Genomic DNA, 55,868 nt, shown 5'->3' with positions numbered 1-55,868 from the left:
ATCGAAGGTCGACATTGCGACGCCGATATTCAGTTCGGCCGCGGCAACAGAGCCCGCAAGCATGCAGGCACCGAGGGTTGCGAGGGTGAATTTTTTCATTTTATTGTTTTCCTTGTAGTCATTGGGGTGCTTTAGGCACAGAGGCAGCTGCCTTTTTTGTCTTGGTATGACCGGCGAGAGGTCTAAACCTGCCGGTCATCCTGCAACTGTGTTATCGGCTGATGGTCTGCTTCAGGGCATCGATTGACGACTGGATACCCGCCTCGGTCGACATGGTGAAGTCTTCCATTTCGAGGCTGACCCAGTCGTTATAGCCCACCATGCGTACGACGGAGAAAAACTCCTTCCACCACTGCAGGTCGTGACCGGCGCCGACGGCGACGTAATTCCAGGCGCGGTTGGCGACGTCATCAACACCCTTGAGCTCCAGCAGACCATTGACCTCGGCCAGGCCGCGCTCGATGCGGGTGTCCTTGCCATGCACATGGTGGATAGCCTCGCCCAGCGCCCGGGCCCCGGCGATGGGGCAGGCGCCCTTCCAGAACAGGTGAGACGGATCCAGGTTCATGCCGACCTTGGGCCCCACTTCATCGCGCAGGCGGAACAGGGTCTCGGGGTTCCACACCAGCATGGCCGAGAAGTTCTCCAGCGCGTATTTCTCGACACCGGCCTCGTTGGCGAGCTTCACCAGGCGCTGCCAGAGCGGGAAGGCGCAGTCTTCCCACTGATAGCGGTCACGTTCCGGCATCTCGTTGGGCCAGCTCTTGGTGTAGACGAGCCAGTTTGGCACGCTGTCACCCGGCGCTGCGGCCGGAAGTCCGGACATGGTCACGATCTTCTTGACGCCGATTTCGCCGGCCAGGCGGACGGTCTGCTCCATTTCCCTGAGGTGACGTTCGCCCATGGGGCCTGGATCGAGGGGATTGGCCGAACAGTTCAGCGCCGCGATCTCGAGGCCGCGGGCTTCGATTTCATTCAGTTTTTTCTTCAGCAGGCCCCGGTCGGCCAGCAGTTCATCGGCACGAAAATGCGGTCCTGCGGACCAGCCGCCCCCGGTCATCTCCAGGCCTTCAACGCCCAGCGCTACACATTTGTCGAGCATGTCTGTGAAAGACAGGTCGGCCATTACATCGGTACAGATGGAAAGTTTCATACTGGGTCGCTCTCTTGTTATCGATTGTTATGGGTGCGCGGCTGACTGAGTGCTTAGTTGTACTCGACCCATGCCGCCCCTGCGTCAGCCGAACGCACGCAGTTCTCGAGCCAGCGCACGCCTTCGGTGCCGGCTTCAATGCCTGGGTAATGGTGTGTTTGCAGGAAGGCTTCGTCGCCGCGCATCCTGGCGTCGATGGCCTGGGCAATCCACAGATAGATGTTGGCCCAGCTGTCACCGAGGCCTTCGGTGTGCAGCGCGCCCATGCGGTCGGCCGCGAGGCTTTCGTCCTCAAGGTAGGGCATGCCGTGGTGCAGGGTGCGGTTCGGTTCCCCCTGTACTTCGTAAATCAGCTGGTCGGGGTGGGCATCGGACCATTCGAGGGAAGCCTTGGAGCCGACGAAGCGGTAACGCTGGGAACCCATGTTGCCCGCGTTCACCGACGACGCCCAGAGGCGGCCGCGGGCGCCGTTATCGTAGTGGGTCAGCACGGTGGCATGGTCTTCGAGCGGGGCGCGGGTGGCAATGAAGGCCTTGCGGTCGCAGAGCAGTTTTTCGATCTTCATATGGGGCAGCACCACCTCGCTGAGGTAGTAGAGGTGCGTGCCGATATCGCCCAGCACAAAGGTCGGGCCGGCCGTTTCGGGGTTGGTGCGCCATTTCACCGCCTCGCCCGCCCCCACATCGTCGCCCGAATTGAAGCCGTGGGTATATTGCATATCGACGATACGGATGTCGCCCAGCATGCCCTTTTTGACCATGGCGGCCATCTGGTGCACCAGTGGGTGGCCGGTAAAACCGTAGGTTACGCCCAGGATCAGGCCCTTGTCCGCGGCCAGCTTCGCCACCGCGTCGCACTCGGCGACGCTGAAGAACAGCGGTTTTTCGCAGATTACATGCAGGCCCGCCTTCAGGCACGCCATGGTGATCTCGAAGTGGGTGAAGTTGGGCGTTGCGATCGACACCACTTCGACGCCGTCTTCCCGTGCAGTCTCGCCTGCAATGAAGTCCTGGTAGGTCGCGTAGCAGCGATCCTCGGCCACACCCAGGTTGGTACCGAAATCACGGCCGCGGTCTGCATCCAGATCGAAGGCGCCGGCGAGCAATTGGTAGGTGCCGTCTCGCAGGGCACCGGTGCGGTGCTTGTAGCCTACCTGGCCGGTACGGCCACCACCCACCATGCCCCAGCGCAGCGGCCGTGCAATTTTCTTTTCGCCGTTCAACATGTCTAAACCTCTTCTTGTTATGTCGCTGATGCTGGCTTCTGGATGCCTGCAGTCAGGCTATCCAGTCTTCTTGCACTCGGGTGCAAAGTTTTTCCTGAAAATACCGAGGGGTAATTTTGTCCCCCCCGGACCGGTAATGCACCCGGTTGCAAATCAGGAGATTAAAAATGCCCGATTGTTGTGATCGAGCATTGTTTGCAACCGGGTGCAACGCGCTGCCAATAAAAAGGTGCGATTGCACCCGGTTGCAAGTAAAATACGACAACTCTCGAAAGGATGTCAACGGTGTCGTCTGCAAATGCCAAAAAAATCCTCTGTGCCCGCCGACCGCAAGGTCACTGCAACTGATGTCGCCGAACGGGCCGGTGTCTCAAAATGGACCGTGTCCCGGGCCTTTACGGACGGTGCGTCCATATCGCCCCGGGCTCTGGAGCGGGTGCTCGGGGCTGCCGAGGCGCTGGGCTACAAACCCAACTTGCTGGCGCGCAGCCTTTCCAAAAAGCGCACCAACATGGTCGGGCTGGTGGTCGACGAGATGGAAAACCCCAACCTGTTGCAGGTGCTGAACGAGGTCAGCGGCCAGCTGCAGCGGCGGGGCTACATGCCCATGTTGCTGAACATCACCTCGGAGTACAGCTACAAGTCAGCGCTGACGCTGGCGGATCAGTTCCAGATTGACGGGCTGATTTTCCTCGGCACAGTGCTGACCGACGAGCTGGTGCGACTGGCGCAGGATATTCGCCATATTCCACTGATCGTGCTCTATCGCAACAGTGACAACCCCGGTATCCAGGTTGTGTCTACCGATGGCTATCGTGCGGGGCATGAAATTGCCATGCTGCTGGCCGATCAGGGCTATCAGCGTATTGGCTACATGGCAGGGCCGGTGAGCGAGTCCACTCAGCTACAGCGCGTGGATGGTTTCGAGGCAGGTCTGCGCGAGCGCGGGCTGGTGCTCAGCACAGTACTGGATGCCGGGCATTATGCGCGTGAAAATGGCTACAAGTCCCTGAATCGGTATCTGGACAGCGTGGCGCCGGATACACGGCTAGAGGCGCTGTTCTGCGAGAACGATATCCTGGCCATAGGTGCGCTGGATGCGCTGCGCAGCCGCGCTGAGGCCATACCGCTGGCCGTGGTGGGGTTTGACGACATTGAACTGGCCGCCTCACCGAGCTATGGCCTGACGACCTACCATCAGCCACTGCAGCAGCTGGTGGACGAAGCCATTCGCAGGCTAGGCGCCGGGGACTCCGCAGTACGGCAATTGCTGCTTCCGGGGCAGCTGGTGCTGCGCTCGTCGCACCTGAGCAAATCATAGTCAGATAGCGCCTGGTGCCCTCACACATTCTCGGCGATATGGATATCAAACGGCAGCAGATGCTGTGTGCTCTGCTCGCTGCCTGAGCCGCCAGAGGATCGACCCTCCAGCGCATCGATCATGGCCTGCACGGCGGTGGCGGCCAGGCGTTCGCGGGGGTGTGAGATCACCAGGTCGATAATACCGTCCACCAGGGCGGATTGCGTCTGTTCGGTCAGCTCGTTGCAGACCGTAATGATGCCGCGGGTGGCCGGGTTGTCCCGCAGTGCAGCAATCACCCCCTCGGCACCGCCACCGGCAACATAGATGCCGATCAGGTCGGGGTGGCGCTGCAGCAGATCGAAGGTGGCTTCCTGCGCCAGGGCCGGGTCTTCCAGGCTGATCAGGTCTTCTACGATCTGAAATTTTGGCGCATTTTCCCGGAAATAGGAGCGAAAACTCACCTCGCACAGCTCCTGACACTGGTAGCGGTGGCTGCCCACCAGAATCGCGACCTTGCCCGGTGCCTTGCTCAGGCGGCTGATGGTCCAGGCGGCGGTACGCCCGGCACGGCGGTTGTCGATGCCGATATAGCTGACACGGTGCGTCGCACTGAGGTCTGTGAGCAGGGTGATCACCGGAATACCCCTGGCATGCAGTTGCTCGATGGCGTCCCGCACCTTGGGATGATCGGCCGCAACCAGGGCCAGGGCATCGACCCGAGACCCCATTGATAGCAGCGCCTCGGATACCGCCTGGGGTGTCAGCTCGTTGAGAAACTCCACCACGGGTTGTCCCTGGATTGCGCTGCAGGCGTGCGTGGCATCGGTGAGTGCGTCTGCCAGCAGGGAATAGAAGGGGGCGCTGCGCCGCTGCAGGATAAAGCCCAGTTTGAATTGCCCGGCACGCTGATCAATGCGTGCGCGGATCAGGCCGGTGGCCCTGAAGCCAATGGCTTCGGCCGCTTCCAGCACACGCTGCGAGGTTTCGGGGCGCACCCGCGCCCGGCCATTAATGACCCTGTCGACGGTCGCGACGCCGACGCCGGCCTGGCGGGCTACATCGGAGAGTGTGGGGCGTGACATCGATAATCTCCCTGCAGCATAAATGATAGAGCTATCATTTATGCTGCAATCATGTTTGATACGTTTTGATGTAATGTATCTTGGTGATATTGTTTTATCAAGTGTCGGGTGCTTAAATCAATACAGCTTCTCAGGGAAAAGAGCTGCAACAAATCCTGTATTGATTCTGTCATTGTTATCGTTGAATCAGTCTCTGTTGCCAAGTAAGGATCTATAACGGCCTTGCGGTCCATAAAAAATAATAACAGGAATGAGCACATGATCATCTCACGGCATTTATATGTGTTTTCATCTACGGCTGTCATTCCTGAATGTATTCTGTCGATGGCGCAGTATTTTACGGCACAGCTTGCGTTATTGTGCAGCCCAAACGCTCCATATCAGTCATGTCATGCAGTAATCCTCACTTCAAGTACCCCGGCGTTTTCGGTGGGAACTGGGAAGCAGGGCAGCCGGCGCATCGCTCTTCTCTGACGCCCAAATGTATTTTTTAAAGATGCTGTATCAAATAGTATCTTTTAAAGATGTTCTAAGTTTTTACTGAAAGTAAATCAAATGTACTCGCTGTTATAGATGCGGAATTTAAATGCTTTCTCGAATTAAACTCTCAATCATAAAACTCTAACCAATAAAAATCCTACAGGTCTTATCATGACGTTGAAAATAGGCGTTATCGGCACCGGTGCCATCGGCAAGGATCATATCAGACGCATCAGGCGTAACCTCACCGGGGCGCGGATTGTTGCGGTGACTGATGTGAACGCCGAGCAGGCGCACGGGGTTGTGCAGGGCGAGGGCATCGAAGCCCGGGTATATGATACGGGTCTTGATCTTATCAATGCGCCTGAAGTCGATGCCATTATTGTAGCGTCCTGGGGGCCAACCCATGAGGAGTTTGTGCTGGCCGCCATTGCTGCGGGCAAGCCGGTACTCTGTGAAAAACCGCTGGCCGTGACCGCCGAGGGTTGCCGCAGGATCGTCGATGCCGAAATAGCCGCAGGTCGCTCGCTGGTGCAGGTCGGTTTTATGCGTCGTTACGACCGCTCGTACCGGCAGCTGAAAAAAGTGCTGACAGATGGCGCTATCGGTGCGCCACTGACGCTCAACTGTGCTCACCGTGCACCCGAAGCGCCGGGGTTCAGCGGTGATATGGCGCTGACCGACTCCTGTGTGCATGAGTACGATGTGCTGCGCTGGTTGCTGGATGATGATTATGTCAGCGCCCAGGTTATCATGCCGCGCAGCTGCCACCTGGGTGAACAGGAAGGCTACCAGGATCCCCACGTGATCCTGCTGCGCACCCGCCAGGGTGTGCATATCAGTATCGAAAGCTTCGTCAACTGCCAGTACGGCTACGACATCCAGTGCCATGTTACCGGCGAGAAGGGTATCGCCAGCCTGCCGGAGCCGGCGAGTGTACACCTGCGCCTTGAGGCCAAATCCAGCGATGGCATTCTTGTGGACTGGAAAGACCGCTTTGTCGATGCCTTTGATGTCGAGTTCCAGGAGTGGATCAATGCCACGGCCAGGGGCGAGATGGACGGCCCCAGTGCCTGGGATGGCTATGTGGTTGCCCTCACCGCGGATGCCTGCGTCAAGGCCAAATACAGCGGCCTGATTGAGCCGATCAGCCTGCCTGAGTGCCCGGCGTTTTACGGGCGCTGATAGTGGCACCCTTGATGTAATAGTCACAACGTCTCTAGTTGAGTGAAGCCGCATGAAACTTTCGATCTGTACCGATGTAATGGGAGACCTGTCTTTCACAGACATGCTCGACAAATGTGTAGCGCTGGGCGTTGAAGGCCTGGAGATGACCGGCGGCGGCTGGTCCGCAGGGCCGCATTTTCGTGCCGATGAACTGCTGGCCGACCGGGGCCTGCTGAAGAAAAAACTGAATGAAATCGAAGCCCGCGGCCTCGAGATCGCCGCGCTGAACTGTTCGGCCAATCCCCTCGATCCAGGCGCAATGGGCGAACGTCACCTCAGGGAAATGGAGCAGACCGTCCGCCTGGCCGGCGCAATCGGCGTCAAGAAAATCGTGACCATGTCCGGACTTCCGGCCGCAGCGCCGGGTGACAGCGTGCCAAACTGGCTCGTCTACACCAAGAGCTGGCCCAACGAGATGCCGGAACGTGACCGCTATCAGTGGGAAGACTGCGCCTTTCCGCTCTGGCAGCGCCTGGTGAAGCTCGCCAACGAGGCCGGTGTCGAGAAATACGCGCTGGAGAACTTCTCGGCCATGCTGGTATGGAACCCCGAGACCCTGTTCCGCCTGCGCGATGAAGTCGGCCCCAAGGTCGGCATGAACCTGGATCCGTCGCACCTGTTCTGGAAAGGGGCCTGCCCCATCGCCGGGGCCCGGGCGCTGGGCGAGGCGATCCACCATGTGCATGGCAAGGACACCCGCATCGAGCGCGGCCTGGCCGAGATCAATGGTCTGCTGGAGCTCAAGGGGGTCGATGATGTCGCCAACCGCGCCTGGAATTACGTCGCCGTCGGCGCCGGTCACGACCTGCAATGGTGGAAAGAGTTCTTCTCCGTCGTACGCATGCAGGGCTACAACGACTGGGTCAGTCTGGAGATGGAAGATTTCACCATGTCGACCGAGGCAGGCATCCAGTCATCGATCGATGCGCTCAAGCAAAGCATCAGCCGGTAATAGTGGATCAGGCGCAGGGGTTGAAACCCTGCGCGCTGTCCAGTTTGAAATCGGGGATAAACCCCGTACAAGGTTAATCACGAGTGTCACTGACGCTCATCCACTCGTTCGAGGATAACAACAATGAAAAAAATACTGTTAACCGCAATCGCCGCCACACTGCTGTCGGGCTCGGTGTTTGCTGCCGACATCAAGATCGGTGTGTCCCTGTTCAGCTTTGACGATAACTTTCTTTCGGTGCTGCGCAACAGCATTGAAGCCTCGGCCAATGAGGCCGGCGTGGATGTGCAGATGGAAGATGCCAAGAACGAAGTCGGAATGCAGCTGAATCAGGTGCAGAATTTTATCGCCTCGGGCGTGGATGCCATCATCGTTGATGCTGTGGATTCCGATGCTACCCAGGCCATTACCGATGATGCCGCCGCGGCGGGCATTCCACTGGTGTATGTGGGTCGACGTCCGATCAACGTCGACATGCTGCCTGATGGCCAGGCGTTCGTTGCCTCCAACGAAGACGAATCCGGCACCCTGCAGACCCAGGAAGTCTGCCGGCTGATGAATGGCAAGGGCAAGGTTGTGGTCATGATGGGCACCCTGGGCGACAACGCCGCGTTGCAGCGTACCAAGGACATCCATGATGTGATCGCCACCCCCGAGTGCAGTGGCCTGGTCATCGTTGAAGAGCAGACCGCAGATTTCATGCGCACCGAAGGCAACGACCTTATGACCAACTGGCTGACCGCGGGTCTGGAGTTTGACGCCGTTATCGCCAACAACGATGAAATGGCCATAGGCGCCATTCAGGCACTTAAGGCATCCGGCCGCAGCATGGACAGTGTGATCGTGTCCGGGATTGATGCTACCGCCGATGCTCTGGCGGCCATGCAGGCCGGTGATCTGGATGTCACCGTATTTCAGAACGCAGAGGCCCAGGGCCGCGGTGCGCTTGAAACCAGCCTCAAGCTGATCAAGGGTGAGCCGGTCGACAAGAAAGTCTGGGTGCCATTTGAGCTGGTAACACCGCAAAACATGGACCAGTACATCAAGCGCAACTGATCGGGTACAGCTTCACACTGCGGATTCTCCTGTGTCACTTTTACGGTCCTTCCCTTAGCGGGGCAGGGCCGTTTTTTTGTCTTGCTGGTTCCTTGCTCCCCGATTGTTCCCTGGTTCAGCGCTGAGCTTTGAGTGCAAGGTGCCGCCGCCGTGACGTTTCAGCTGCCGGCAGTTTTATGCCGTCTGGGGATTGACCACATACCAATCGGTATGGTTAAATTCACTTCAAGCATACCGACCGGTTTGTTTCGGCTTGGCCGACACAGACTCACAGATCCGGTGACGGGTTCCAAGTACCCAGCGTCACCTAATACGCACAGCGGAGGCAAGATCCATGAAACTCATCCCCGGCATTCAGAAACTGTTCCGTACTCTGCGCCAGGGCTGCGCTGCAGCGGTATCCATTGACCGTCATACGCTGCGTGATATAGGCGCCGACCCCATGCGCATTCATTATCCGGTCAGTCGCGCTGATAGCGACGCCAAGGCTCAGGAGCTCTGGCGCCAGGCCTGCTGAGCCAGATTAACCCGACCCGCCCTTAACCTGCGCCGGAAACTGCCGGCCTGTTCATTCCATGGAGATACTCTGTTATGCCGTCATTATTTGATCCGGTAAAAATTGGTGCGATCGAGCTGAACAGCCGTATTGTCATGGCGCCACTGACCCGGTGCCGGGCAGAGGACGGTCGGGTCCCCGGTGATCTGATGCTGGAGTATTACAGCCAGCGCGCCAGCGCAGGACTTATTATTTCTGAAGCCACCGCCGTGACGCCCATGGGTGTGGGATATCCCGATACGCCCGGGATCTGGAACCAGGCTCAGGTTGCTGGCTGGCGGCGCATTACCGATGCGGTGCACGCCAAGGGTGGCAAGATAGTGTTGCAGCTGTGGCACGTAGGGCGCGTGTCTGACCCCATGTATCTTGATGGCGCCTTGCCGGTAGCCCCAAGCGCCATAGCGCCGGCCGGACATGTCAGTCTGGTGCGGCCCGAGCGGCCCTTTACAACGCCACGGGCACTGGAAACCGAAGAAATATCGGACATAGTAGAAGCCTTCCGCCAGGGTGCGGAAAACGCCCAGGCCGCCGGTTTTGACGGTGTGGAAATTCATGCTGCCAACGGCTATCTGATAGATCAGTTCCTGCAGGACAGCAGCAACAAGCGCAGCGATGCTTATGGCGGCTCGGTGGAAAACCGCGCCCGGCTGTTGCTGGAAATTACCGATGCAGTGCTCAGCGTCTGGGACGCGGGCCGGGTGGGCGTACATCTGTCGCCCCGTGGCGATGCCCATGATATGGGCGATTCGGATCCTGCGGCGATATTTGGCCATGTTGCCAGCGCACTGTCGGCGCGGAATATCGCCTTTATCTGTGCCCGCGAAGCCGAGGGTGAAGACAGCCTGGTGCCGACAATAAAGGCGCTGTTCAGCGGCGCCTTTATTGCCAACGAGCGCTTTACCGGCGAGAGCGCCAATGCCTGGATCGAGGATGGCCGGGTGGATGCGGTGGCCTTTGGCGTGCCCTTTATTGCCAACCCGGACCTGCCGCAGCGCCTGCGTCAGCAGGCTGAGCTGAACACGCCGGACAGCAGCACCTTTTATGCATCAGGTGCCGAGGGCTATACCACCTATCCGGCTATCTGAGGTATCACCGGCAAGAGCCGCGCTGCGGCTGCCAGCACCTATACTCACCGACAGGCGTAATCAGGCAGGTTGGGAGGGTACATGAACGCAATGGTGCTGGGGTTGGCGTTGTTTTTCGGCGTGCATGCACTGCCGCTGTTGGCCGGTGTGCGGCAGCGGCTGATCGAGGTGCTCGGGCGATGGTTCTATCTGGGACTGTTTTCGCTCGGTTCGCTGACCGGGTTAAGCCTGGTGGTGCAGGGGTATCAGCAGATCGGGGCCCAAAGGCTCTGGCCGGCCGTGGAATTTGGCCGCCCCCTGGCCATTGCGCTGATGCCCTTGGCACTGATCCTGATCATCGCGGCTTATCTGCCGACCTTTATCAAACGCAAAGTGCGCCACCCGATGCTACTCGGTGTGGCGCTCTGGGCTGCAGTACATCTGCTGGCCAATGGCGACCTGGCATCGACCCTGTTGTTCGCTCCCTTCCTGGCCTACGCGCTACTCGACATGCTGCTGAGCAAAGTGCGCAAGACACTGATACCGGTCCGCAGTCCGCAGTTGGTCTACGACATTCTGGCGGTGATCTTCGGTCTGATGGCGTATAGCGCGCTATTGCTCAGTCACGGCCGCCTGTTCGGTGCGGCGCTGCTTTGACGCTCAGCGGGTGACCCCGGCGACTTAGCCAGCTGTCACCCATCCTGTTACAGGGTGCCCGGGAAGGCGCCACCGTCGAGCAGAATATTCTGGCCGACGATAAAGCCCGCCTGGGTGCTGCACAGAAACGCACAGGCGGCGCCGAATTCGTCCGGATCGCCAAAGCGCTTGCTGGGGTTAGTATCCTTGCGCGCCTGGCGTACCTGTTCCAGCGACTGGCCGCTGGCCTTGACGGCACCGGCCAGGGTGGCATTGAGGCGGTCGGTTTCAAACGGGCCTGGCAGCAGGTTGTTGATGGTGACATTGTGCTCGGCCACCTGGCGCGAGAGGCCGGCAACAAAACCGGTGAGGCCGGTACGGGCGCCGTTCGAGAGTCCCAGCGCGGGGATGGGCGCCTTGACCGCGCCCGAGGTGATATTGACGATACGGCCAAAACCCCGCTCGATCATGCCATCGAGAACCGCCTTGATCAGCTGAATCGGGCTGACCATGTTGTTTTGCAGCGCCTGGTGCCAGTCGCCATCATCCCAAGAGCGAAAATCACCCGGCGGCGGGCCGCCGGCGTTGTTCACCAGAATATCCGGTGCCGGGCAGGCGGCGAGCACCGCATCACGTCCTTCGGTGGTGGTAATGTCGCCGGCGATGGCCGTGACCTGCACGCCGTAACGGCTGCGAATGTTGGCGGCGGTCTGTTCCAGTACATCGCTGGTGCGGGCATTGATCACCAGATTAACGCCTTCGGCGGCAAGGGCTTCGGCGCAGGCGCGGCCAAGGCCTTTGGATGCGGCGCAGACAATGGCGGTGCGACCGGCAATATGCAGATCCATGGATGTGTCTCCCCTGAAAGTGTGTTCGCCATCATAAGCCGGTGCGGCCGTTGTGGCGAGCCGGTGAATTGTTATTTGTGATTGGTGATTGGTGATGCGTGGGGAAGCCTGGACATTCACGCGATCAGGCCTTGTTGGCGCAGTCGGTGACAGTCCTCGGCCGATAAACCGAGCTGCAGCAGCACCTGGTCGGTGTGCTGGCCGAGGGTGGGTGGGGCGCTATTGGCGTTCAGCGCCTGGCCATTAAAGCGGATAGGGTTGCCCACCATGGGTGCGGTGCCGCCAGACGGGTGGGGCAGGTCGAACTGCAGGCCACGGTGTTGCACCTGAGGGTCGTCGAACACCTGTTGCAGGTTGTTGATCGGGCCGCAGGGCACGCCGGCGGTTTCCAGTGCGCTCAGCCAGTCGGCGGTAGTGCGTGTTGCCAAGCAGGCCTGCAGCAGCGGCACAAGGCTGTCACGGTGCTCAACCCGGGCCTGGTTGCTGGCAAAGCGCGGGTCTGCGGCTACCTCCTGGCAACCTGCGGTAGCGCAGAAGCGGCCAAATTGCACATCATTGCCCACCGCCAGAATCAGGTGGCCATCCAGGGTGGCAAAGGCCTGGTAGGGCACTATATTCGGATGGGCATTGCCCAGGCGTGTCGGCGGCTGACCGGAACAGAGGTAATTCATCGACTGGTTGGCCAGTACCGCGACCTGCACATCCAGCAGGGCCAGGTCGATATGGGTGCCTGTGCCACTTTGCTGGCGCGCAAAGAGCGCCGCCATGATGGCATTGGCGGCGTACATGCCGGTAAAAATATCGGCGAAGGCGACACCCACCTTGACTGGCCCGCCACCGGGCTGGCTGTCCGGCTGGCCGGTGAGGCTCATAAGCCCGCCCATGCCCTGAATCATGAAATCGTAACCGGCCCTGTGGGCGTAGGGTCCGTCCTGGCCAAAGCCCGTGATTGAGCAGTAGATCAGATCCGGCCTGTCGGCCTTGAGGCTGTCGTAGTCCAGGCCATAGCGCTTCAGGCCACCAACCTTGAAGTTCTCCAGCAAGACGTCGCAGTCCTGCAGCAGCTGTTTGATCAGCTGCTGCCCTTCGGGCCTGGCGATATCGATGGCGACCGATGACTTGCCGCGATTGGCGCTGAGGTAATAGGCCGCTTCAGTGCTGCCTTCGAGCCAGGGCGGCCCCCAGGCGCGGGTATCATCGCCGCGCCCGGGCCGCTCGATCTTGATCACCTCGGCCCCCAGGTCTGCCAGCTGCTGGCTGCACCAGGGGCCGGCCAGCACGCGGGACAGATCCAGTACGCGGATACCTTTGAGGGGCTTCGGGCTCATGCATGTGGCTCCTTGTTCGCAGGGTGGAGGTTTAGCAGAACGCCTGAATACCGGTCTGGGCACGGCCCAGGATCAGGGCATGCACATCGTGGGTGCCCTCGTAGGTGTTCACCGACTCCAGGTTGACCATGTGGCGAATAACGCCAAACTCGTCGGAGACGCCATTGCCGCCGTGCATGTCCCGCGCGACGCGGGCGATATCCAGTGCCTTGCCACAGTTGTTGCGCTTGATCAGCGATACCATTTCAGGCGCACCCTGGCCTGCATCCAGCAGACGGCCGACCTGTAGTGCGGCCTGCAGCCCCAGGGTGATTTCGGTCTGCATGTTGGCGAGTTTCAGCTGAATCAGCTGGTTGGCCGCCAGGGGCCGGCCGAACTGAGTGCGATCCAGGCAGTACTGGCGCGCGGCATGCCAGCAGAATTCCGCCGCGCCCATGACGCCCCAGGCGATACCGTAGCGCGCCTTGTTGAGGCAGCCGAAGGGGCCGCTGAGACCGCTGGCGTCGGGCAGCAGGTTTTCGTCCGGTACAAAGGCATCATCCAGCACTATCTCGCCGGTGACTGAGGCCCGCAGGCTGACCTTGCCCTGGATCTTGGGCGTGCTGAAGCCCTCGGTTTCACGCTCGACGATAAAGCCACGGATCTTGTTGTCGTGGGCGTCGGACTTGGCCCAGACCACGGCCAGGTCGGCAATGGGGCTGTTGGTGATCCACATTTTCTGGCCACTGAGGCGGTAACCGCCCTCGACCTTCTTGGCCCGGGTAATCATCGAACCCGGGTCCGAGCCATGGTTGGGTTCGGTCAGGCCGAAACAGCCGACCCATTCACCGCTGGCGAGTTTGGGCAGATACCTCTGCTTTTGTGCCTCTGAGCCATAGGTTTCGATGGGGTACATCACCAGGGAGGACTGCACGCTCATGGCCGAGCGGTAGCCGGAATCGACGCGTTCGACTTCTCGGGCGATAAGACCGTAGCCCACCTGGCTCAGGCCGCTGCCGCCGTACTGTGGATCGACGCAGGCGCCGAGCAGCCCCAGAGAGCCCATTTCCCGCATGATCTCGCGCTCAAAGTGCTCGTGGCGAAAGGCTTGCAGCACCCGCGGCTGCAGCTGCTCCTGACAGTAGTCATGGGCCATATCGCGGATCTGGCGTTCTTCTTCATTAAGCTGCTGATCGATCAGCAGAGGGTCCTGCCAGTTGAAGCTGCTGTGCTGTGCCATGGTATCGCTCTCCCGGGTCAAATATCTGCGTTGCTTGGGTAGCATAAAACTATAAAAGTCTATTTATTGCAATAAATAGGTTAATTAAACTTTTATGCTCAAGCCGGGTCGACCGTGGCAGAATAGACGGCCACCCACAAAGACACCTTTATGAACAACGATAGTGCAACTTTCACCCCGAGCCGACGCATCAAGCGTGCCGATCAGATCGTCGATTCGATCAAGCGCTGGGTCGTGGTCAATGGCAAGCAGCCCGGCGAGCGGCTGCCCAACGAGCGCGAGCTGATGGCTCAGTTCGATTGTGCCAAGGGTACGGTGCGCGAAGCGCTGAAGTCACTGGAAGTGCAGGGGCTGATCAGTATCCGCACCGGGCCCAACGGTGGCGCTGTGCTGGTGTCGGTGCCCTACGATCTGGCCAGCCAGCTGCTGCGCAATTTCCTGCATTTCGAGCAGCCCAGCGGGCCGGACATCTATGCACTGCGCACCTTGGTGGAGCCGGAAATTGCCGCTCAGGCGACGTCTTTGCTGAGCGAGGATGATCTCGATCGGCTGGATGCACTGGTAGAGCGCTGTGCACAGCCTGCGGCGGACTTTGATGAGCGCATCGAGCAGCGTATCGCCGAACTTGAGTTTCATGTGGTACTGGCCGAGCGCTGCACCAACCCGCTGCTGGCCTTTATCGGCCGCTTTCTGAATGATCTGATCCGGGATCTGGTGATCTTCAAGAAGGCGCGCCTGCCGGAGCAGCGCGAGTTTTCCTGCGCCAATCTGGACTACCACCGCCAGCTGATGGGGGCCTTTCGTGCCCGGGATGCAGAACAGGCGAGGGCGCTGATGCTGCAGCACATGCGCTCGGCGGAGCACTTCAATATTGAACTGCAGGGGCAGCTGGAGCAGCGAATGCTGATGATGGAGTAGCCGGCGAAGGCGTTCGCCGCGGTGGTGCTGACGCCTCTGCAAAAGTGCCACGGGGGGCCCTCGCGCCTCACTGTCGCGGGCGCAAGCGACTAAGCTGTGTCGAACAGACAGGGAGAACACTGTGGCGCAGAAAATTCCCAACCCCGTGAGTTACGATGCGAAAAAGGACGCCTTTTGCTGTGGACAGCGTCGTTTCGGGCTGGGCTATCAGAAGCGTTTTTCCACCGCAGAGGATGCGCTGCTGTTCGTGCGCGAAAATGCGGCTTCCTGTCCTGTGTTGCAGCCGCATCTGCTGCAACTGAACGATTTCCATTACGGCCACTGGGCGCGACAGCTGGAGGCGGTGCAGCGTCATCCGCGGCGGCTAACACCCAGCCCGCTGGTCTGGCTGCTGCATGCCCTGGCGGTATTCCTGTGTGTGCCGCTGGCGCGCAGCATCACCGCGAATCAGCTGTGGCATCCACCTGGCTGGCTGCTGACACCGTTGCAGTCGCTGTCGAATCAGCTGTCTGAGTTACTGTCACTGAGCTGGCGCTGGCAAGTCGAGATTCGCGTGCCGCTGTTCTGGCTGCTGCTGGTGCCGCTCATGCTGCTGGCGCTTCTGCTGTCCCGCGCCCTGGTTGAGCGTATCCGTGGGGCGGATCTGCGCCTTGAACTGCGTGCTCTACTGCTCTGGCTGCTGCCGCTGCTATACGGGGTTATTTATCTGCTGGTGTATGTAATCGCGGCCCTGCTGCTGCGCAGCTAAGACGGTGTTTACAGTGAAATGCGCAGGCCGTCCCTTGCAATGGACACCGTTGCCGGCAGGTCGCCACGGTCGGATTCAAGCCAGTCATCGAATTCATGGCCAATATGGGTCAGCAGGGTGCGGCCTGGGGTGAGCAGATGATGGGTGTGTAGCGCTCGGGTCAGATCGTTGTGGTTGCGTGGGGGTGTTTGTCGCGGTGGCTCACTGCAGTCGAGTACCAGCCAGTCGAGCCTTGGCTGTTGCTGTAAAAAATCCTGGGTGACGCGCGGCAGGCCGAGGGTATCGGTGAGCCAGGCGAGCCGGGTACGGGGGGTTTCAATCAGCAGTCCCTGGGTTGGGCGTGAATGGAGCAGTGGCAGCGGGGTCAGGTTAAAGCCTGGGAACTGCTGGCGCTCAAAGGCCGGGCAGGGGGGCTGGAACTCGAATACGCCGGGGTGCCGGTACAGGTCGTCTGCTCCCTTGGGATCATCGGGGCGGTAGACCGGAATTTTACTGCGGCACTGGCCCCAGCGCAGGTGAAACAGCCCCTGTACATGGTCCATGTGGAAGTGGGTCAGCAGTACCCGGCGGATATCATCGAAAGCGAAACGCTCGGCGAGGTCAGTGCAGCCGGCGTCAATCAGGGTCGTACCCTCCTCAGTATGCAGCGCGGCGCTGCAGGGCCTGCGTTTGCGGGCCGGATCCAGGCGTGCCCGCTGGCAAGCACCGCAGTCACAGCCCCAGCGCGGGACCTGGCCAGCATCACCGGTACCGAGAAACTCCAGTTCAGGCATAGAACCGCCGCCTCCAAGGTGTTAGTGCCATCATGAGTCGCCGCCCCCGTTTATCGTGTCAGGCGTTGTCAGCAGGCGGCAAAGCGCATGGGCGGCCTGATCGATGGGGCCGTCGTTATTAATAACGCTGACCCCATTATTTATACCCTTAGCGTACTCCCGGGCCCGCAGCAGGCGCGCGGCGATAGCGGCCTCGGATTCCCGACCGCGCGCCTCCAGTCGCCTGCGCAGCACCGCTTCGTTTACCTGCAGCAGCACCGGCAGCAGGGCGGCCCCAAAGCGCTGCTGCGCCTGCTGCAGCTGAGCGCGGGATCCATTCACCAGAACATTGCAGCCGGCTTCCAGCCAGGCCTGGGCTTCAACGCCGATGCCATAGCTCAGGCCGTGGGCCTGCCAGTGCAGGCTGAAGAGCCCGAGATGCTGGCGTCGGTCGAACTCCTGCTGGCTGAGCTCGATATGATTTTCGCCCCCGGCGTGCCAGGGACGGGTGATATAGCGATGGGCCAGCAGCAGCCCGGCCGCATCGGGGGCCTGGGTGCGCAGCGTTTGCAGCAGCGTGTCCTTGCCGCTGCCAGAGGCGCCCATCAGGTAGACCAGACGACCGCGAATCATGGGTTCAGAAGACACGGCGGCCATCCTTCCAGACATGCTCGACATGCACCTCGCGCTGGGCATCCTGGCGTGCCCAGACCAGATCGGCGCGGGCCCCCTGTTCGATGCGGCCGCGGTTCGTCAGTCCCGCCGCATCCGCCGGGCGCCGGGTCACCAGGGCGATGGCGCGGGCCAGATCGTAGTCATTGCTCTCAAGATCAGCCAGTTTAAAGGCGCCCTCCAGCAGGCTGGCGGGGTAGTAATCGCTGGACAGCACATTGAGCAGGCCTTCGCTGGCAAGCACATGGGCTGCGATATTGCCGGAGTGCGATCCGCCGCGCACCACGTTGGGCGCGCCCATCAGCACCGCCATGCCGCTTTTGTGTGCGGCCTGTGCCGCCTCCAGCGTGGTGGGGAATTCAGCGATCGCCATGCCCAGTGCAACAGACTCCTCGACATGAGCGCGGGTGGCATCGTCGTGGCTGGCCAGGGCGATGCCCTGTTGCCGACAGTAGTCGCAGATGTCCCGGCGATAGCTGTCGCTGTAGCGGGCGCTGGCGTCCTGCTGGCGCTGGATAAAGGCTTCGAGCTCTGCATCCGAGAGCTTGTACTTGCCTTGGTAGTACTCGCGGTATTTTGCCAGGTTGGCAAACTGACGCTGGCCCGGCGAGTGATCCATTACGGATACGAGTTGTACGGCAGTGCGTTGCATCAGAGAGTGGAAGTTGTCCAGCGTATCGGCGTGGCTGACTTCACAGCGCAGGTGCAGCAGGTGGTCGGCGCGCATCAGGCCGCGCCTGCGGGCCTCGCCCAGTGCGTCCACCATGCGCGACAGGTTGGCCAGGCGCTCGCTGCCTTCAATGACATCGCCAATGGAGACGGCATCGAACACGCTGGTAATGCCGGCACTGATCATCTGCGCATCATGGGTCTTGACCGCAGAGACGCCGGGCCAGGTCACCCCTGGGCGGGGCGTGAAGTATTTTTCCATATTGTCGGTATGCAATTCGACCAGCCCCGGCAACAGTAGGTCGCCCTCGCAGTCGATGGCGCCCGGCAGGGATGAAAGGCCCTGATCGACGGACTGGATAACACCCTTTTCGATGTGCAGGCTGCCCTCAACCACTTCGTTGGAGAGGACAATTCGTGCGTTGGTCAAAATCATCTCTGAATCCCTTGTCTGGGGTGGCTGCTGTCTGTGACAGGCGCTGTATCAGGCGGCCGGGCGGCGCAGATCGAACAGGCGATCGGCGACGGCGTGGCGTGCAGTCTGGTCGTGGAAGATGCCAACGATGGCGGCGCCGCGATCACGGGCGGCAGCGATCAGCTGCACCACGACCTCGGCGTTGCGGGCATCCAGTGAGGCGGTTGGCTCATCCAGCAGCAGTATCGGGTACTCGACAATAAAGCCGCGGGCGATATTGACCCGCTGCTGTTCGCCGCCGGAAAAGGTGCCCGGTGCCAGGCTCCAGAGCCGCTCCGGTACATTGAGTCTGCGCAGCAGCGCCGCTGCGCGGACTTCGCATTGCTCCCGCGGGATGCCCAGTTCGCGCAGCGGCTGCATCACCACGTCCAGTGTCGATACCCGCGGTATAACGCGCAGAAACTGGCTCACGTAGCCCAGGGTGCGGCGACGCACCTGCAGCAGTTCGCGGCTGCTGGCGCGGGTCAGGTCCAGCAGTTCGCCATCGTGGCGCACCTGCAGGCTGCCGCAACTGGGCAGGTAGTTGGCGTAGAGGGTGCGAAGCAGCGTGCTCTTGCCGGCGCCACTTTCCCCGTGCAGTACAACGCATTCGCCGGCCTGTACGTTGAGGTCTACTCCCTGCAGCACCTCCAGCCGTGTGCCTTGCTGGTTGTGCAGAGTGAAGGTCTTGGACAGCCCCTCCAGCTTGATCATGGTGTTCATTGTTGTTTCCTTGTGCGGCGCTTGTTCGACCATAGTGTTTTCACCTTTCACCTTTCACCTTTCCCCTTGCAGGGCTCAGGGTGTCAGAACGGATGACACCAGCAACTGGGTGTAGGGGTGCTGGGGATCATCCAGCACCTGGTCGGTGAGTCCGGTTTCCACGACCCGGCCGTGGCGCATCACCACCAGACGCTGGGCCAGCAGCCGGGCCACGGCCAGGTCATGGGTGACGATTACAACCGCCAGGTTCAGGTCCGTGACCAGGCCGCGCAGCAGATCGAGCAGCCGCGCCTGCACCGAGACATCGAGGCCACCGGTGGGCTCGTCCATGAACACCAGCCTGGGATGGGTCACCAGGTTGCGGGCAATCTGCAGTCGTTGCTGCATGCCGCCGGAATAGGTTGCGGGCTTGTCGTCGATCCGGGTGCAATCGAGTTCAACGTCGGCCATCCATTTGAGGCTGCGCTGGCGGATAGTGCCGTAATTGCGCTCGCCCACCGCCATCAGCCGTTCACCTATATTGGCACCGGCCGAGACGCCCATGCGCAGCCCGTCGCGGGCGTGCTGGTGGACAAAACCCCACTCGGTGCGCAGCAGGCGGCGGCGCCGCGCTTCGGGCAGGGCATAGAGATCAAGCCAGCGGTTCTCCTCATCACGATAGGACACGCTGCCTGCGGTTGGGGTCACCCGGCCTGACAGGCTGGAGAGCAGGGTCGACTTGCCGGAGCCGGATTCGCCGACAATGCCCAGTACTTCACCGGGGTAAAGATCAAAGCTGACGTCCTCGCAGCCCTTGCCGGGGGCATACAGCATGGACAGGGCATTTACGCGCAGCAGGGGCGTGTCGAGATCGGTATTGTTAAACGCGGTATTCAAGCTGTTCATGCGGCGTTTTCCTTGGCGGCCTGGTCGACGGCCTGGCTGCGGCTGCGGCAGTAGTCCGTGTCTGAGCAAATAAACATTCTTCCGCCTTTGTCATCGGTGATGACTTCATCGAGAAAGCTTTGATCGCTGCCGCAGATGGCGCAGCTCTGTTCCCAGCGCTGAATCTCGAAGGGGTGGTCCTCAAAATCCAGACTCTGGACATCGGTAAAGGGCGGCACCGCGTAGATGCGTTTTTCACGCCCGGCGCCGAACAGTTGCAGCGCGGGGGAGTGATGCATTTTCGGGTTGTCGAATTTGGGAATCGGTGACGGGTCCATGACATAGCGACCGTTCACCAGCACCGGATAGGCATAGGTGGTGGCGATATGGCCGTGCCGGGCTATGTCCTCGTAGAGCTTGACGTGCATGACGCCGTAGTCTTCCAGCGCGTGCATCTTGCGGGTTTCCACTTCGCTGGGTTCGATAAAGCGCAGCGGGTCCGGAATGGGCACCTGGTAGATCAGTATCTGGCCGGCTTCCAGGGGCTGTTCCGGGATGCGGTGGCGGGTCTGGATCAGGCTGGCATCCGCGGTGCGCTCGGTGGTGGCAACGCCTGTGAGGTCGCGAAAGAACGCGCGAATGCTCACGGCGTTGGTGGTGTCATCGGCGCCCTGGTCTATGACCTTGAGCACATCATCGGCACCGATGACGGCTGCTGTGACCTGCATGCCCCCGGTGCCCCAGCCATAGGGCATGGGCATTTCACGGCCACCGAAGGGCACCTGATAGCCGGGAATGGCGATGGCCTTTAGCAGCGCGCGGCGAATCATGCGCTTGGTCTGTTCATCGAGATAGGCGAAGTTGTAGCCATCGCGGACGGCGTGCGCGCTCATGCGGGTATCTCCTGGGGGGCGCCGGCGGTGCGCAGTTTTCGCAAAAGTTCCAGCTCGGACTGGAAATCGACGTAGTGGGGCAGTTTGAGGTGGGATACGAATCCGGCGGCCTCGACGTTGTCGCAATGGGCCAGCACAAACTCCTCCTGCTGCGCTGGCGAGCTGCGTTCCTCGTCGTAGTCATCGGCCTGCAGGGCACGATCAACCAGCGCCATGGACATGGCCTTGCGCTCGGCGTAGCCAAAGGTCAGGCCGTAGCCGCGGGTAAAGCGGGCGTCTTCGCCCGCGCTATGGGTGAAGCCGTTGACCAGCTCGCACTCGGTGACCTCGATATCGCCAATGCTGACGGCAAAGCCGAGTTCCTCTGGGGCGATCAGGACCTCAACCTCGCCGACGCGGATCTCACCGGCGAAAGGATGGTTGCGGCCATAGCCACGCTGGGTGGAATACCCCAGCGCCAGCAGGAAGCCTTCATCGCCGCGCACCAGGGATTGCAGCCGGGCGGAGCGATCGGAGGGAAAGCTGGGCGGGTCGCGGGTGATGTCGGCGGGGGCGGCACCATCATCCTGTTCGGTCACGATCAGGTCTTCGCGCTCCAGAATGTGCAGTACGCGGGACAGGGTCTCGGGGTCTGCGGCTTCGGCTTCATCTGCGCCGGCGGGCACTGAGCCCTGAGCCCCGGCATCGTCTGCAGCGGCCATAAGGCTGAAGTCCAGCAGGCGGTGGCTGTAGTCAAATGTGGGCCCCAGGCGCTGGCCGCCCGGCAAATCCTTGTAGATGGCGGAGATGCGCCGATTCACCTGCATTGCCGTGGTGTCCAGCGGCAGGCTGGTACAGAAGCGGCTCAGGGTGGTGCGGTAGGCGCGCAGCAGGAAGATGGCTTCGACCAGATCGCCCCCCGCCTGCTTGATGGCCAGTGCCGCCAGAGTCGGGTCGCAGATGGAGCCTTCGGTCATGACCCTGGCCACGGCAAAGGGCATCTGCTGCTCGATTTGCGCCACCGACAGCTCCGGCTGGGCGCGGTCGCCGCGGCGGCGCTCGGCCAGGCGCTGGTGGGCGTTTTCGATGGCTTTCTCGCCACCTTTGACTGCAACGTACATTAACGGACCTCCGTGGCTGCGGTGCTCAGGCAGCTGCTGACGCGGGTGGTGCGGGGAATGCAGATCAGCTGATGCTGATCGATCAGCATCAGGTCTATCCCCTGGGGGAAGCTATCCTGACGGTTCAGCAGCTCGTCCAGTACGGGGCCTGTCAGGCCGCTGACATGAATCTGGCGCTCGCCGTCGATGCCGGGGCCGCTCAGGGTCAGGCAGTGGCTGCTGCGGGGGCCCTCCAGGCTGACTTCCAGCAACAGGGTCACGCCGGTTTCGGGGTATTCGGGGCTGCCACGGCCAAAGCCCTCCAGCGTTTGCAGCTCGTCCTGGCGGGCGAGGGCAAAGTGCGCCTCTTCGCGCTGCCTGGTCAGACTGAGACCGCAGTGAAAGTGCAGGTTGCGCTTGATGCCGGGGCGATCAAATTCCGGCGAGAGCCAGAGCCGCGTATCGCTGTCGAGCAGCGTCTGGCAGAGCGCGAAACTGGCCGGCGCCAGCCCCTCGGGGGTTGCGGGGCTGCAGAGCTGCACCAGGGTGCCGGGTTCGCTCATGGCCCGCAGAATCTGGCGAAAGCATTGCTGGCTGTCGTGTACGCTATCGTCGAAGCCGCGTATCAGGGTATCGGTGGACATCAGTCTTCTCCGCGGACCAGGGTGAAAAAATCGACTTTGGTGCTGTCTGCCTCGGCGGCACGGGCGCTGCGGGCGGCACGCTGCTGCCGGGCCAGGGGCTCGATGACGTCACTGAGCAACTGCGTCTGCCGGGCCGACTCCTGCAGCAGGGCATCGAGCTCGGCGGCCAGGCGAGCCTGCTGCCTGTCACGCCCGGCCACAAAGGCATAGCCCAGATGGCCGGCAGGGGATCGGACGACACAGCGGGTCAGGGTCATGTCGCCGAGGTTGAACTGCGCGCCTGTGCCGCCACTGCGGGCGCGTACCTGGGTCAGGCCGGTTTCAGGTGCCCGGATCAGCTCAAACTCGGTGTCCGGTTCCGGTCGGTACAGGGCGCAGAGCTGGGCGCGGGGGGCGCGGGCAAGGATGGACATCCAGTGCTGACGCGGGGTTGGGTTTTGCATTATCAAGGCTCCAGACTGTATTCAAACATGTCGCTGCGGCTGAGGCTGAGGGAGTACTCCTTCAGTGCCCCGGTCGTGGCGTGAAAGTTTTGGGTATGTACTTCGAGCACAGGTACGCCGCGGCCAAGCTGCAGCTGGTTGCACTCCTCAAAGTTGGGCATGCGTGCCCGCAGCCGGGTATTGCCGCGTTTGAGCGGGCAGTTGAATTGCTGCAGCAGGAACTGGTGCAGAGAGCCGCTGTGGAACGCCTGCATTTTTTCCAGTTCGACATCAAACAGGTGATGGCGAATCAGGCAGGCGGATCGGCCATCGATCAGGCGGCAGGTGGTCAGTAGCACATAGGCTGTATTTGCGGGCAGCTTAAGCCGGTCGGCCAGGCCCGGGCGCAGCTTCTCGAGCCTGCAATTGAGCACCCGGGTTTCCAGGCTCAGACCAATGCTGGCCAGGTTGTGGCTGTAGCTGGCACGGTCATGCAATACATAGTCGATCTTGGGTTTGGCGATCTGGTTGCCAATGCCCTGAAAACGGCGCACCAGGCCGTCCTGCACCAGTTCATCGACCGCCCGGCGCAGGGTGTGCCGGTTCACATTGAAGCGTTCTGCCAGCTGCTTTTCCGGCGGCAGAAAGTCACCGATCTGATACTGGTGGCGGATCTCGTCGCGCAGCTCGGTGGCGATTTTCAGGTAAACAGCCATGTTGTCTATACAAGTCCGTGAGTGAGAAAAAAAGGCCGGGTCATATGAAGGCCTTGCGCAGTTGCTGCGATGACAGATCGATCAGGGTGACGCACAGAATGATCATGATCATCAGGGCGCAGGTCTGCTGAAACTGAAAGCCGCGAATGCTTTCCCACAGCACCACGCCGACACCCCCGGCACCGACCATTCCCACGACGGTGGCGGAACGCACGTTGGACTCGAAGCGGTAGAGCGAGAACGAGATCCACAACGGCAGCACCTGGGGGATCACGCCGTAGACGATTTCCTCCAGCGGGTTGGCACCGCTGGCACGCACACCTTCAACCGGGTGGGGGTCTATGGCTTCTACCGCCTCGGAAAACAGCTTGGCCAGCACACCGGTGGTGTGGATAAACAGCGCCAGCACACCGGCAAAGGGTCCCAGCCCCACGGCCACCACAAACAGCATGGCGAAGACCATTTCATTGATGGCGCGGGCTGCATCCATCAGGCGTCGGGTGGGCTGGTAGACCCAGGCGGGTACCAGGTTTTCCGAACTCATGAGTCCCAGGGGGATGGCGCAGACGATTGCCAGCACTGTGCCCCAGAGGGCGATATGCACGGTGGTGATCATTTCGCTCAGGTAAAGGCGCCAGTCACGAAAGTCCGGCGGGAAAAAATCGGCGGCAAATTCGGCCATGTTGGCGCTGTCCCGGAACAGTTGCAGCGGATTCATTTCCGCCTCTTCCCAGCCCCAGCCGAGCATGAGCAATAGCGCGGCCCAGGCGAGGCTGGCCTGCCAGTTAAAGCGCTGCCGGGGCAGCTGGTCGATGCGAGTAGCCGTAGTCATGCGGTATGTCGTCTTGAAGTGACGGGGCGGCGGAGTGCCGCCCCTGGGGTTAGCTGTTAGGTCGGTATCCGTTGAGCATTAGCGTGCAGCGGCGTCCAGCGCCGCCATGCGACGGTTCAGTGTCGCCAGCTGGGTGTCGATCTCGGCAAGTTTTGCCTGCCTTTGGGTGTCATTCAGGGTGGTGTCGCCAACCAGCGCGAGGCGCTCCTTGAACAGCACGAGCTGGCGAATAGGCAGCAGTTGATCATCGCTGGAGGGCTTGAACGGCGCCCAGCCAAGGGCCTTGAGCACAGTCAGGTGCTGCGCGTCGCCGTCGGTGCCGTAACCCATGATGAAATCATAGATTTTGCTCTTGTCGGCTTCGGGCAGGTTTTTGCGCCAGACGATGGGGTCGGACGGAATCAGCGGTGACGTCCAGATGACCTTGACCTTCTCGACCTTGTCCGGGTGGGTCTTGGCGATACGGTCGACGTTCTCGGTGTTGTTGGTGGCGATATCCAGCTGACCATTGGCCACCGACAGGAAGTTGGTTTCATGGCCGGCATTGGTGGTGCGCTTGAAAGCGACCTTGGGATCGACACCGTTGCGGGCGAACACGTAATAACCGGGTACCAGGAAGCCTGAGGTGGAGTTGGGATCGCCATTGCCGAAGTTCAGCTCGCCGGCATGCTTGAACATGTCATCAATGTTGTTGATCCGGTCGTTGCTGGCCTGGGTGATCAGCACGCTCCAGTAGCCGGGGTTGCCGGTAACATCAATTGTCTGGGCGAAGATCTCGCCACCGGCACGATCGACGGCTTCCATGGCGGATTTGTTGCCGAACCAGGCCACGTCGACCTTGTCGAAGCGCATGCCCTGAATGATACCGGCGTAGTCGGAGGCGAAGAAGGGTTTGACCTCGACGCCAAGCTCGCGCGACATGTCGGCCAGGAAGGGTTGCCACAGGGTTTTCAGGTTCTGCGATGATTCGGTGGAAATGATGCCAAAATTCAGCGCCCTGGCGGCGTCATCAGCCAGTGCCGTACCGGCAATGCCAAGGCTCAGGCCAAGGCCTGCGGCCAGGCCATTAAGCAGTTTTTTCAGTTTCATGGGAGGAGCCTCTGTGTGCTTGAATGCCATCAGGCGGGGGACAGTGTGAAAGTGGCTGGAGTACGAGCGGCGAGGTGCGGCTGTGTGTCCGGCAGGCCGCGATACAGCTGTGCCAGCTGATCGGCGCCCAGGTCCTGCATGGGGCCGTCGAACTGTAGCTGGCCGTGGCGCAGTGCCACTGCGCGGTCGCAGTAGCTGCGGGCGTAGTCGACCTGATGCAGCGTCACCACGACGGTGATGCCGTCGTCCTGGTTGATCCGGCGCAGGGTTTCCATGACCAGGCGGGAGGATTCCGGGTCCAGCGAGGCAATGGGTTCGTCGGCGAGGATGATTTCTGCACGCTGCATCAGGGTGCGGGCAATGGCGACCCTCTGCTGCTGGCCGCCGGACAGGGTGGAGGCCCGCTGTCTGGCAAAGTCCGCCATGCCGACGCGCGCCAGCGCATCAAGGGCATCCTGTTGTTCGGCCTGGGTAAAGCGGCCTGTCAGGCTGCGCCAGACAGGCATGCGGCTCAGCCCGCCGATCAGTACATTGTTGAGTACGCTCAGCCGACCTATGAGGTTGAACTGCTGAAAAACATGACCAATGCGGGCGCGGGATTGACGCACACCGGGCTGCAGTCGGCCGTTGCGCTGAACATCACGCCCCAGCACCTGTACATGACCCTGGCTCTGGCGATCGGCCAGGGTCAGGCCCGAGATGTGGCGCAACAGGGTGGACTTGCCCGATCCGGAGGGGCCTATAAGGGCGACCATCTCGCCCTGGCTGACCTGCAGATCGACATCGCACAGAGCCCGCTGACTGGGGGTGAACGACTTGCGAACGGAGTGAATATCGATAACGTGCATGAGGGCCTCTGTTGTTGTCCCGACGATGGAGGCAACTTTAAACAGGCTTCGTGACAGTGCAGTTATCTAGACATGTACGACAGGTGTCGGTTTTATGACCCTTTCAAGTCGGGGGCGAGAGTGCAGGCTCAGGCGGCGCCGTTGAGCCGAGGCATCAGTTCGCTGTGACAGCTGTCGCTGCTGCCCAGGCGTTGCGGTGCGCTGACATCGACCAGCAAGACACGGCGGTTGTCGAGCGCCAGGCTCAGGGTGACGCAGCGCTGGCCGGTGCTTATATCGAGGTAGGGCGCCGAGCGCAGGATGCGCCGCTGATAGTCGGTGGAGCCGATCAGCTGGTAAAAGTACGGCCGCCAGCTCCAGTTATTGCCGATGACACTGCTGTCGGTCTGCCACTGGCCCTGGTGGAAGCTGTAGTTGGGGGAGGTCTGATCGCCTTCGCGGTTGCAGATATAAAGACGCTGGATGTCCGGGCTCGGATGATAATTGTCCAGTGCCGCGCTGCCATCGCCGGTGAGCAGCAGGTCGCGCAGCGCCAGCAGGCTGCTGTGCAGGCGCTTTTCATTCCACTGGGCCCGGGCCGTGTGTTCCACCGTCATGTCGAGGCGTTGGTTCAGCAGTTGCCGCACCCGCGCCTTTGTCGAGTTGGCGTCGACAAACTCGGGCAGTGCCGGGGCAAAGACAAATCCCTGTACGTAGCTGGCATTGCACTGCAGTGCCAGATAAAAATCCTCAGCCGTTTCAACGCCCTCGCAGACAATCTTGCTACCCAGCTGAGCGCCCATCTGGCCGACCATCTGCAGGATCGCCTCTTTGTGGGCACTGCATGCACCATGATGGAACATGCGCAGATCCAGCTTGATCAGGTTGGGCGTGAAGGCGAGCAGGCGGTCGAGCTGCTGAAAACCGGTGCCGAAATCGTCGTAGGCGATACCGATGCCGGCGGCACGGTAGCGGCTGGCCTGGCGCTGGATCTGCTCGATCTTGCCGTTATGTTCGGTGATTTCCAGTATCAGCCGGGCCGGGTCCAGCCCGAGCTGCCGAATCATCGACAGCGTGGGCTGGTCATCACGGGCCTGCAGGTTGTCGATCCATTCCGGCGACAGGTTCAAACTCAGGAACTGCGGGCCCGCCAGGGTGCTGAATTTCTGCAGTGCCTGATAGCGTACGCTGCGATCCACGTCGAGGCGTTCCGCGGCCGAACGGGCCGGGTCGCTGAAGATGTCTGCAGCGGACTCGACCTCGCCCGTGGGGCCCCGGCGCCGGGCCAGGGCTTCGAAACCTGCAACCCGGCCGCTGGCGACTTCGACAATGGGCTGGAACCAGGGAAATACCGTCTCGCTCATGCTGACCTCCTGTTGTTGCCTGTGCGCTTCTGGGCAAGGTGCAGGCAAGCGCCGTGCCAGGCTGAGATGCAGCAGGGGCGCCGGCTGGATATTCACCCAGGCCGGGGCGTGAAAATGATATCTTCGCTTTGGCATCACCGCCGGATGGGTAATAATAAGCGCTGTTTTTGTCGTTATGAGTCAGCGCCGCGAATGCTTTCAGGGAAACGCGTTAACCGTATTACCGACCCCCTCCCGCCCAGTTGGGCGCCGGATCCCCAGCGGCTTGATTTGTTCGCAGGGGATCCTGCCGCTGGCCCGCAGTTGCTGTTCTTCACCGGCGGTTCTGCGCTGGACAGCACCAGCCGTGCCCTCAAGCGTTTTACCCATAATTCGGTGCACCTGGTGACGCCCTATGATTCGGGGGGCAGCTCGGCCATCCTGCGCAAGGCCTTTTCGATGCCGGCCATCGGCGACCTGCGCAGCCGGCTGATGTCGCTGGCCGATGAACGGGTGACGGGGCATCCCGAAGGCGTGCGACTGTTTGCACATCGCCTGTCCAAGAGCGCCGCTGGCCCGCAGCTGCGGGCGGAGCTGGACACTATTGTCGCCGGCGAACATCCGCTGGCGGCGGTTGTCGATCAGCAGACCCGGGGGCTGATCTGCATCCAGCTTCAAGCCTGTCGCGAGGCCATGGCAGAGGATTTTGACCTGCGTGGCGCCAGCATCGGCAACCTGGTGCTGGCCGGCACCTATCTGCGCAATGCCAAGAACCTGGATGCGGCCATCGCCGAATTTGCCCGTCATGCCCAGGTGCTGGGCGAGGTGCATACCGTGACCAACGACAACTACCACCTGGTGGCGCATCTGGATGATGGCTCCCGGGTGATAGGTGAGCATTTGATTACCGGTTTGGATTTGGCGGCCAGGCATGCGGTGATCGAGCAGCTGAGCCTGAGCCACTCGCCGGATGAATGGCAGCCGGTACAGTCGGTGCTGCCCGAGTCCCGCCAGCGCATGATTGCCGCCGCCGAGCTGATCTGTTTTCCGCCCGGCAGTTTTTATACCAGCGTGCTGGCCAACCTGTTGCCCCGCGGTGCCGGCCGCGCGATTGCCGCCAGTGCTGCGCCCAAGGTCTATGTGCCGAGCCTGGGGACGGACCCGGAACAGCAGGGTATCAGCCTGACGGATGCCGTACGGCGTCTGCTGGCGGTGCTGCGCCAGGATTGTGAGCCGCCGGTGCCGGTGGTGCAGCTGCTGAACTATGTGATGATCGACAGCCGCAATGGGTGCTACAACGGCGGTATCGATGTCCCGGCGCTGCATGCTCTGGGCGTGCGGGTACTGGATCTGCCGCTGGTCTCGGTGCAGAGCGCACCCCTGGCCGATGCGCAGCTGCTAAGCGAGGCGCTGCTGTCGCTGGCCTGATGCTGCGTATTGCGCCTTGCTGGCGCGATACTGTCTTTGCTCGTGCAAAGAAAGTATCCCAGACTTTTTACCTTGAAGAATACGCCCCCATCAGCCGGCCTTCGGCTGCAGTGCGCGCCGGATCTTCACTGCTCCGCCGTCAAGGTGCCTCCTCCAAAAAACTGCTATAAAATTCCGCCCGGCACTTCACCTGCAGCAAGCGTCTAAATGCGGCTTCGTTTCCTCCCTGTTTTTCAGTACCCCTCCATCGTGGCCCCGCTGCGGTGGCTGAATTTACTTCAGCTATAGTTGTGCTAGCGCCTAGAGCTAGACATCAGCGTTTTTATTTGAATTAGAAAGGCGCGCACTTCAGCCCCGTGAAACCAACACACCCGGAGGAGAGGTCCATGTCGGTAGCCGTTGCGTCGCGCATGGAGCACCTGGACGACAGTGCGCTGGGCCAGGCGCTGGTCAGGGCCGGGCGTTTGTCGGAAGCAGACTTGCTCAGAGTCGAGCGCATGCGTGGCAGTCAGCCAGAGGCGGCGCCGCTGTCGGCACTGCTGGTAAAGCTCGGGCTGGTATCCGAACGCAATATGGCGGCCAGTCTGGCCGAGTTGCTGCAGCTGCCGCTGGCGCAGGCGGCGGACTATCCAGAGGTTGCGGTGCTGGATGCTGGCCTGTCGTACCGCTTTATGAAGGAGGCACAGCTGGTCCCGCTGCGCCGGGATGATGACACCCTGGTGCTGGCCATGGTCTGCCCGCAGGATGCATTTTCCCGGGATGCGGTGGCACTGGCGGTGGATGCGCCCATTAGCGTTGTGGTGGGTGTCGGCTCCGAAATCGATGCGGCGCTGGAGCGACTGCACGGTGAGGGCCAGAGCCAGATGGGGGGCATTCTGTCCGAGGTGGCGCCGAGTGAGGATGCCGAGGAGAGTGTTGAACTGCTGATGGACATGGCCAGCGGCGCCCCTGTGATACGGCTGGTCAATCTGATTATTCAGCGAGCGGTTGAGGCGCGGGCGTCGGATATTCATATCGAACCCTTCGAAAACAGTCTCAAGGTGCGTTTTCGCATCGATGGGGTGCTCAAGGAGGGCGAAGCGCCCCCGGTGAAAATGTCCCCGGCGGTGATTTCCCGTATCAAGATCATGGCGCGGCTGAATATAGCCGAGCGGCGTCTGCCCCAGGACGGTCGCATAGAGCTGCGGGTGCAGGGGCAGGATCTGGATGTGCGTGTCTCCACCGTCCCCACCATGCACGGCGAGAGCGTGGTGATGCGTCTGCTGAACCGCGAAAGTGTGTCGCTGGACTTTGCCGAACTGGGTTTTTCCGAGGACATCCGCCGGGACCTGGAGCAGCTGCTGAAAATTCCCAATGGCATGATCTTGGTGACAGGCCCCACCGGTAGCGGCAAAACCACCACCCTTTATACGGCCATGCACCGCCTGAATACGCCGGAGCGCAAGCTGATCACGGTGGAAGATCCGGTGGAGTATCAGCTCGAGGGTATTAACCAGATCCAGGTGAAATCGGCCATCGGTTTGAATTTCGCCAACGCGCTGCGTTCCATCGTACGGCAGGATCCGGATGTCATCATGGTGGGCGAGATGCGCGATCTGGAAACCGCCCGCATCTGTATTCAGTCGGCCCTCACCGGTCATCTGGTGCTTTCAACCCTGCACACCAACGATGCCGCCAGCAGTGTGACCCGTTTGCTGGAAATGGGCGTAGAGGACTATCTGCTGACTTCGACCCTGAATGCGATTGTCGGTCAGCGTCTGGTGCGCTTGCTGTGCACTCACTGCAAGGAGGTCTACGAACCCCTGGCGGAAGTGACCCGGGAGCTGAAGCTCGAGGCGCTGAACGCAGGCCGGCCGGTGCGGCTGTACCGGGCCCGGGGCTGCGAACACTGTCAGGGCACCGGTTTCCATGGCCGGCTGGTGATCCATGAGCTGCTGATGATGAATGATGAAGTGCGCCGTCTGGCGCTGCAGCATGCGGACTCCGGGCGGATTCTGCAGGCCGCCCGCGCTGCCGGCATGCGCACCCTGTACGAGGATGGTTGCCTGAAAGCCCTGGCGGGCCTGACCAATCTTGAAGAAGTCATTCGTGTCACCCAGGAGTCCTGAACCATGGCGCAGTTTCAGTACCGGGCGGTCACGGCAGAAGGCGAGGAGCGCAGCGGTGCGCTGGAAGCCGCCGATCAGGCCCTGGCGGTGCAGCAGCTGCAGCGCGGCGGTCTGATCCCCATCTCGGTGGAGGAGGCGGGCAGCGGTACAGGCTTGGCCTCGCTACTGCAGTTGAAACTGACCCTGGGGGCATCGTCGCAGCGCCAGGTGCTGCAGTTCAGTCTGGATCTTGCGACCCTGATGCGTGCCGGCGTCACTCTGGACCGGGCGCTGGATATCATGCGCCGGGTTGCCGGTGACGAGCAGTCGCTGGCGCTGCTCGGAAGGATTCAGGACGGCGTGCGCAAGGGGCAGGCGTTGTCGGTGGTGTTGAAAGAGCAGGGCGGGCGTTTTTCGCGCTTTTATATCAGCATGGTGCATGCCGCCGAGATGTCCGGCAGTTTGGCGGATGGCCTGGGTGATCTGGCACTCTATCTTGAGCGCAGCCGCGAATTGCGCGAAAAAACTCTGTCGGCGCTGCTCTATCCGCTGATCCTGCTTTGCGTGGCCGGCCTCTCGCTGCTGGTGATTCTGACCTATGTGATCCCGCAGTTTCAGCAACTGTTCGATGATATGGGCAAGGCGCTGCCGCTTTCGACCCAGATCGTGATCGGCCTGGCCGAGCTGGTGCGCGATGGTGGGCCCTGGGTGCTGTTATTGCTGATCCTGTTTGTGCTCTGGTTTCGCCGCCGCTTGCAGGATGCCAGTGTGCGCCTGCGCTGGGATGCCTGGCTGTTGCGCCTGCCGCTGCTGGGCAGCCTGTTGCAGCGTCTGGACACGGCCCGCTTCAGTCGCAGCCTGGGGACCCTGGTACGCGGTGGCGTACCCCTGCTGAGTGCGCTGCAGATTGCACGGGAAACGCTTTCAAACAGCATGATGGTGCAGGGCGCCGATACCGCTGCTGCGAGCCTGAAGGAGGGCCGTCGTCTTGCCGAGCCACTGCAGGCCACCGGTGTGTTCCCGACCCTGGCGTTGCAGATGATCCAGGTGGGGGAAGAAACCGGCCAACTCGATGACATGCTGCTCAAGGTGGCGGATGTCTATGATCGCGAGGTGGCCAATGCCCTGCAGCGCATGCTGACCATTCTGGAGCCCGTACTTATTGTGGGATTAGGGCTCATGATCGCCGGCATTATCATGTCGATCCTGGTTGCGATCATGTCGATCAACGAACTGCCACTTTGACCCCTGTCACTTGACATCTGAGGACTGCAAATCGTGAGTATTTTTCCCACCCATGCAAAGCCCTCCACTGCCTCTGCCGGCATTCGCCATGGAGTCGCGGGCTTTACGCTGCTTGAACTGCTGGTGGTGCTGGTGATCCTCGGGTTACTGGCGAGCCTGGTGGGCCCGCAGGTGCTCAAGCATCTGGGCACCTCCAAAACTAAAACTGCGGCGCTGCAGATCGAAGAACTGAGTGCGGCGCTCGATCTGTACCGGCTTGAAGTGGGCCGTTATCCGACGGGGGCCGAGGGGCTGGATGCGCTGATCAAGAAACCCTCCAGTGCGCCGAACTGGAATGGCCCCTATCTGAAGAAAACCGTGGTGCGCAAGGATCCCTGGGGCTATGACTATGTTTATGTCTTTCCGGGTCAGCACGGCGAATTTGATCTTTATTCTCTGGGCGCTGATAACCGCGACGGCGGTGATGGGGAGAACCAGGATGTGCGCAGCTGGGAGTAATGGCGGTGTCTGCGTGAAAGCCGCCGCCCAGGCCGGTTTTACGCTGCTGGAGCTGCTGGTGGTACTGGTGCTGGCCACCCTGATGCTGAGCCTGGTGGTGCCGCGCTTTGCGGCTGTAGTACCTGGGGTTGAGCTCAAAAGCACGACCCAGAAAACGGCCTCCTTGCTGCGCCATGCCCGCAGTCGGGCGATGGCGGAAAGCCGTCTGATCGCCATTGACCTTGATCCCGATGTCCATGCCCTGCGCCTGAGCCATCGCGAAGGTCCCGTTGTTCTGCCGGACAGCATAGCGCTGAGCCTCAGCGATGCCGGCAGCCTGGCGTTGGGGCATGAAATTCTAGCTCCACTGAGCCTCGAAGCCTCGGCGCCTGGGCCCAGCATCCGGTTTTATCCCGATGGCAGCTCCAGTGGCGGCAGTCTGCTGCTGAGCGGCCCGTCCGGGCGCTACCGGATCGATGTCGACTGGCTCACCGGTCGGGTGCATATCGATGATGGGACCCCGGTGGAGGCTGTGCCCAATGGCTAGTCCATTCAACGCCCGATCCTGTGGCCAGGGTGCGGGCCGCCAGCACGGCTTTACACTGCTCGAAGTGTTGGTGGCCTTCGTGATTCTGGCGTTGTCCCTGGGTGTCATTCTGCAGATATTCTCGTTGACCATGCGTACCACCGGCAGCGCCAGTGCGCAGCAGCAGGCGCTATTGCTGGCCGAGTCGCGTCTGGCGGAACTCTCGACCCTGAACGAACTGCGCTCCGGGCGCGATCAGGGGCCTATTGATGAGCGTTTTGACTGGTCCTCGCGTGTTGAACGCTTTGCGTTTCCGGACCAGGAACTGGCCGTCGAGTCCTTCTGGGTACCCTATAAAATCGATGTGACGGTGCACTGGGATGGTAATCAGGAACTCACCCTGACCACGCTGCGCCTGGTCAACGAGCAATGAACGGCCGCCAAAGCCAGGGTTTCACCCTGGTAGAGCTGCTGATCGCATTGCTGCTGACCGGGCTGGTGGCCATGCTGGTGTTTGGCGCCTTTCGCATCGCTACGGGCAGCTGGGAACGGGTGATCCGGCAGCAGGAGCGGGCGCACGAAAGCTATCTGGTGCAAAGCTTTGTGCGCCGCCTGCTGGAGCAGGCGCAGCCCTTGCGGGTGCGGGATACTGAAACGCGACTGTCGGTTGCCATGTACGGTGACGCACAGCAGCTGACCTTCGTTACCGAGCTGCCCGCGCGCAGGGGTTCGGCGCAACTCTACTGGTGTCAGCTGCGCGTGAAGGGTCCGGATAACGGCCAGCCCCGCCAGCTGATCATGACAACGCGGGTCTATACCGAAGGTGAGGTCATCGACTGGCAGAACCCGCTTGAGTCGAGCGGCGAGGGTATCAACGGCGAGCAGATTGCCCTTACTGAACCGCAAGAGAGAGTGCTGCTGCAGGGCGTCGCCGAACTTGAACTTGAGTATCTCTATTACGATGAGAGTGATCAGCCGGAGTGGCGCCGGGAATGGCAGGACCAATCCGTATTGCCCTATCTGGTGCGTCTGCGTGCGTTGCCTGAGGATGACAATGGCCTGGCGGGCGAGGCTGTTACCGCCTTCTGGCCGCAGCTGACGGTGTCACCGACGGAGTACCGCTATGGCGGCAAAACCCTGTTGTAATCATTCCGGGCCTAGTCGTGCTGGCTGGCAACAGCGGGGCCTGGCGCTGGTCGCCGTACTCTGGGTGCTGGTACTGCTGTCGCTGCTGGCGGCCAACCTGTCCCAGGGCAGTCGCAGCAATGCCCAGCTGGCGCAGAACCTGGTGGCGGCGACCCAGGGCAAGTATGCCAGCGAAGCCGGCATGCAGTGGGCGCTGTGGAATCTGCAGCAACCGCCGGATGAACAGTGGCTGGCCGATGGCAGCGTACAGCGGCTGTTGCTGGATGATATCCCGGTGCGGGTGGCGTTGCAGGATGAGAGCGGCAAGATTGATCTGAATGCGGCGCCAGTCGAGCTGCTGAGTGGGCTCTTCCTGGCAGCAGAGCTGGACGCTTCCACGGCTGATGCATTGGCCGATGCGATTCTGGATTGGCGTGACGATGACGACCTGCGTCGCCTCAACGGCGCTGAGGATGATGACTATCTGGCAGCGGGTCGGGAAGACGGGGCCAAGGATGCGTCCTTTGAAAGGGTCGAGGAGCTGCAACGGGTGCTGGGTATGACGGCGGACATCTACCGCCGCGTCAAGGGCAGCCTGACCGTTTTCAATGGCCTGCCGGCCATCAATCCACTGTACGCGCCGCGGCTGGCGTTGCTGGCATTGCCCGGCGCGGATGAGGGCACGGTCGATCAGTATATCGAACAGCGGCGGCGTAACCGACTCGATGGTCTGGATGCGCCGGAACCGCCGTTGCCTGAGTCTCAGTACATGACTGCCGGGCGCGAGGGGGTTAACTACACAGTGCTGGCCGAAGCCGAGGTCGGGCCGGTGGTGCGGGCGCGTTTCAGTGCCCAGATTCAGCGTCGCGGCCGTTCGGCTCAGGGTGGGCTGAGCCGAGTTCAGCGCGAAATGGAACCGCTGTTTGAAGAAGTCGGCATGTAAAAAGCCCGTTGTGGGAGCCCCCGTGAGAATGGCGCTGATATAAAACCCTGCACCTGGGAGTATTCGCCCACCGAGTGGGCTCCTGCGCCTAATATGAACTAGGCTCAACAAATAATTATTTTAGTAAATAAGGAGATACCGGTGATCGAGACAACCGGTAGCCGATTGCAGCGTTGGCGAGAGGGGCTTTTTCAGCTTCTGTCCGGTTTTTGGTATTGGTGGAGCGCCGAGCTACGTGGGCTGCTGCCGGCCAGCTGGCGCCGGCGCTTCAGTGTTATGGCACTGGTGCTGCGTATCGAGCAGCCGGAAGATCCGCAGCTGGTGGTGCTGGATCATGACGAAGAAGCCTATCGCGTGGCGCTGGACAGCGTCCCTGCGCCGCAACTGCGGCAGCAACTGATGCAGATGGCACGTGATGCCGGCCATACCCTGCTGCAGCTGGATGCTCGCAGCGTTTTGCACAAGATGTTGACCCTGCCGGCGGTTACCGAATCACGGCTTGAATCGGTACTGGGATTCGAGATGGATCGCCATACACCCTTTCGTGCCGATGAGGTTTACTACGGTTACCGGGTTGCCCGGCGCGACAGCGCGAATCAGCGCATCCTGGTGGATCTGTATCTGTTGCCGCGCAGCCGTCTGGATAGGCTGCTGCAACAGCTGCAAAACTTTGGCATCGTGCCCACTGCAGTCTTCCCCATTGATGTCATTACGCCCAGCGCATTTGAAAGCCAGACCCTCAACCTGCTGCCCAGGCAGCAGCGCTCCAGCGCCGGTCAGCAGCGCCAGCGTTCACTGCGTAACCGCATTCTGCTGTCGGTCGTCTTGCTGGCGCTGCTGGCAGGCTTTCCGTTGTATGAGCGCTCGCAGCGGGTGGCCAGCCTCGAGGCTGCGCTGGAGCAACCCCGCAGTCAGGCACAGCGTGCCCAGCAGGTGCGCGCAGAAATCGATACGCTGGTCGATGGGCGGCAATTTCTGGGGCGCAAAAAAGCGGCTCAGGTGCCGGCATTGATTATCCTTGATGAGCTGACGCGCCAGCTGCCGGACAATACCTGGCTGAGTCGCTTTGAGCTGAATGGCCAGGTTCTGCGAATTCAGGGCGAGTCGGGCAGTGCTTCATCGCTTATCGGCTTGCTGGAGGGGTCCGAGTTGTTAATGACGGTGGATTTCACCTCCCCGGTGACCATCAATCCGCGCAGCCGTCGCGAGCGCTTCAGTATAGAGGCGCGACTGGAAACCGGCGCCGCTGCAGTAATTCCAACCGGGCCTGAAGTGGAAGCCGCACCATGAATCGCCTGAGCCCGCAACGCAGTCGCCTGCTGGCGGTGGGGCTGCTGCTGATACTGGTGCTGCTGGTGGCGCTGCTTGTCAAGCCGGTGCTGGGCAGCTATTTGAGCTACGGTGAACGCATCGAGTCGCTGGAAAATCAGCTGTCGATCTATCAGCGTCTGGCGGCTGGGCTGGCCGATGACGAGGCGCGCCTGGCAACCTTGCGGGCGGCGGAACCGGTTACCGATCTTTACTTGCCGCAGAACAAGCCTGCACTGGCGGCGGCGCATTTGCAGCAGTATCTGCACAGTCAGGTCGGCCGTGGTGGTGGCCAGGTCATCAGTACCCAGATTTTGACATCGGCCGAGGCGGGGCCTTTGCAAACCATCGCCATTCAGGTGCATATGCGCGGCGAGCTCAATGATCTGGTCAACCTGTTTTATAGCCTGGAGTCCGGCAAGCCGGCGCTGTTCGCCGAGAACATCACGGTACTGGCCAATCCGCGCCGACAAAGCCGGGTGGCGCGCAGAAATAACCGCCGGGTTGAAGTACAGGCCGTGCCGGCACTGGATATTCGCTTTGACCTGACAGGCTTTGCACCGCGGGAAAAAACACCATGATCATGTGGCGCAGTTACCTTAATGCTCTGGCGCCGGCGCTGTTGGTAGTGCTGGTATCGACGCCGCTGAAAGCCGCGCAGGAGACAGATAAAGCACTGCCGACTGCGGTACCGCAGCCTCAGCAGTCAGAGACCCAGCAGTCAGAGGTCGATCCGTCTGAGTTCATGCCGCTTGAAAATGACCAGGCGAAAAACGAGCAAACTGAAACTATGCAGGCAGAGCCCGAGGTGCTGGAAGGCGACGCCGTCGCACTGCCGCCGTTTGCGCCGCGCAGTCAGTTTGACGAAATGCTGGAGCGCCCCCTGTTCCATTCCAGCCGCAGACCCCAGGGGGGCGAGCCCAGCGGTGGTTCGGCCCAGGAGCTGCGGGAAACCTGGAAACTGACCGGCATAGTGCTGGTGGGCGACGAGGTGCGTGCGCTGTTCAAGGAGCGCAATGGCGAACGCCGTCTGCGGCTGGGTACCGGCATGCCGCTGGATGCCAACTGGGTGCTGGATGAAATTAATCTGGAAACGGTTGTCATGGGCTCGGGGGACGAGCAGGTGACGCTGGATCTGCTGGAGCCCAGAGACAGCACACCGGCGGCCGTGCCCGAACAGGCGACGCCGGCCCGTGCTGATAGCGAGGCTGCGCCGCTGGATGAGCGCACCCGCGAAGCCTCGCGCCAGCTGGAACAGCAAGCCGAATCCGTGAAGGAGACTCTGAATGAGTAATGCCATCAAAACCGCGCTGCTGCTGGTCTCCTGTCTGGCACTGAGTGCCTGCGCCCTGAAAGACATGCAGAATCCGGACGCGCTCGATAATCCCTGGCGCAATCCGGATGCTCAGCGCGACGCCGGGCCCAGCGGGGCCAGTGCAGTGAGTCGCAAGGTGCTGGATAGTTCGGCGGAACCGACGCGTTTTGCCGCCGAGGCCGGTGTCCCGCAAGGCCAGGATGCACCGCGCACCGAGCTGTATGGCGGCAATGGCGTGTTTTTTGATATCGGCAGCGACGACAAGGGGGCGCCGGCGGAGGGGGATATCACCTTTAACTTCCAGGGTGCCGAGATCAGCGAGGTGGTGAAAACCATTCTGGGGGATATTCTGCAGGCCAATTACATTCTGGATGATCAGGTGCGCGGGGTCGTCAACATGCAGACCAGCCGGCCGATCAGCCGCGATGCGCTGGTGCCGACGCTGGAAAAGCTGCTGCAGGTTAACGGTGCGGCCCTGATTGATCGCAACGGCTTGTATGAAGTGGTACCCATCGACAGCGTCAACGGTGGCGCCATCAGCCTGCGGGGCAATCTGAGCGCGGACCGAGGCTACCAGATACTGGTGGTGCCGCTGCGCTATATCGGTGCCCAGGAAATGCTCAAGATACTGGAACCGCTGAAACCGCGCCAGGGCATGATGGAGGCCGATGAACGGCGCAATCTGCTGGTACTGGGCGGTACTCAGGGCGAGCTGGTGAGCCTGCGCGATACCATTAAAACCTTCGATGTGGATCAGCTGCAGGGCATGTCGGTGGGCCTGTTCCGGCTGCAGTCGGTGGATGCCGAGGTGCTGGTGGCGGAGCTGGGCGCCATCTTTGGCGATGCTGCCGACGGCCCTCTGGCAGGCATGGTGCGTTTTATGCCTATCGAACGGCTGAATGCGTTGCTGGTGATTACCGCCCAGCGCAAATATCTGTCGGATGCCAGGACCTGGATCACCCGGCTGGATCGCAGCGAAGGCGCCCAGGGGCTGGGCATGTATGTGTATTACGTGCAGAACGGACGGGCTGAAAACATGGCCGATATGCTCGGGCAGCTGTTTGATGGTCAGCGGCGCAACCGTCAGGCCCGCGAGGCGGATGCTGCACGCAGGCCTGCCGCCGCCACAACGGCGGCGGCGGACGCTGATGCAGACGGTACCGTCACAAGGGCTGAAGCCAGCGCAGGGCCCGCCAATATCGATGTGGGTGAGGTGAGCATTATCGCCGATAACGAAAACAACGCCCTGCTGATCATGGCGTCACCCGGCGATTACGACAAGGTGCACAAGGCCATACAGAAGCTGGATGTGCTGCCGCTGCAGGTGCTGGTTGAGGCCACCATTGTTGAAGTCTCGCTGGAAGATGAACTGCAGTACGGCCTGCAATGGTTCTTCAAAAACCATCTGGGCAGCGGCACCAAGGGCTTCGGTACTGTCGGGCAAAGCCCGATTTCCTCGGCGGCCGATGTGATCGGCAGCGGCAGTTACGAAGTGATCAGTGGCGCCAGTACCCGGGCATTGCTGAATGTACTGGCGACGGATTCACGCCTCAATGTGGTGTCTTCGCCCACCCTGATGGTGCTGGATAATCACACCGCCGAGATCAAGGTGGGTGATCAGGTGCCGATTCAAACCTCATCGACCACCAATACCAGCAGTGACCTTGGGAATACCACCAGCACAATTCAGTACCGTGATACCGGTGTACTGCTGGAAGTAACACCGCGGGTGAATGCCGGTGGCATGGTGGTACTGGATATTACCCAGGAAGTGAACGATGTCGATCGCACCACCAGTTCGGGTATCGACTCGCCCACCATTATCCAGCGCCGGGTGAATACCAGCGTTGCCGTGCAAAGCGGCGAAACCCTGGTGCTCGGCGGCCTGATCAAGGAAAACCGCACCTACAGCGGGGAAGGCATACCCTATCTGCGGCATGTGCCACTGCTGGGCTGGGCCTTTGGCAGCCGCGGCAAGAGCACCCAGCGCACCGAACTGGTGGTCATGATTACGCCCACGGCCGTCACCGATACGGCGGATGCGCGGGAGGTCACCCGCGAATACCGCAACAAGCTGCGCGGCCTTGAACTGCAGTCCAGACCCCTGGATAGAGGCGCGAGGGTCAACTAGGCCTGCGCGCCCTGTCTGGTACGGGCGCGCTCAGTTTTGTTGCACCGTCGATAATATTAAAAATCCATAAAGTACAATCACCTACCGATCGAAGAATCCTGCGTCGGCTCCCCGCTGTATTTGTGTCCTGTCAAAGCTGCCTGTACAGGCATGTATCGTCACGCTTACAACCGTATTTTTAATTATTTTGTTTAAATACAATGCCTTAGGTGATTTTTGCGTATTTATGTAAGCCCAGCTTTACGGTCTGGGTTCAACAATACACATTGAGTGGCAATTATTTTTTTTATTTTCAATGGCTTATGGATATGGCCCGGCCCTTGCCTAAGTTAGTAACGAACAGCACCTGTGATGCAGTTCGCTGACTACTAGATAGAGTAAGTTATGTTTCTTAACAACGTAATTAATGGCGCCGACAAGAAAGCTGGGAGTTACTCCGGTTCTACTCAAAGCCATCTAATCGATGTGTGGGATCTGCTGGGTCTGATTCTGGTGGCCGGACTTTCGATATATATCTGGTTTGATCAGGCTGGCGCACCGGGCCCAGATACTCTGCTCCACTCAGATGGCGATTCGGCAGCGGCTTCCGCCACAAACATCCGGAGCTCGCAATCGACAACGACAATATTGCCAGCGCCGCTGGGACAGAAACAAGAGAGTAGGAGTGCGTCGCACCGCTACCTTGATACCGAACTGGCAGACAACTCAGGACAAAGCCGTACTGCGGATAAGGTAATTGAGCGTCTTGCGTTGTTACAGCAACGCCCTGCGTGGACCCTGACTTCTTTTGATTTAGACAATTTAATGAAAGACCTGGATCTGCTGGTCGACCAGGGCAGTACCGCTATTGAAGCAATACGTCAATTCTTGAGGCGCTCTTTGGATGTGGATTTAGGGGCTTGGGATGGAGCCGAAAAACTCGAGCCTCCGTCCCTGCGCCTGGCACTGTTTGAGGTACTGCATCGTATTGGTGGCAATGGGGTGGAAGCTATCTGGTTTGAGGAATTGCGTGCCACGACCAATCCACTCGAAATACAAACCTTGGGGCGGTACCTGGATGAGTACAGGCCCGGGCTTTATGACAGAGAAATCCTGTCATCTGCACGTGAAGCCCTGTCACTGGCAACGGCTCAAGGCAACAGTGACCGGGATATCGCTCCATTGTTTCAGGTATTTGAAAATTATGGCGACAGCAGTCTTATACCCGATCTTGAGCAAGTGCCGGAAATGTGGTGGGGGCGTTATGCCGCCGTGACACTGGCTGGATTGCCAGACGGTACGGGACTATCCAGTCTTCGGGATCGTCTGGCACTAGATTCACCCCGCACAAATCTTGGCGCCCGTTTTGCGCTGCAACTGCTGGCGCAGTCTGCCGAATACCCCGAGGCTCAGGTGGCACTGATGGACACTGTGCATCAACAACAGATTCCCGACGCGCTTTGGCGGGAGATCGCCTGGACGATCGCCGGAACCTATCAGGTTCAATTCAACAATCCAAAAGCCAAGGTTAAAAACGAGCCACAAAATACGTCGCCGGCCGCTATTTATTCCGTGAACAAATTCATCTCCTTTGGGCCGGGTGGAAACCAGGTTCTCTTCGGGGTGCGTTACGCGATGCCACAACTGACCCGTGAGCAGATGGCTCAGCGTTTGGATTTGATTGATACCTTGCTGCTGGAAACGAATAGTCCGGTAGCTCAACAGGTACTGCAGCAGGCCTTTGAAACGATCTGGTCTGCCTATAACGAGGAGGGGAAATGGTAAGAAATCAAGGCTACATACGTCGTATCCATACCTCTCAACTAGCCGTAGTGAGGTTTAACGATGATGCCCAAATGAAACTTGGAGGGCGCGGAAATGAAACTACTTCGAAGCGGAAATAAACTGACGCGATCTTTGCTCGGTGCGGTAATTGGCCTCGGCGCATTATCGACGGTGGTTTGGGCGGCGCATCCGCTCGTAACACTGACAGGCAGCGATTTTGAAATTGAAAGATCGTTTACAGCTGGAGACCCCGGCGCGAATATCAAGCTGGACGATATGGGGAGGATCGACTGGACGGATGCCGGTGGAGTATTGACCAGCGGCGTTACCGTAGTTCCGGACGAGGATATCACTATCGGTAACAAGACCGATGACAGTGCCTTCGGTCAGGGAACCTCCGAGGACACTGCAGTGCCGAGCGTTGTTGCAGGGGGTGTTCCACCGAACAAAAGCGATCTGAAAAAATTCGGGATCTATGTCGAAGAGGATGGTGATACTTTCGTCAACGTATTCTGGACCCGAGTACAGGACCCGAACGGCACCACGAACATGGACTTCGAGTTCAACCAGTCGGATGTTGTATCAGCCAATGGCGTAACGCCGATACGTACCGCGGACGACCTGTTGCTGCAGTACGACCTGGCAAATGGCGGGACCAAGCCTGAGCTCTTCCTGTCCCAGTGGATAACGGCAGCCAGCGCTGGTGGCGCGGCGGCAAGTACAGTATGCGAGGCGACCAACAAATTTCCTTGCTGGGGTAAAAAACAAAACCTGTCTGCGGCCAATCTGGCAGCGGGTTCGATTAACAATGTCTCCATTCTGCATGCTGACGCCGACGGCCTCGATGAGGGTGCCGGGCTCGATGCGCGAACCTTTGGTGAGGCACAGTTTAATCTGACCGGGATAGTGGGTTCAGAAGAGTGTATAAGCTTCGGTAGCGTTTATCTGAAGAGCCGCTCGTCCGACTCTTTCACCGCGGCCTTGAAAGACTTTATTCCGCCTGAATCTGTCGATATTACCAACTGCGCTACTGTAAAAATTATCAAGAAAGATGATGCTGGTACCGTATTGGAAGGTGCCGAGTTCACCATCTATAACGACAATGCGCCGACGGGAACCTTCAATCTGGACGGTGCAACGCCTGACACTGTACTTTTGGATGGCGCTGGCGAGACAGTCAAATGTACAACGCTGGCTAATGGTACATGTCAAATCACCGATATCTTTGCCGGGCTTTATTGTGCGAAAGAGACAGTGGTGCCGCCCAACTATATCGGATCTGACCCGCAGTGTTTCGAAGTTGATCCTGCGATCCCGGTAACTGAAGTGGAATTCACCAACCGGCGACTGGGTTCCATCCTGGTGAAAAAGGCAGATGATGACGGTGCTGCGCTGGCTGGGGCTGTATTCGAGGTGATTTCCGACACTCCCGATCAAAGTGATGTTTCATTACCGGTTACTTTGACAGAAAGCCCGACGGGTTATCACTGTGTTGATGGCCTGCCGATCAAGAATGCTTCGCTGGATGTCGTCAGTTATACCGTAAGTGAAACGACGGTGCCTGAAGGCTATTTTGGCGCTTCTGACGCCTCGACATCTGCGGTATTCGAAACCTGTGCCACCCGCACCGAGACAACGCCAGCCGATGCTGATGTCAATCTGATTTTCGAGAACGAGCGGAAACCCGGAGCTATCAAAATCACTAAAACCACGAAGGACGTTAATGGTGACCCGACAACGATTGCGCATCCTGGCGTTACCTTCAACATCTATGACGACGAGGACCAGCTTGTGGGTACGCAAGTCACGGATGTAAATGGCGTAGCTTGCCTGGCTGATCTCAATGTCGGTGACACTTACAAGGTTGAGGAAACCGCGCCAACTGGTTATGCCGGTGAAAGTGCCAAGAATGTGGAAGTGACCGGTGATGCCACCTGTGGTAGTGGTGACGAGGATACCGTAAGCTTCCACAACACCCCGCTTGGCAAGTTCACCATCAGCTATGATTCGTTGCCAATGGATGGTCATGGTGCAACCAAAGCGACCGTTAGCTGTACTGGCGAAGGTGTCGGTACCGTTATCGCTGAAACCGATCTGTTCGATGGCGACAGCGAGACTTCCAGCAGTCTCAACTTCGAGACTCAGGCGACCTATACCTGCACCATCGTAGTTGACCCCTAAAACAAAATAGTTTCAGGGTGATATTAAAAAGGGCGGGATAATCCCGCCCTTGTTCAATTCTGTCAGTTTGCCGAGACAACAAGTCCGTCACTGGTCGATACATTTCCCGCCGCGTCATAGACCCTGATCGAGAGTTCATATAAACCCTGTCGTTTGGGAACGTCCCACCAGCAGGTATGGAACGCAGAGGTGTAGCCGAAGCTGGGTACCGGGTCGGTAGCGGAGCACAGAACTCGTCCATCAACCAGATACTCGACCTTTGTTACGGCGGCGTTGTCCCAGACGTGACCTTTGATCTGATAATAGGTGCCCTTGGGAACGCTGCCGCCTTCCGGTTCCATCACTCGTCCAGTCGGCACGATGACGTCCTCACTCATTGGCATTGGGCGTCCCACCAGTGTCAAGACGATATCGATGTCGGACTGCCCGACATAGCCATCACCGTCCACATCGTAGCGGCGCCATTCCCGGGCGTTGGTCCACAGATAGCCAGGATTGCTGGGGTTAGGGCTGATCTGGCTTTGGGGGATGCCGTTTCCTTCGCCGAGATACCAGCTGATCTCTTCGACATCGAGGTTGTTTATTACTCCGTCGTCATTGAAGTCGACGGGAGAGCTGTCGACTTCGTCATCCGCTGCACTGGTATCAGCTTTGGCTTTCAGATAGTTGCTGCCCCAGAGGATGTAAGGCTGGTAGACGCCATCGACATAACCAACCGAGTACAGCAGCGTTGAAATGGAGTGTTCGAGGCTGTCGTTCCAGCCGTCATTGTCGGCATCGGCATTCATGCAACGATTGTAAAATTTGATGGCCCAGTCATTATCGCTACGACCGTCTAGCACGATGTTGTTGGCGTTGGACGTGCCAACATTGGTTACGGTTACGCTGTAAAACTCGTCGTTCGAGCTGTACGTGGGGAACATGCACAGCTGTGCCCGGTTGGCCACCGAGGGAGCGATAATTTCCCTGCCTTTTTGGCCCGGATCCTCGCTCTGCATGTCTGCATCCGGCGCTGCGCTGGACAAGACGAGTTCGGAACCCTCCCAGGAGAGGTTGACCGTGATTGCAGCCGGGTGGCTCTGGCAGCCGGGGTATTGTGGAGTGAACGTGAAGCTTTCACCTGGCTTCAGACCGCCGATCGCTTTCCAGTCCAATTCATCGTCTTCACCCAAGCAATTTTCTGGTCTTGGGCCGTAGCGGAAATAGTAGTCCTCTACTGTGAGGCTCAGCGGCGTATAAGTCGCCCCCGTTGTGTCCTGCTTGCCCTTCGTTGTGGGCTTGCCCGCCTGTACAGGACTGGTGAGCATCAGAGCCATGGTCGCTAATGTCAGCGGGGTCCACAGCAATCGGCGCCGAGCAACGTTCGCTGTTGCCTTAGTGCGAATGCCGCCCAGGGCACTATGATTGCATCGGTGAGTAGCGTTGAGTAAACGCTGATTTTGTTTTGATTTACTAAGCCACAGCTTAGTAAACAGAAGCCTGGAAAGGCGCATAGATCTCTCCTGAAAGTTAAAAATTCAGCAAAGATCCTCTAGCGGCCAATCCGTAAGTGGTTCTCTCCTTCGGCGGTCCGGCGATCCTGATTCGCATTTGAAAACACAAACAAGGACCCGTAACTTTGCGCCGCCTGATTACTCAGGCTTTGCCTTTGTCGGGAGAGGATCTTTTCAATATAAATCTGTTGCCGCGGTACTGTTTTCCCGTGGGTGAAATATTTTTTCGGCATGTGGTAGCCACATTTTCTGTGTTCCATTTACGCACATCCGAGCATCCCTGTTAAAAGTACTGTCCGCCATTTTCTGGCGATTGTTAAAAATTTGATACGTTTTCGGAGCGATTAACGGGCTCCGTAATATGGGTAAGAACTATAACATGCTGAATCGAGTGTTATTTATACAGATGTGGAATATAGGCGCAGGGTAATGTCTCAAATTTGATCGATTTTGTGAGTATCCGTTGCCAAGGGGAGACAAATAGTGATTATGGTTACGCGGGCTGTAAGGTACGTGAAACAGTTCGCGGTTCCGGCACAGGTTTTGAGTTTTTGATTTTCTGGGAGAGAGCTCCTGGGCCTGATCACGGGAGTGATGGCGCAGAGTCGCGAAGGGGAATCAGGGGCATGGTTTGGCAAGGAAGCGCTCAAGTGAGGATAGGCTCAGGCATTTTCGTCCCAGAGTACAACCCTGGGATAGCGGCCTTGGTCGTCGCTGAGGAAATCGCCGTCGGGTGCGGGCGGAGCGTGGAAATAGTCGGGCAGCGCAAAGGCGTCATCGGCGTTTGCACGCCCTGTTGTGGCAGGCGGTGTGGCCTGGGCGCCTTCGTCCTTGCGAATCCGTTCCCTTAGCAGTCGGCTGCGGTAGTAGTAGTTCTTGGAACGGCTCATGTTAGGGCTCATGTTGGTCAGGTTGCGACCTGTGCAGCCTGAGGTGTCAGATCTGGATAACGGTTGATCCGGCACCGATTTATCCCGTTTACCTTTTTGTTGGATTCCGGTTGTTCGGAAAAACTCCCGAGCAGGTCTTGTGGTTAACGCAACGGGGCGCGGAATTTAGGCCCTATCAGGAATGTGCACATTTCACGCCATTTTTTTAACCGCTTGATCAGTATTGGTTTTTATTGCAACGCTATTTTGAAAGCGATAAATCTGTAAATGAACTGAAACACTTTGGCCGAATGGCTGTTTCGTTTGAGTAGCATTAATTCCAAGGCTCGCACGCTTGTGTGCGTCGGATTTGCAGCGGCTGTGGATTTATTGCGACGTTAAAGGTTTTTTCAGTGGTGCAGTCGCGGCGCGCTGTTATCGCAACTGATATTTTTCCATCAGGCGATAGAGGGTGACGCGGGAGACGCCGAGCATGCGGGCCGCCTTGGATACGTTGTTGTGACTCAGCTCCAGGTTTTGCCGAATGGCCTGAGTTTCTGCGCGGTTGCGTGCATCTTCCAGCGTGATTTGCTGGCCGCTGTTGCAGACGCTGTCGTCCAGCCCCAGGTCGGCCGGTGTCACCAGGCGGTTGTCGCTCATGACCATGGCGCGGCGGATACGGTTGATCAGTTCGCGCACATTGCCGGGCCATTCATAGGCATTGAGGGCGGACAGCGCCTGCTGGGTAAAGCCGCGCACATGGCAGCCCTGTTCATTGCGAAATTTCTGAAAGAAAAACCGTGCCAGCAGTTCGATATCGCCGTTGCGCTCGCGCAGTGGCGGCACCTTTACCGTGAGTACATTAAGCCGGTAGTACAGGTCCTCCCGAAAGTTACTGACTTCAACGGCCTGCTCAAGATCGATATTGGTGGCGGCGATTACCCGTGCGTTGACATGGATGCTATCGTTGCTGCCCAGGCGTTCCAGTGTCTGTTCCTGCAGAAAGCGCAGCAGGTGCACCTGCATGTCGAGCGGCAGGTCGCCGATCTCATCCAGAAAGACGGTGCCCTCGGTGGCGGCTTCCAGGCGGCCAATTTTGCGTTTGTAGGCGCCGGTAAAGGCGCCTTTTTCGTAACCGAATAACTCCGAGTGCACCAGGGTGTCGGGCAGCGAACCGCAGTTGACGGCGATGAAGGGGCCCTTGCGGCGTGACGAACGCTGGTGAATGGCGCGGGCAATGAGCTCCTTGCCGGTGCCACTTTCACCGGTGATTAGCACCGGCGCCTCGGCCGTGGCGACCTTGCGGATCTGCTTGAATATTTCCATGATGGCGGGGCTGGCCCCCACCATGTGAAATTCATCCAGCATGGAAAGCTGCTTGTCTTCCAGCTTGCGCAGCCGGCTGATGCCATAGGCATGACCCAGGGTGGCCTGCAGATAACTCTGGTTTGGGTCCAGCGGCAGGGTGAAGTAATCGTAGAAGTTTTCAAACAACATGCGCCTGAAGGCGTGATCACGCATGACGTCTGGCGTCGTCAGGGCTATCCAGTTGGTGTACTGGTCCTGGTGGAAAAAATCTTCAATTTCATCCCGGTCCTGGATGGAGGGCCAGTCGAGCTTTACCAGACCGACGTAGTAGTTATGTTCGCGCAGGGAATCGCGGGCGCTGTCGATATTGGTCACGCGCTCTAGCGTCCAGCCATTAAGGTTAAGGTTGAGGCTGGGCGCGCGATTACTATCGTAAATATCCAGAAAAAGTGCTGTGCGGGCGACCGTGCCCGTTGATGCAAGGTGTCGTCCCTGATCCTCTGTGACAGTTGATAGGGTCATCATTTTTCACAGGGTAAGTGAGTTTTATAGAGGGCTCAGTGCAATTCTGTTTCGCTTTTGTAACAAGTATAGGATGGGCCACCTTGGGACAACTGGAAATTGATGCATTGGTATCAGGGATTCAATGCTTGCTTTTCACGCAGCTGAGTCATTTCTGGCGTCTGCTCTACATTTTTTTGCGATGGCAATTTTGGGCACTACCAGTCGGTAAAAGGCACAGGCAACATCTATAGTTACTCCATGTCAGGCCGGGATGGTAACGCAGATGTACAACAACTATTTTGGTTTGAGTGAATCGCCGTTCTCGATAGCGCCTAATCCGCGTTATCTTTTTCTCAGTGAACAGTATCAGGAAGCGCTTGCCCATCTGCTGTATGGCATTGGCAGCAATGGTGGTTTTGTCCTGCTTACCGGAGAGGTCGGCACCGGCAAAACCACGGTGTGTCGGCGCCTGCTGGAGCAGATGCCGGCAAACACCGATGTCGCGATGATTCTGAACCCCAAGGCCAGCGTCGAGGAGCTGCTGGCAGCGCTCTGTGACGAACTGGGCATAGCTTATCCGTTGGGCGATCAGGTGCGCAGCAAAACCTATATCGACCTTATCAATCGTCATCTGCTCGATACCCATGCCCGGGGCCGTAGCACCGTACTGATCATCGACGAGGCGCAGAACCTGGGTGTCGTGCTGCTGGAACAGATTCGCCTGCTGACCAACCTTGAGACCAATGAATGCAAGCTGCTGCAGATTGTACTGGTGGGCCAGCCGGAGCTGCTGGAGCTGCTGGCCCGTCCTGAACTGCGCCAGCTATCGCAGCGCATCACGGCTCGCTATCACCTGGGCGCGCTGTCGCTGAAAGATCTGGAAGCCTATATCGTCCATCGTCTGGCGGTTGCGGGCCTGAACCGGCCGATCTTCCCGGCCTCGACGCTAAAGCGCCTGTATCGACTGTCTGGTGGTATTCCACGGGTGGTGAATATACTCTGCGATCGGGCCTTGCTCGGCAGCTTTGTGCAGCGGGACAACCATGTTGAAGTGGCGACCCTGGTCAAGGCGTCCCGCGAGGTCTTCGGTGATGAGGCGGCGCTGCGACTCTCGCCTAGAGACAGCTGGCGCTGGTTACTGGCGCTGGCGGTTACTGCGGTACTGGCTGCCTGGCTGGTGGGCTTTGCGGTGGCGGCCTGGGTCGCCGATGGCACCAGGGTGTCGGCGCTCGAGCTGCCATCGCTGGAACGGCTGTCGAGCTTCAGTCTGTTTGATACGCAACCCGGCGAGACCGCTGTTACCGAGTTAAACGCCATGGCCGCGCCGGCTGAAACACCAGTCGCGGCTGCTGTCGCGCGTCCAGTTGCTCTTTCTGGGTCAGCAGCCAGTGTGCCCATAGTGCGGCCCACCTCGTCGGTCATGGCAACAGCGGCTGCCGCCTCCAAGGTATCTCAGTCTGCACTGTCTCCACAGAACAGTCAGGTTCAGGCGCTCGCTCAGCCTCTGCCTGATGTACAGTCAGATTCTCCGCCTGGCGTACAGGAAGAGGACAGAGCGCCGAATCGGGTATCGGCGCAGGGCTTTCGCTGGCAGGCGCAACCGGATGCGGATCTGGCATTGGTTCAGGCCTACCGGGCGCTCTTTGCGGCCTGGAAGCTGGATTACGACCCGCGCCAAAACCCGGTGGTATGTCGCTTTGCCGAGACTCAGGGGCTGGGGTGCCTGGTGAGCGGGGGTGATCTTATTTCGCTGCAGCAGCTCAATCGCCCGGCTGTGGTTAGCCTGAAAACCGAGGCAGGGCTCGTGCACGCGACGGTGCTGGAACTGAATGATGAGGCCGCGCGCCTGATAGTGTCGGGCAGGGTCATGGATGTGCCCTATGATGAATTGGAACGGCGCTGGCCTGGCAGTTATACCCTGCTGTGGCGTGTACCGGCGCAGTACCGCGCACCCATATGGCCGGGTGCCAGAGGCGCCAGTGTGGAGTGGCTGAGCCAGCAAATGGCGCGTCTCAACGGCGGTGTGCAGCTGGTGGCCGGCGATCGCTATGACGAAAAACTGGTGGAACAGGTGGGGCTGTTTCAGATGCGACAAGGCCTTAGTGTGGATGCCGTGGTGGGGCCCAAGACCGCGATTCATCTGAATACCCATACCCGTAACGATCTTCCCCTGCTTGCACCCAGGCGGGAGCGTTAACCATGTCCTACATCCTGGATGCACTGAAACAGTCCGAAGGTCAGCGCAAGCAGGATGCGCCACCCCAGGCGCAGCCGGCACCGGCGTTCACAGCGCGCAGGAACCCACCGCAGCGTTCGGGTCGCCTGCCGCTGGCTATGCTGCTGGTCGCGGGTGTGGCTGTGCTGGGCTGGTGGACCCTCGACAGAACGGACAGCTCCGCGGTATCTGCGGTTGCAACGACTTCTGCGCCCGCTGAAACGCCGGGTACAACGCCCGGCACAGGCTCCACCCAAGCCGCGCCTGAAGCCCGCACGGGGGTGGCCGAAATGATCGTCGCGGCCATCGGCAACGATAACTTGAAGGGCGTTCGGATCCAGCTGCAAGAGCCCGCGCCTGTCGTCAGCCCGCGCCCCCGTGCGGACGCTGCCCGCCCGGACGCTGCTAGAGGGTCCGCGGATACAAGCCGTGCAGCACAGAGTCAGCCAGGTGCAAGCGCGAGCATGCAAAACGATGTTGATCCCTTTGCCGGTGTGCCATACCGGCGCCAGTTGCCGGTGGATGTACAACGCAGCCTGCCGGAGCTGGCATTCAGTGTGCATATCTATTCAAAGGACCCCGCATCGCGCCGGGTCAAGGTTGGCGAGCGCATGATGCGCGAAGGTCAGAACATCACAGCAGAGGTGCGACTTGAGGAAATAATTCCCAAGGGCGTGATCCTAAGGTACGAGGATTACCGCTTTCGGATGAGTGCACTCTGACGGGCAGCTCTGGGCGCAAAAGGGCAGTGCCTGCGGGCGGCTTTGTTGTCTATGCTAGTCAGCAGGCCATTACCTCTTTTAGCGCCCATCGAGTTCAGGCCGATATAGCTCAGCCGGCAGAGCAGCTCATTCGTAATGAGCAGGTCGGAGGTTCGAATCCTCTTATCGGCACCATAAATCAAAGGCTTAGGCCGTCTGCTAATGTCGGGCTTTCCTTAAAAATGGGGTTTTTCCTATATTTTCAGGACGCCAGCGACTATTTCTTGAAGGTCTCGCTCAATACGTCGATCAAGGCCCTTGCGGCGACGGACAGCTGGTGGTTGCTGCGGGTCAGGATACCGACGCGGCGGGAAATGGACGGTTCGGCCAGAGATACGCAGCAGGCGCCGAGTTCCTGCATCTGCTGGCGGCACAGGGCGGGTACGGCGCTGACGCCCAGGCCCGTTGCGACCATGCGGCCCACGGTGGCCAGCTGATGCGCTTCGAAGGCGACACGCGGTGCCATACCCTGTTCGGCCAGCTGGCGCTCCATCAGCAGGCGCAGGCTCGATGGGCGCTGCAGGGTGATGAAGTCGTGCTGCAGCAGTTGCTGCCAGGGCAGCGGATTGCGGTTCGCGTCCGGGTGGCCGGGAGGCAGCACGGCGATAAATTCATCGCTGAACAGCGGGCGAAACAGCAGGTCGTCGCTGGCGCCGGGGTCGAAGGTCACGCCGACCTCGACCCGGTTCTGGCGCACCATGTCCACAACCTGTTCGGCGATGACGTCGTGTACTTCGATATTGATGCGCGGATAGAGCTTGCGATAGCGCAGCAGCGCCTGGGGCAGCAGTGAACTGGCAAAGGAGGGCATGGCGGCAACGGCGATCTTGCCCAGCTGCAGGGCAAACCGCTGGTGCAGTTCTTCTTCTACACTGTCCCATTCGGCCATCAAGCGTTCAGCGATGGGCAATAGCACGTCGCCTTCGGGCGTCAGCGCGATGGTGCGGGTGGTACGGTTAAACAGACGGCCGCCCAGGGACTCTTCCAGCTTCTTTATCGCCAGGCTCAGGGCCGGTTGCGACAGGTGAACCCGAACGCTGGCCTCGGCAAAGCTAAGGGTACGGGCGACGGCGATAAAGGCGCGCAGTTGCTTGATGGTCATGTTGTAGTATCAGGGTTGGGGTTTATTGTTTTACAAAGTAAATGAATAAATAAAAAAATCAAACTTAATAAATATATTGAGTTGCGGCACACTGGCTAGCAAGTGAGGCACAGTGGCTAACAATAATCAGGAGTGGCGAAATGGCCGGTTTCGATAAAGTTGTAAATACCTATGAAGAGGCACTGGCTGGCCTCGAAAGCGGAATGACCGTGATTGCCGGCGGCTTTGGCCTGTGTGGTATTCCGGAAAACCTGATTGCGCGCATCAAGCAGATGGGCGTAAAGGATCTGACCATTGTGTCGAACAACTGTGGCGTGGATGGCTTTGGCCTTGGCGTGCTGCTGGAAGACCGCCAGATTCGCAAGATGATCTCGTCCTATGTGGGTGAAAACGCCCTGTTCGAAAAGCAGCTGCTGGCCGGTGAACTGGAGGTCGAACTGACGCCCCAGGGAACCCTGGCCGAGAAAATGCGTGCCGGCGGTGCCGGTATCCCGGCGTTCTTTACCGCCACAGGCTTCGGTACACCTGTTGCCGAAGGCAAGGAAGTACGCGAGTTCAATGGCCGCTCCTACATCATGGAAGAGTCGGTTACCGGTGATTTCGCCATCGTCAAAGGCTGGAAGGCGGACCGCTACGGCAACGTCATGTACCGCCACACCGCACAGAACTTCAACCCCATGGCGGCGACGGCCGGCAAGATCACGGTGGTGGAAGTGGAAGAAATTGTTGAGCCGGGCGAGCTGGAACCCAGCCAGATTCACACGCCGGGCATCTACGTTCAGCGCGTGATCAAGGGCACTTTCGAGAAGCGGATCGAGCAGCGCACCCTGCGCCAGGCGTAAGCGCCCAAGGTTTTCATCAATAACAAATTCAGTGAGAAACCGGCCAGTGGCCGGTGGCTCCAGCGCAAGAGGCAGAATAATGGCACTTTCTCGCGAACAGATTGCAATGCGCGTAGCGCGCGAACTTCAAGATGGCTTCTACGTGAACCTGGGCATCGGTATTCCGACCCTGGTGGCCAACTATGTACCCGAGGGCATGGAAGTCATGCTGCAGTCCGAAAACGGCCTGCTCGGCATGGGGGCTTTCCCCACCGAGGCTGAGCTGGATGCGGACATGATCAATGCCGGCAAACAGACAGTAACGGCGATTCCCGGCGCCTCCATTTTCTCGTCGGCGGAATCCTTTGCCATGATACGCGGCGGCCATGTTGACCTGACCGTACTGGGTGCTTTCGAGGTGGATGTGCAGGGCAATATCGCGTCCTGGATGATTCCCGGCAAGCTGATCAAGGGCATGGGCGGCGCCATGGATCTGGTGGCCGGTGCCGATAACATTATCGTGACCATGACCCACGCCTCCAAGCACGGCGAATCCAAGCTGCTGGACAGCTGCACCTTGCCGCTGACGGGCGCCGGTTGCATCAAGAAAGTGCTGACGGATCTGGCCTGGCTCGAAATTGAAGATGGCGCCTTCATCCTGCGTGAACGTGCGCCCGGTGTATCGGTTGAGGAAATCGTGTCCAAAACCGCCGGCAAGCTGATAGTGCCGGATCATGTACCCGAAATGACGTTCTAGGGTTTTCCCCCGCTTTACCGTTTGATGCTGTCAATCCCTTTGGGCCCGGCTGGAGTTTCGACTCCCGCCGGGCTTTTTTTCGTCTGGGGTGCACGATTATCTTTGCTGCGCGCAGCAGGCGCGGAGGGCGTTTTGCTGTAGAGTAGGGCGCCTGAGTGACTGTGCCGTTTTAGCGGCTCTTTATCGATATTGACTGACCGGATTGACGATGACGAACAACGATGTACTGAAAAAACTGCGCATTGCCCTGGACCTGAAAGAAGCGGATCTGTTTGCGGTCTTCGCGCTGACTGAGCACAGCGTCAACAAGGCTGAGCTGTCGGGCTATTTCCGCAAGCCAGGTCACAAGAACTACAAAGAATGCAGCGACGAAGTGCTGGAAGCCTTTCTGGATGGTTACATCCTGTTCCGTCGCGGACCCAAGGATGCACCGGCGGATGTCGACGGGGCTGAAGCCGAGTAAGGCGCACTCTAAGGGCTAGGCTTCGTCTTGCTACTTGCTACTTGCTACTTGCTACTGCCAGGCAGTCGCTGCGGCGCGTGGGGCCTGGCGTCGCTTAGTTGTCCACCCAGACGACGCGTAGCGGTTCGCCAAAATCGTCGTAGATAACCTGCCGGCGCGGTGCGCGTGGGCGGGGTTTCTGTGCTGGCGCCGGGCTTTGCCTGCGGCGCGAGTCGATGGCAACCAGAACTTCAGGCACCGCGGTGCGGGTCTGCTTGGGCTGGCTGATACTGAACTGGTGCTTGTTGTAGGTGCCGTTGTTCAGGCCACTGGCACCCTGTTCTACAGACGTAATATGGCCGCCCTTTTGCAGGTAGTCAGCCATCTGCTTTTCCATTTCATGGCGCAGGTCGGATTTTGTCGGGCGTTTAATCATCGGCATATTGTGCCTGAAAACTGGACGAAAAGTAACCGCCAGAATGCCGAGCCCCACTGGGCCAGGGCTTGTCGCTCCTATGCCTGCCGCACTGTCTGACAGGGCTGTCTTCAGCCTTGCTGCCAGCTCACTTCCGTCATCAGCATGTAGCCTGCACCGTAGATGGTCTTGATAATGGCCGGGTTCTTTGGGTCGGCTTCGATCTTCTTGCGAATGCGCGACATGCGTACATCAATGCTGCGATCAAAGGGGTCGGCTCTGTCACCGAGCAGCTGCTCGCGGGACAATATTTGTCGTGGTGCGCGCAGCAGCGCATTGAGCAGCTGTGCCTCGGCGCTGCTCAGCACCTCCGAATGGCCGCGCTCATTGCTGAGCGTCAGGCTGGCGGGGTCGAAGGTCCAGTTGCCAAAGGCGGCGCGGCGCGGGCGGCTATCGGCCGCCGGGGCATCGATCTGCTCGAGTCTGCGCAGCAGGCTGTTGGCGCGGGCGACCAGCTCGCGTGGCTCGAAGGGCTTGGTGATGTAGTCATCGGCGCCGAGCTCCAGTCCCAGTACCCGGTCGGGCGTGCTGTCGCGCCCCGACAGTATCATGATGCCAATACCCTGCAGTTCTCCGAGCTGGCGCACCAGCGCCATGCCGTCCATGTCGGGCAGGCCGAGATCAATAATGCACAGGTCAGGCCTGCGCTGGCGAATGGCCTGGGCGGCCTGGGCGCCGGTTCGACAGATGCGGGTTTCATAGCCGAAGCGTTCCAGCTCCTCGCTGACCAGGGTGCAGATATCGGCCTCGTCATCGACGATGTAAATCAGGCGGTTCTGTTTCACGGTGTTTGGGTGTCCTTTCTTATTATGTAAT

The 55,868-nt window shown here is 59.7% G+C and carries 55 protein-coding genes, 1 tRNA gene and 1 riboswitch (1 of these 57 only partly in view); of the genes, 29 read left to right on the top strand and 27 right to left on the bottom strand.

Annotated features, from left to right (window positions below; genetic code table 11):
• From A8C75_RS15885 to A8C75_RS15875, 3 genes are all read right to left on the bottom strand, one after another.
• A protein-coding gene (locus tag A8C75_RS15885) for a sugar ABC transporter substrate-binding protein (protein WP_067384595.1) crosses the window boundary here: on the bottom strand, window positions 1-99 show its 5' portion. The gene continues 834 nt to the left of window position 1, outside the view; the window shows 99 of its 933 coding nt (coding positions 1-99); it begins with the start codon at window positions 97-99; the stop codon falls past the left edge of the window.
• 112 nt (window positions 100-211) lie between these two features.
• Entirely contained in the window at window positions 212-1,153 is a 942-nt protein-coding gene (locus A8C75_RS15880) for a sugar phosphate isomerase/epimerase family protein (protein WP_067384592.1), read from the bottom strand.
• A 53-nt stretch (window positions 1,154-1,206) separates the two neighbouring features.
• Window positions 1,207-2,379, bottom strand: coding sequence for a Gfo/Idh/MocA family protein (locus A8C75_RS15875; RefSeq protein ID WP_067384585.1), 1,173 nt, complete (start codon window positions 2,377-2,379; stop codon window positions 1,207-1,209).
• A 298-nt stretch (window positions 2,380-2,677) separates the two neighbouring features.
• Between A8C75_RS15875 and A8C75_RS15870 the strand changes: the two genes are divergently transcribed.
• Complete coding sequence (locus A8C75_RS15870; RefSeq protein WP_067384582.1) at window positions 2,678-3,700, top strand: LacI family DNA-binding transcriptional regulator; 1,023 nt, start codon at window positions 2,678-2,680, stop codon at window positions 3,698-3,700.
• A 20-nt stretch (window positions 3,701-3,720) separates the two neighbouring features.
• On the opposite strand, the gene A8C75_RS15865 is transcribed toward A8C75_RS15870, so the two are convergent.
• Window positions 3,721-4,764 carry a LacI family DNA-binding transcriptional regulator gene (locus A8C75_RS15865; RefSeq protein WP_067384572.1) on the bottom strand — a complete coding sequence of 348 codons (1,044 nt, stop codon included), beginning with the start codon at window positions 4,762-4,764 and terminating at the stop codon, window positions 3,721-3,723.
• A gap of 651 nt (window positions 4,765-5,415) precedes the next feature.
• On the opposite strand from A8C75_RS15865, the gene A8C75_RS15860 reads away from it, so the two are divergent.
• The 6 genes from A8C75_RS15860 to A8C75_RS15835 all read left to right on the top strand — a co-directional run bounded on the left by A8C75_RS15860 (window position 5,416) and on the right by A8C75_RS15835 (window position 10,756).
• A complete protein-coding gene (locus tag A8C75_RS15860; RefSeq protein WP_067384570.1) occupies window positions 5,416-6,429 on the top strand; it encodes a Gfo/Idh/MocA family protein in 1,014 nt (337 codons plus the stop codon).
• A 52-nt stretch (window positions 6,430-6,481) separates the two neighbouring features.
• Window positions 6,482-7,423 carry a sugar phosphate isomerase/epimerase family protein gene (locus tag A8C75_RS15855; protein ID WP_067384567.1) on the top strand — a complete coding sequence of 314 codons (942 nt, stop codon included), beginning with the start codon at window positions 6,482-6,484 and terminating at the stop codon, window positions 7,421-7,423.
• 123 nt (window positions 7,424-7,546) lie between these two features.
• Window positions 7,547-8,479: a sugar ABC transporter substrate-binding protein gene (locus tag A8C75_RS15850; protein WP_067384565.1), complete on the top strand. Its 933-nt coding sequence runs from the start codon at window positions 7,547-7,549 to the stop codon at window positions 8,477-8,479.
• Window positions 8,480-8,813: 334 nt separating this feature from the next.
• Window positions 8,814-8,996 carry a hypothetical protein gene (locus A8C75_RS15845; protein ID WP_067384564.1) on the top strand — a complete coding sequence of 61 codons (183 nt, stop codon included), beginning with the start codon at window positions 8,814-8,816 and terminating at the stop codon, window positions 8,994-8,996.
• A 74-nt stretch (window positions 8,997-9,070) separates the two neighbouring features.
• Complete coding sequence (locus A8C75_RS15840) at window positions 9,071-10,120, top strand: alkene reductase (RefSeq protein WP_067384562.1); 1,050 nt, start codon at window positions 9,071-9,073, stop codon at window positions 10,118-10,120.
• Between the two features lie 81 nt (window positions 10,121-10,201).
• Window positions 10,202-10,756 carry an NnrU family protein gene (locus A8C75_RS15835; protein WP_067384556.1) on the top strand — a complete coding sequence of 185 codons (555 nt, stop codon included), beginning with the start codon at window positions 10,202-10,204 and terminating at the stop codon, window positions 10,754-10,756.
• Between the two features lie 47 nt (window positions 10,757-10,803).
• Here A8C75_RS15835 and A8C75_RS15830 read toward each other — a convergent pair whose 3' ends face one another.
• From A8C75_RS15830 to A8C75_RS15820, 3 genes are all read right to left on the bottom strand, one after another.
• Entirely contained in the window at window positions 10,804-11,583 is a 780-nt protein-coding gene (locus tag A8C75_RS15830) for an SDR family oxidoreductase (RefSeq protein ID WP_067384552.1), read from the bottom strand.
• A gap of 116 nt (window positions 11,584-11,699) precedes the next feature.
• Window positions 11,700-12,911, bottom strand: coding sequence for a CaiB/BaiF CoA transferase family protein (locus A8C75_RS15825; protein WP_067384549.1), 1,212 nt, complete (start codon window positions 12,909-12,911; stop codon window positions 11,700-11,702).
• Between the two features lie 31 nt (window positions 12,912-12,942).
• Window positions 12,943-14,130 (bottom strand): acyl-CoA dehydrogenase, encoded by a 1,188-nt coding sequence (locus A8C75_RS15820; protein ID WP_067387385.1) that lies wholly within the window; start codon window positions 14,128-14,130, stop codon window positions 12,943-12,945.
• Window positions 14,131-14,280: 150 nt separating this feature from the next.
• On the opposite strand from A8C75_RS15820, the gene A8C75_RS15815 reads away from it, so the two are divergent.
• Window positions 14,281-15,048, top strand: a complete 768-nt coding sequence (locus A8C75_RS15815; RefSeq protein WP_067384546.1) for a FadR/GntR family transcriptional regulator — start codon at window positions 14,281-14,283, stop codon at window positions 15,046-15,048.
• Between the two features lie 121 nt (window positions 15,049-15,169).
• The gene (locus A8C75_RS15810; protein WP_067384544.1) at window positions 15,170-15,796 is read left to right on the top strand and encodes a hypothetical protein; all 627 of its coding nucleotides are present in this window, start codon (window positions 15,170-15,172) and stop codon (window positions 15,794-15,796) included.
• Between the two features lie 8 nt (window positions 15,797-15,804).
• Here A8C75_RS15810 and phnP read toward each other — a convergent pair whose 3' ends face one another.
• The 14 genes from phnP to A8C75_RS15740 all read right to left on the bottom strand — a co-directional run bounded on the left by phnP (window position 15,805) and on the right by A8C75_RS15740 (window position 27,796).
• Window positions 15,805-16,569: a phosphonate metabolism protein PhnP gene (phnP, locus tag A8C75_RS15805; RefSeq protein ID WP_067384542.1), complete on the bottom strand. Its 765-nt coding sequence runs from the start codon at window positions 16,567-16,569 to the stop codon at window positions 15,805-15,807.
• A gap of 30 nt (window positions 16,570-16,599) precedes the next feature.
• Window positions 16,600-17,196 carry a ribose 1,5-bisphosphokinase gene (phnN, locus tag A8C75_RS15800; protein WP_227819945.1) on the bottom strand — a complete coding sequence of 199 codons (597 nt, stop codon included), beginning with the start codon at window positions 17,194-17,196 and terminating at the stop codon, window positions 16,600-16,602.
• Window positions 17,186-18,325 (bottom strand): alpha-D-ribose 1-methylphosphonate 5-triphosphate diphosphatase, encoded by a 1,140-nt coding sequence (phnM, locus tag A8C75_RS15795; protein ID WP_067384538.1) that lies wholly within the window; start codon window positions 18,323-18,325, stop codon window positions 17,186-17,188. Before phnM ends, phnN begins: the two co-directional genes overlap by 11 nt.
• Before the next feature lie 48 nt (window positions 18,326-18,373).
• Complete coding sequence (gene phnL, locus A8C75_RS15790) at window positions 18,374-19,066, bottom strand: phosphonate C-P lyase system protein PhnL (protein ID WP_067384536.1); 693 nt, start codon at window positions 19,064-19,066, stop codon at window positions 18,374-18,376.
• Window positions 19,067-19,141: 75 nt separating this feature from the next.
• Window positions 19,142-19,951 carry a phosphonate C-P lyase system protein PhnK gene (gene phnK / locus A8C75_RS15785; RefSeq protein ID WP_067384533.1) on the bottom strand — a complete coding sequence of 270 codons (810 nt, stop codon included), beginning with the start codon at window positions 19,949-19,951 and terminating at the stop codon, window positions 19,142-19,144.
• Window positions 19,948-20,823 (bottom strand): alpha-D-ribose 1-methylphosphonate 5-phosphate C-P-lyase PhnJ, encoded by an 876-nt coding sequence (locus tag A8C75_RS15780; protein ID WP_067384531.1) that lies wholly within the window; start codon window positions 20,821-20,823, stop codon window positions 19,948-19,950. Before A8C75_RS15780 ends, phnK begins: the two co-directional genes overlap by 4 nt.
• A complete protein-coding gene (locus A8C75_RS15775; protein WP_067384529.1) occupies window positions 20,820-21,923 on the bottom strand; it encodes a carbon-phosphorus lyase complex subunit in 1,104 nt (367 codons plus the stop codon). The genes A8C75_RS15780 and A8C75_RS15775 overlap by 4 nt, the downstream gene beginning before the upstream one ends.
• Window positions 21,923-22,546 carry a phosphonate C-P lyase system protein PhnH gene (phnH, locus tag A8C75_RS15770; RefSeq protein WP_067384514.1) on the bottom strand — a complete coding sequence of 208 codons (624 nt, stop codon included), beginning with the start codon at window positions 22,544-22,546 and terminating at the stop codon, window positions 21,923-21,925. Before phnH ends, A8C75_RS15775 begins: the two co-directional genes overlap by 1 nt.
• On the bottom strand, window positions 22,546-22,989 hold the full coding sequence (phnG, locus tag A8C75_RS15765; protein ID WP_067384498.1) for a phosphonate C-P lyase system protein PhnG: 444 nt from the start codon (window positions 22,987-22,989) through the stop codon (window positions 22,546-22,548). Before phnG ends, phnH begins: the two co-directional genes overlap by 1 nt.
• A 2-nt stretch (window positions 22,990-22,991) precedes the next feature.
• On the bottom strand, window positions 22,992-23,684 hold the full coding sequence (gene phnF, locus A8C75_RS15760; protein ID WP_067384492.1) for a phosphonate metabolism transcriptional regulator PhnF: 693 nt from the start codon (window positions 23,682-23,684) through the stop codon (window positions 22,992-22,994).
• A gap of 40 nt (window positions 23,685-23,724) precedes the next feature.
• Window positions 23,725-24,516: a phosphonate ABC transporter, permease protein PhnE gene (gene phnE, locus A8C75_RS15755; protein ID WP_067384489.1), complete on the bottom strand. Its 792-nt coding sequence runs from the start codon at window positions 24,514-24,516 to the stop codon at window positions 23,725-23,727.
• 78 nt (window positions 24,517-24,594) lie between these two features.
• Window positions 24,595-25,605, bottom strand: a complete 1,011-nt coding sequence (gene phnD / locus A8C75_RS15750) for a phosphonate ABC transporter substrate-binding protein (RefSeq protein WP_120785203.1) — start codon at window positions 25,603-25,605, stop codon at window positions 24,595-24,597.
• Window positions 25,606-25,634: 29 nt separating this feature from the next.
• Entirely contained in the window at window positions 25,635-26,453 is an 819-nt protein-coding gene (phnC, locus tag A8C75_RS15745) for a phosphonate ABC transporter ATP-binding protein (protein ID WP_067384486.1), read from the bottom strand.
• A 128-nt stretch (window positions 26,454-26,581) separates the two neighbouring features.
• Window positions 26,582-27,796, bottom strand: a complete 1,215-nt coding sequence (locus tag A8C75_RS15740) for an EAL domain-containing protein (RefSeq protein WP_067384483.1) — start codon at window positions 27,794-27,796, stop codon at window positions 26,582-26,584.
• A 192-nt stretch (window positions 27,797-27,988) separates the two neighbouring features.
• Between A8C75_RS15740 and A8C75_RS15735 the strand changes: the two genes are divergently transcribed.
• From A8C75_RS15735 to A8C75_RS15670, 14 genes are all read left to right on the top strand, one after another.
• Window positions 27,989-29,203, top strand: coding sequence for a GAK system CofD-like protein (locus tag A8C75_RS15735; protein WP_067384480.1), 1,215 nt, complete (start codon window positions 27,989-27,991; stop codon window positions 29,201-29,203).
• A gap of 386 nt (window positions 29,204-29,589) precedes the next feature.
• Entirely contained in the window at window positions 29,590-31,311 is a 1,722-nt protein-coding gene (gene gspE, locus A8C75_RS15730; RefSeq protein WP_067384477.1) for a type II secretion system ATPase GspE, read from the top strand.
• Between the two features lie 3 nt (window positions 31,312-31,314).
• Window positions 31,315-32,535, top strand: coding sequence for a type II secretion system F family protein (locus tag A8C75_RS15725; protein ID WP_067384474.1), 1,221 nt, complete (start codon window positions 31,315-31,317; stop codon window positions 32,533-32,535).
• A gap of 33 nt (window positions 32,536-32,568) precedes the next feature.
• Entirely contained in the window at window positions 32,569-33,033 is a 465-nt protein-coding gene (gene gspG / locus A8C75_RS15720) for a type II secretion system major pseudopilin GspG (protein WP_335623761.1), read from the top strand.
• Window positions 33,014-33,559, top strand: coding sequence for a GspH/FimT family pseudopilin (locus A8C75_RS15715; protein ID WP_067384471.1), 546 nt, complete (start codon window positions 33,014-33,016; stop codon window positions 33,557-33,559). Before gspG ends, A8C75_RS15715 begins: the two co-directional genes overlap by 20 nt.
• Window positions 33,552-33,971, top strand: a complete 420-nt coding sequence (locus A8C75_RS15710; protein ID WP_067384468.1) for a type IV pilus modification PilV family protein — start codon at window positions 33,552-33,554, stop codon at window positions 33,969-33,971. Before A8C75_RS15715 ends, A8C75_RS15710 begins: the two co-directional genes overlap by 8 nt.
• Window positions 33,968-34,684 carry a prepilin-type N-terminal cleavage/methylation domain-containing protein gene (locus A8C75_RS15705; protein ID WP_067384465.1) on the top strand — a complete coding sequence of 239 codons (717 nt, stop codon included), beginning with the start codon at window positions 33,968-33,970 and terminating at the stop codon, window positions 34,682-34,684. The genes A8C75_RS15710 and A8C75_RS15705 overlap by 4 nt, the downstream gene beginning before the upstream one ends.
• On the top strand, window positions 34,662-35,606 hold the full coding sequence (locus tag A8C75_RS15700; protein WP_067384461.1) for a type II secretion system minor pseudopilin: 945 nt from the start codon (window positions 34,662-34,664) through the stop codon (window positions 35,604-35,606). Before A8C75_RS15705 ends, A8C75_RS15700 begins: the two co-directional genes overlap by 23 nt.
• Window positions 35,607-35,747: 141 nt before the next feature.
• Window positions 35,748-36,896, top strand: coding sequence for a PilN domain-containing protein (locus A8C75_RS15695; RefSeq protein WP_157890309.1), 1,149 nt, complete (start codon window positions 35,748-35,750; stop codon window positions 36,894-36,896).
• Window positions 36,893-37,495: a type II secretion system protein GspM gene (gene gspM, locus A8C75_RS15690; protein WP_067384455.1), complete on the top strand. Its 603-nt coding sequence runs from the start codon at window positions 36,893-36,895 to the stop codon at window positions 37,493-37,495. The genes A8C75_RS15695 and gspM overlap by 4 nt, the downstream gene beginning before the upstream one ends.
• Complete coding sequence (locus tag A8C75_RS15685; RefSeq protein ID WP_067384452.1) at window positions 37,492-38,208, top strand: hypothetical protein; 717 nt, start codon at window positions 37,492-37,494, stop codon at window positions 38,206-38,208. Before gspM ends, A8C75_RS15685 begins: the two co-directional genes overlap by 4 nt.
• On the top strand, window positions 38,201-40,360 hold the full coding sequence (gene gspD, locus A8C75_RS15680) for a type II secretion system secretin GspD (RefSeq protein ID WP_067384449.1): 2,160 nt from the start codon (window positions 38,201-38,203) through the stop codon (window positions 40,358-40,360). The genes A8C75_RS15685 and gspD overlap by 8 nt, the downstream gene beginning before the upstream one ends.
• A 384-nt stretch (window positions 40,361-40,744) precedes the next feature.
• Entirely contained in the window at window positions 40,745-42,124 is a 1,380-nt protein-coding gene (locus A8C75_RS15675) for a hypothetical protein (protein ID WP_067384446.1), read from the top strand.
• A gap of 93 nt (window positions 42,125-42,217) precedes the next feature.
• Window positions 42,218-44,305 (top strand): MSCRAMM family protein, encoded by a 2,088-nt coding sequence (locus A8C75_RS15670; protein ID WP_157890308.1) that lies wholly within the window; start codon window positions 42,218-42,220, stop codon window positions 44,303-44,305.
• A 62-nt stretch (window positions 44,306-44,367) separates the two neighbouring features.
• Here A8C75_RS15670 and A8C75_RS15665 read toward each other — a convergent pair whose 3' ends face one another.
• The 3 genes from A8C75_RS15665 to A8C75_RS15655 all read right to left on the bottom strand — a co-directional run bounded on the left by A8C75_RS15665 (window position 44,368) and on the right by A8C75_RS15655 (window position 48,497).
• Window positions 44,368-45,798: a dockerin type I domain-containing protein gene (locus A8C75_RS15665; RefSeq protein WP_067384441.1), complete on the bottom strand. Its 1,431-nt coding sequence runs from the start codon at window positions 45,796-45,798 to the stop codon at window positions 44,368-44,370.
• A 68-nt stretch (window positions 45,799-45,866) separates the two neighbouring features.
• A riboswitch (cyclic di-GMP riboswitch) is annotated at window positions 45,867-45,962 on the bottom strand.
• Window positions 45,963-46,460: 498 nt separating this feature from the next.
• Complete coding sequence (locus tag A8C75_RS15660) at window positions 46,461-46,688, bottom strand: hypothetical protein (RefSeq protein ID WP_067384438.1); 228 nt, start codon at window positions 46,686-46,688, stop codon at window positions 46,461-46,463.
• Window positions 46,689-47,102: 414 nt separating this feature from the next.
• The gene (locus tag A8C75_RS15655) at window positions 47,103-48,497 is read right to left on the bottom strand and encodes a sigma-54 dependent transcriptional regulator (RefSeq protein WP_227819944.1); all 1,395 of its coding nucleotides are present in this window, start codon (window positions 48,495-48,497) and stop codon (window positions 47,103-47,105) included.
• Window positions 48,498-48,762: 265 nt separating this feature from the next.
• On the opposite strand from A8C75_RS15655, the gene A8C75_RS15650 reads away from it, so the two are divergent.
• From A8C75_RS15650 to A8C75_RS15640, 3 genes are all read left to right on the top strand, one after another.
• On the top strand, window positions 48,763-50,676 hold the full coding sequence (locus A8C75_RS15650) for an ExeA family protein (protein ID WP_067387378.1): 1,914 nt from the start codon (window positions 48,763-48,765) through the stop codon (window positions 50,674-50,676).
• 2 nt (window positions 50,677-50,678) lie between these two features.
• The gene (locus A8C75_RS15645) at window positions 50,679-51,416 is read left to right on the top strand and encodes a general secretion pathway protein GspB (RefSeq protein ID WP_067384431.1); all 738 of its coding nucleotides are present in this window, start codon (window positions 50,679-50,681) and stop codon (window positions 51,414-51,416) included.
• A gap of 98 nt (window positions 51,417-51,514) precedes the next feature.
• Window positions 51,515-51,590, top strand: a tRNA-Thr gene (locus A8C75_RS15640).
• A gap of 82 nt (window positions 51,591-51,672) precedes the next feature.
• On the opposite strand, the gene A8C75_RS15635 is transcribed toward A8C75_RS15640, so the two are convergent.
• A complete protein-coding gene (locus tag A8C75_RS15635; RefSeq protein ID WP_067384428.1) occupies window positions 51,673-52,557 on the bottom strand; it encodes a LysR family transcriptional regulator in 885 nt (294 codons plus the stop codon).
• Window positions 52,558-52,697: 140 nt separating this feature from the next.
• Here A8C75_RS15635 and A8C75_RS15630 point away from each other — a divergent pair, with 140 nt between their 5' ends.
• The 3 genes from A8C75_RS15630 (at window position 52,698) to A8C75_RS15620 (ending at window position 54,598) form a co-directional block, all read left to right on the top strand.
• A complete protein-coding gene (locus A8C75_RS15630) occupies window positions 52,698-53,399 on the top strand; it encodes a CoA transferase subunit A (protein ID WP_067286006.1) in 702 nt (233 codons plus the stop codon).
• A gap of 79 nt (window positions 53,400-53,478) precedes the next feature.
• Window positions 53,479-54,135, top strand: a complete 657-nt coding sequence (locus tag A8C75_RS15625) for a CoA transferase subunit B (RefSeq protein WP_067384426.1) — start codon at window positions 53,479-53,481, stop codon at window positions 54,133-54,135.
• Between the two features lie 208 nt (window positions 54,136-54,343).
• Entirely contained in the window at window positions 54,344-54,598 is a 255-nt protein-coding gene (locus A8C75_RS15620; protein ID WP_067384419.1) for a DUF1456 family protein, read from the top strand.
• Window positions 54,599-54,692: 94 nt separating this feature from the next.
• Here A8C75_RS15620 and A8C75_RS15615 read toward each other — a convergent pair whose 3' ends face one another.
• Window positions 54,693-55,013 carry a hypothetical protein gene (locus tag A8C75_RS15615; protein WP_084784109.1) on the bottom strand — a complete coding sequence of 107 codons (321 nt, stop codon included), beginning with the start codon at window positions 55,011-55,013 and terminating at the stop codon, window positions 54,693-54,695.
• 110 nt (window positions 55,014-55,123) lie between these two features.
• Window positions 55,124-55,837, bottom strand: a complete 714-nt coding sequence (locus tag A8C75_RS15610; RefSeq protein WP_067384412.1) for a response regulator transcription factor — start codon at window positions 55,835-55,837, stop codon at window positions 55,124-55,126.
• Between the last annotated feature and the right edge of the window lie 31 nt (window positions 55,838-55,868).

The organism is Marinobacterium aestuarii, from assembly GCF_001651805.1.
In the GTDB taxonomy this organism is placed as follows: Bacteria; Pseudomonadota; Gammaproteobacteria; order Pseudomonadales; family Balneatricaceae; genus Marinobacterium_A; species Marinobacterium_A aestuarii.
This window is presented reverse-complemented; position numbering and strand designations above follow the sequence as displayed.

Bases quoted from the DNA above. Each gene is read 5' to 3' on its own strand.
- A8C75_RS15855 (WP_067384567.1), top strand. From the start codon at position 6,482: ATGAAACTTTCGATCTGTACCGATGTAATGGGAGACCTGTCTTTCACA.
- A8C75_RS15735 (WP_067384480.1), top strand. From the start codon at position 27,989: ATGCTTTCAGGGAAACGCGTTAACCGTATTACCGACCCCCTCCCGCCC.
- A8C75_RS15860 (WP_067384570.1), top strand. From the start codon at position 5,416: ATGACGTTGAAAATAGGCGTTATCGGCACCGGTGCCATCGGCAAGGAT.
- phnG (WP_067384498.1), bottom strand. From the start codon at position 22,989: ATGCAAAACCCAACCCCGCGTCAGCACTGGATGTCCATCCTTGCCCGC.
- A8C75_RS15845 (WP_067384564.1), top strand. From the start codon at position 8,814: ATGAAACTCATCCCCGGCATTCAGAAACTGTTCCGTACTCTGCGCCAG.
- gspM (WP_067384455.1), top strand. From the start codon at position 36,893: ATGAATCGCCTGAGCCCGCAACGCAGTCGCCTGCTGGCGGTGGGGCTG.
- phnE (WP_067384489.1), bottom strand. From the start codon at position 24,516: ATGACTACGGCTACTCGCATCGACCAGCTGCCCCGGCAGCGCTTTAAC.
- A8C75_RS15815 (WP_067384546.1), top strand. From the start codon at position 14,281: ATGAACAACGATAGTGCAACTTTCACCCCGAGCCGACGCATCAAGCGT.
- phnH (WP_067384514.1), bottom strand. From the start codon at position 22,546: ATGTCCACCGATACCCTGATACGCGGCTTCGACGATAGCGTACACGAC.
- A8C75_RS15670 (WP_157890308.1), top strand. From the start codon at position 42,218: ATGAAACTACTTCGAAGCGGAAATAAACTGACGCGATCTTTGCTCGGT.
- A8C75_RS15825 (WP_067384549.1), bottom strand. From the start codon at position 12,911: ATGAGCCCGAAGCCCCTCAAAGGTATCCGCGTACTGGATCTGTCCCGC.
- phnC (WP_067384486.1), bottom strand. From the start codon at position 26,453: ATGCACGTTATCGATATTCACTCCGTTCGCAAGTCGTTCACCCCCAGT.
- A8C75_RS15740 (WP_067384483.1), bottom strand. From the start codon at position 27,796: ATGAGCGAGACGGTATTTCCCTGGTTCCAGCCCATTGTCGAAGTCGCC.
- A8C75_RS15655 (WP_227819944.1), bottom strand. From the start codon at position 48,497: ATGACCCTATCAACTGTCACAGAGGATCAGGGACGACACCTTGCATCA.
- A8C75_RS15705 (WP_067384465.1), top strand. From the start codon at position 33,968: ATGAACGGCCGCCAAAGCCAGGGTTTCACCCTGGTAGAGCTGCTGATC.
- A8C75_RS15615 (WP_084784109.1), bottom strand. From the start codon at position 55,013: ATGATTAAACGCCCGACAAAATCCGACCTGCGCCATGAAATGGAAAAG.
- A8C75_RS15780 (WP_067384531.1), bottom strand. From the start codon at position 20,823: ATGAGCGCGCACGCCGTCCGCGATGGCTACAACTTCGCCTATCTCGAT.
- A8C75_RS15835 (WP_067384556.1), top strand. From the start codon at position 10,202: ATGAACGCAATGGTGCTGGGGTTGGCGTTGTTTTTCGGCGTGCATGCA.
- A8C75_RS15715 (WP_067384471.1), top strand. From the start codon at position 33,014: ATGTGCGCAGCTGGGAGTAATGGCGGTGTCTGCGTGAAAGCCGCCGCC.
- A8C75_RS15840 (WP_067384562.1), top strand. From the start codon at position 9,071: ATGCCGTCATTATTTGATCCGGTAAAAATTGGTGCGATCGAGCTGAAC.
- A8C75_RS15700 (WP_067384461.1), top strand. From the start codon at position 34,662: ATGGCGGCAAAACCCTGTTGTAATCATTCCGGGCCTAGTCGTGCTGGC.
- A8C75_RS15875 (WP_067384585.1), bottom strand. From the start codon at position 2,379: ATGTTGAACGGCGAAAAGAAAATTGCACGGCCGCTGCGCTGGGGCATG.
- A8C75_RS15685 (WP_067384452.1), top strand. From the start codon at position 37,492: ATGATCATGTGGCGCAGTTACCTTAATGCTCTGGCGCCGGCGCTGTTG.
- gspE (WP_067384477.1), top strand. From the start codon at position 29,590: ATGTCGGTAGCCGTTGCGTCGCGCATGGAGCACCTGGACGACAGTGCG.
- A8C75_RS15620 (WP_067384419.1), top strand. From the start codon at position 54,344: ATGACGAACAACGATGTACTGAAAAAACTGCGCATTGCCCTGGACCTG.
- phnK (WP_067384533.1), bottom strand. From the start codon at position 19,951: ATGAACAGCTTGAATACCGCGTTTAACAATACCGATCTCGACACGCCC.
- gspD (WP_067384449.1), top strand. From the start codon at position 38,201: ATGAGTAATGCCATCAAAACCGCGCTGCTGCTGGTCTCCTGTCTGGCA.
- A8C75_RS15675 (WP_067384446.1), top strand. From the start codon at position 40,745: ATGTTTCTTAACAACGTAATTAATGGCGCCGACAAGAAAGCTGGGAGT.
- A8C75_RS15725 (WP_067384474.1), top strand. From the start codon at position 31,315: ATGGCGCAGTTTCAGTACCGGGCGGTCACGGCAGAAGGCGAGGAGCGC.
- A8C75_RS15820 (WP_067387385.1), bottom strand. From the start codon at position 14,130: ATGGCACAGCACAGCAGCTTCAACTGGCAGGACCCTCTGCTGATCGAT.
- phnM (WP_067384538.1), bottom strand. From the start codon at position 18,325: ATGATTTTGACCAACGCACGAATTGTCCTCTCCAACGAAGTGGTTGAG.
- phnF (WP_067384492.1), bottom strand. From the start codon at position 23,684: ATGGCTGTTTACCTGAAAATCGCCACCGAGCTGCGCGACGAGATCCGC.
- phnD (WP_120785203.1), bottom strand. From the start codon at position 25,605: ATGAAACTGAAAAAACTGCTTAATGGCCTGGCCGCAGGCCTTGGCCTG.
- A8C75_RS15775 (WP_067384529.1), bottom strand. From the start codon at position 21,923: ATGTACGTTGCAGTCAAAGGTGGCGAGAAAGCCATCGAAAACGCCCAC.
- phnL (WP_067384536.1), bottom strand. From the start codon at position 19,066: ATGAACACCATGATCAAGCTGGAGGGGCTGTCCAAGACCTTCACTCTG.
- A8C75_RS15710 (WP_067384468.1), top strand. From the start codon at position 33,552: ATGGCTAGTCCATTCAACGCCCGATCCTGTGGCCAGGGTGCGGGCCGC.
- phnP (WP_067384542.1), bottom strand. From the start codon at position 16,569: ATGCCTGAACTGGAGTTTCTCGGTACCGGTGATGCTGGCCAGGTCCCG.
- A8C75_RS15880 (WP_067384592.1), bottom strand. From the start codon at position 1,153: ATGAAACTTTCCATCTGTACCGATGTAATGGCCGACCTGTCTTTCACA.
- A8C75_RS15625 (WP_067384426.1), top strand. From the start codon at position 53,479: ATGGCACTTTCTCGCGAACAGATTGCAATGCGCGTAGCGCGCGAACTT.
- A8C75_RS15850 (WP_067384565.1), top strand. From the start codon at position 7,547: ATGAAAAAAATACTGTTAACCGCAATCGCCGCCACACTGCTGTCGGGC.
- A8C75_RS15645 (WP_067384431.1), top strand. From the start codon at position 50,679: ATGTCCTACATCCTGGATGCACTGAAACAGTCCGAAGGTCAGCGCAAG.
- A8C75_RS15630 (WP_067286006.1), top strand. From the start codon at position 52,698: ATGGCCGGTTTCGATAAAGTTGTAAATACCTATGAAGAGGCACTGGCT.
- A8C75_RS15665 (WP_067384441.1), bottom strand. From the start codon at position 45,798: ATGCGCCTTTCCAGGCTTCTGTTTACTAAGCTGTGGCTTAGTAAATCA.
- A8C75_RS15635 (WP_067384428.1), bottom strand. From the start codon at position 52,557: ATGACCATCAAGCAACTGCGCGCCTTTATCGCCGTCGCCCGTACCCTT.
- A8C75_RS15660 (WP_067384438.1), bottom strand. From the start codon at position 46,688: ATGAGCCGTTCCAAGAACTACTACTACCGCAGCCGACTGCTAAGGGAA.
- A8C75_RS15870 (WP_067384582.1), top strand. From the start codon at position 2,678: ATGCCAAAAAAATCCTCTGTGCCCGCCGACCGCAAGGTCACTGCAACT.
- A8C75_RS15865 (WP_067384572.1), bottom strand. From the start codon at position 4,764: ATGTCACGCCCCACACTCTCCGATGTAGCCCGCCAGGCCGGCGTCGGC.
- A8C75_RS15650 (WP_067387378.1), top strand. From the start codon at position 48,763: ATGTACAACAACTATTTTGGTTTGAGTGAATCGCCGTTCTCGATAGCG.
- A8C75_RS15830 (WP_067384552.1), bottom strand. From the start codon at position 11,583: ATGGATCTGCATATTGCCGGTCGCACCGCCATTGTCTGCGCCGCATCC.